A 57,671-nucleotide genomic window follows, 5' to 3' on the forward strand; every position below is an offset into this window, starting at 1 on the left:
CCGCCTACAACTTTAGTCGGACAGACTCATGCCGTGACCGATTCGGAGTATTACAAGGCCCGGATTGATGCTGTTCATTTTGCGCTTGATAATGATGATGGAGCACGTACCCGCCATTATGACAAAGCTGATTTAATTTTAATTGGCGTGTCTCGTTCCGGTAAAACACCGACTTCTATTTATCTATCTTTGCAATTTGGTATCCGTGTTGCTAACTATCCTTTAACCGAAGAAGATTTAGATGATAATCGTTTACCGGCAGTTTTAAGAGAGCACCGCAGTAAATTATTTGGTTTGATGATTGATGCAGAGCGCTTGGTTGCCATTCGAAGTGAACGTAAAGCGAATAGCCGATATGCAAGTTTTAGCCAGTGTCAGATGGAGTTGCGAGCTATTGAAGGTATTTATATTTCTGAGGGAATTAAATACTTAAATGTTACCGAAATGTCGATTGAAGAAATTTCTACTCGTATTTTACAAATGACAGGTTTAAAACGTCGTATTGGTTAATTAAGTCAATTATTTATTTTAACCATTCAATTTAAACTTTATTAATATGATTAAATTGAATGGTTTTAAATATAAAACAAATTAAAAATAAAAGTTTTAAATATAAAACCATTTATATAAAAATGTTTTTGATTGGTTAATGTTAAGTGTATTTTGTGCAAATTAAATATATTCAAAAAGAATAATTTTGAAAAGAAATGTATATAAAAGAATAATCTATATTTTTATAAATGATTGTTTTTAGATAGCTTTTAAAAAAACAAATACTTTTTTTCTCCATATTTATCATTTGTGATTAAAGTTGCTAGTTATTTGATTATTGTGATGTATGTCACATTTTTAACTATACTTTCCTATCTCGATATGGGACTATTCGATTCTCAAAATGCTAAAGAAATGTGTTTTTTCATTGGTCTATCTCTTGCCAATTCATTTATACGCTGCTCAGGTTGATGTATTGCGTGAGCAAGCTATTCAAAATTATAGAGCAGGACAAACTCAACAAGCTGTATCTCAACTAGATCAATTGCTAAATAAATACCCGCATGATCAAAAGCTGCTTGCTGATTATCTGTTTATTATGTCAAGTGAAAAAAGGGATCTTACGAATTTTTCACGGTTTTTGGTAAATATTAATTATGTAGACTTTCCAGAATATGCAAAGTTACCTTTAATTCAAAATTTTCGTGATTTTAAGCATTTTAAAACTGCAATTGACTGGTCAAATAAGTTCAATATTCAAAAGTCAGTTGATGGGCGTATTTTATTATCGGTTTTGTATGCTGAAGCTCAAGATGTAGCGAATGCTAAAGATCAGTTGTCGAAGATCGATATTAAAGGTTTAACTGCTGATCAGTTGGTACGGGTTGCATATGCTTATCGTTTAATAAATTTACCAGTAGATGCTTTAGCTACAGTTGAGCATGCTTATCAACAACAACCAAAATCCTCATCCGTTTTACAAGAATATGTTTACGATCTAATTGCTATTGGCTCATATAAAAAGGCGCAGCAATTACTGCAAGCGAGCGAAAAAACTGAACAAACAGTGCAAATGTTAAAGACTTTACAAGTTAGTGAGTTTTCTCAACATATCAACAATGCAATTGCTCGATATAAATATTTAAATCGCGAAGGTCTATCCGATGCCGAAAGCTTTGCTGAATTAGATAAAGTGCTGGAGCAAGGACAAAAAATGCATCAGCAAATGAATCCTTCCGATCCTAATTACTTACGGTTTTATTACGATTATTTATATGGATTAGATTTTAGAGGGCGTTCAAAAGCGGTTATAGAGAATTTTACCCAGTTGAATATTCCACTCGAAAAATTACCGGCATATGTACGTCATGCAATTGCGGATAGTTATTTGGCGGAGCAAAAACCGAAACAGGCCGAGTTTGCTTATAAAACGCTTTTAACCGAAAAGAATTATCCGGATATGACCGTTTATACGGGACTGTATTATTCTTATATTGAACAAGAAAAATATAAGGAAGCTGAACAACTTCTCGCTGAAGTTGATCGGCTTATTCCGACTTATAAATATAGTCAGGCTAAGGGTGTAGATAAAACCAGTCATCCTGATCGTGATGATTATATTGCTTTACAAGGAATGCATTTAGCCTACGCTAATCATCTGGATCAAGCTGAAAAGCATTTTCAAAAAAAAGTAGAGCAGGCGCCTGCGAATGAGAGCCTGATTAATAATCTTGCGCGTGTAGAACGTTGGAGAGAAAAACCGCTAGAGGCAAAAAAAACAATTTCCCGGTTAAATGGTATAGATCCGATTGCTAAAGACACCCGCATTAATGAAATGCAAAATGCTCAAGCTTTAGGTGATATTCCGACATGGCGAAAAATCACACAAAACTTAGTGCAATATTACCCTGATGATAGTGGGGTCATTAAAAGTCGTAAAGAATTAGAAGATCGTAATAGAGCCACAATTTCACACTCAACCACTTGGGGGCAAAGTAAGGCCGACGGTCGCGATACTGTAAGTGGGCAGAATGGTTTAAAAGACCGTGAAATGGAAACGCGTCTTAATAGCCCTTGGATTAAGGATAATTATCGTTTATTCGCTTGGCATCAAGATCGTTATGGTGAGTACCGTTTTGGCGATGTGCATGACCAGCGTTATGGGGTCGGAGCAGAATGGCAGGCGAACCGTAAGGCGTTGGCGGCAATTGTGTCGCAAAGTACGGATGGTGGACAAGCAGGAGTCCGTCTTGATTGGTCCCAATGGCTAAATGACCACTGGCAGTATCAATTGCAATATAACAGTCAGGCTGACATTCCTCTACAAGCCCTTGATGCAGGGGAAGATGGTCAATCTTACCGAGCTGCTGTCACATGGCAAAAAGATGAATCTCGCCAGATTGGCGCGAGTTACGGTTTAACTGATATTAGTGATGGTAACAAACAACAAGAATTTTCAACATTTTGGCGTGAAAGACTATTCGACGCACCTCATCATATTACGTATGGCACTGTTCGAGGTTTCTACGGTACTAACAGCCAAGATCAAACAGCTTATTTTAGTCCAAGTTCACATTACAGCGCTGAGTTGAACTTAAGTCATGATTGGGTGACTTGGCGTGAATATGAGCGTTCATTTAAACAGCATTTTGAAGCGGGTGTAGGCCTTTATAAACAGGCCGATTACTCTGCTAAACCCACTTACTCTTTGCAATATCAACATCAATGGCAGCTATCCCGGACATGGCAGCTCAATTATGGAATTGGTTGGCAATACCATCCTTACGATGGACATGATGAACAACATACCTACGGTATTTTTGGATTTGAAGGGCGTTTTTAATGAATAATTTATTGTCGAAAATGTTGGGCTGTGCCTTGGTCTCAACATTGTTGCCGCTGCAATTTGCATATGCCCAGATAGAAAAAGATTTACCAAAAAATCATACGGTTTCTTTAACCTTTCATGATGTGAGAGATGATGTCTTAAAAGAAGGTGATCGGGATATTTATGCAATCCAAACGAAAAATTTAGCACAGTTCTTTGACTGGTTAAGTCAATCTGACTGGAAACCAATTCGCTTAAAAGATATTGAAGAAGCACGTAAACAAGGTAAGGAATTACCTCATAATTCTATTTTGTTAACTTTCGATGATGGCGCTTTAAGTAGTTATAGCCGTGTATTTCCATTACTTAAGCAATATCAGATTCCGGCAGTATTTGCACTTCCGACCAGTTGGCTAAATGGGAATACACAAGCTGGTTATGAAGCTTATGGGCAAGGAAATCTAGTCAATTGGAAGCAAGTGCGAGAAATGCAAGCTTCGGGCTTAGCCGAGTTTGCAAGTCATAGTGATGATTTGCATCATGGAGTATTGGCTAATCCTCAAGGGAATGAACAGCCTGCTGCGACTTCTTACGCGTATTTAAAATCCCAAAAGCGTTATGAGACGGATGTGGAATATCAACAACGTATTTTGCAGGACTTAAAAAAATCATACGCCGTTTTAAAGAAAGAAGTGGGTGTTGAACCTAAGGCAATTATTTGGCCTTATGGTGCTGTGAATGAGCAATTAGAAAAATTGTCTCAAGAAGCAGGCTTTATTTTTTCTTTCAGTTTAGGGCGTGATGGAATGAATAGAGTGAGTGACTCGACTTTTAAACGTAGTTTAGTCACTAATAATCCTACAGCTGAGCAGTTAACAGAGGGTATGATCAATATTCTCAACTTTGAAGAATTAGATTTATTTAAGCAACCTCGCCACTTTGTGAGTATGGACTTAAAACAGTTAGCTGCTTCAACTAATACTCAGTCAGATGAGAAACTAGGGTTATTGTTATCCAAGCTTTATAGCTTAAAAAATAACACATTGATATTGAAACCTTTAGATGATCAAGATGGCGATGGGCAGTATGACATTGCTTATTTCCCAACAACGCAACTAAGCGTTCAGCAAGATATTTTGAACCGAACTTTATGGCAGGCACAAACTCGTGCCGGACAGTCGGTTATTTTAGAGTTGCCTGTATATCCTCAAAAAAATAAACCGTTTTTGGTGGTAGATTTAGCGAAAGATATCGCACGTTTCAATAGTAATTTAAGTGGTATTCAACTTAATGCTGGAACCACTTTAAATTGTGCTATGCAAAGCACAACAATAAAAGAAAATGCCTGTGCCGACCAATTAAAACAGCTCACATATGTGAGCCAGCTTACTCAAAAGGCTGTGAAGCCTTATTTAAACATGAGTAATCAGGCTCAGTTTAGTTTATTGCTTACACCTGATTTTGAACATATCGAAAATTTACCAATGCTTTTAAAAACGCTGTTATCCCAACATGATTTAGTAAATCTTAAGTTCAATATAGTGGGTAAGCAAAAACAGTTTAATCACGTATTAGCAATTTTAAATACGCTTGATGCGAAATATAAACAGCGCATTATGCTGACTTTATCATTACCCGAAAATAGTCAGCAAAATGCCTGGCAAGAAGTGAAACAAGGTCTTTTCAATATTCAGCGCATAGGTATTCAGAAATTTGGTATTGATGGCTATACCAATGAAAACTCAAAAAATGTTCATGAATATTTATATAACCCGATTAGCTTGAATTCGAGTTCGGTCATATATCAACCCTTTGCAGGTCTCGCGACTGAGGGGAAAAAGTAATGAAAGTATTACTCGATATCTTATTTGCTTTTGCCTTTTTATATCCGTTGTTGATGGCTTGGACATGGATGGTAGGAGGTCTCTGGTTTTTCTTTAAAAGGGAATATCATGAGCAGCAACTGCCTGAGCCATTAAGTGAAGGGTGCAGTATTATTATTCCTTGCTTTAATGAAGAAGCTCAGGTCCGACAAACGATTCGTTATGCCTTACAAACAAAATATCCGAATTTTGAAGTCATTGCTGTAAATGACGGAAGTAGTGATAGCACTGCCGAAATTCTTGATGAACTGGCAGCTCAAGATGCCCGATTACGAGTTGTGCACCTGGCAGAAAACCAAGGTAAGGCCGTAGCTTTAAGATCGGGAGTGTTAGTAAGTAAATACGAATATCTAGTTTGTATTGACGGAGATGCTTTATTACATCCTCATGCAGTACTTTGGCTTATGCAGCCTTTTTTAAATTTTCCAAGAATTGGTGCTGTAACTGGGAATCCTAGAATTTTAAATCGCTCAAGTATTTTAGGTAAATTACAAGTTGGCGAGTTCTCTTCAATTATTGGCTTGATTAAGCGCGCACAAAGAACATATGGCCGTATTTTTACAGTATCAGGTGTAATTGCAGCATTTAGAAAGACCGCTTTGGTTCGCGTGGGCTTTTGGTCTGATGACAAAATTACGGAAGATATTGATATCTCTTGGAAGCTCCAAATGGACCATTGGGACATTCAATATATTCCTCAAGCACTTTGTTATATCTATATGCCGGAAACCTTTAAAGGCCTTTGGAAACAGCGTTTACGCTGGGCACAAGGTGGGGTAGAGGTATTATTAGAATATATTCCGAAAATGTTCAAACTCCGCTTGCGCCGTATGTGGCCGGTAATGCTCGAAGCTTTAATCAGTATTATTTGGTCATATGTGATGATTATGATTTTTATTCTATTTTTTGTGGGATTGTTTGTGGATTTACCGCAACAATTTCAAATTAATTCACTCATGCCGCAGTGGTATGGCGTGATATTAGGTGGAACATGTCTTGTCCAATTTCTAGTAAGTTTATGGATAGACCATCGTTATGATCGTGGTCGGCTTTTTAGAAATTATTTTTGGGTAATTTGGTATCCATTATTTTTCTGGTTACTGACGTTATTTACCAGTGTTGTTGCAGTACCCAAAACAATATTTAACACCAAAAAACGTGCTCGTTGGGTAAGCCCTGATCGAGGCTTCCGTGGAGATCATTCATGAAAAATGATTCAAATATCGACGTAGAAGTTTTAGATATACCTGAATATATTGATCAGCCTGAATATGTGAAAAATAAAACTGCAAACTATACGTTACAAACAATAGGTTGGTTTTGTTTAATGTGGCTGCTTTTTCCACTCGTTTCATTATTTTTATGGATTTTTGAAGGGCATCTCATCTATGACTATGTGTGGGTAGATCATGTTTCAGAAGTGAAAACTTTATTGCATTTACTTCTGTTAATAGGTCTAAGCGCGCTCATTTTAATTTTATGGGCAAGTTATAACTGGCTTAGATTTCATGGGGATGATCGCCGCAGCAAAGCTCCGAATAGCTCTGTTGAGTTGCTGGCCTCACAATTTATGGTCAGTACCGAATCATTATCAGAATTACAAAAGTCTCAGCGCATCATCTTACATTATGATGAGCAGGGGTATTTAACTCAATATGATTTGAAATGAGTGAAAAAAAGCATGGTCTATCAGCCATGCTTTTTTATTTTTAAGGAGTAGTTCTGATAATGATATCAACGGGTCGTTGAGTGCCATCCATACTATAAATGGCTGTATCGGTAACTTTTACAATCGGCCAAGTTTGTAGTTTGCAATTTGGTCTTTGCAGTGCCGTATAGTAGCTATCCGATTTAAAAAATGTTTTATTGGCCCGTGCGGTATTGGGCGTCAAAAGTCGTTTAAGCCATGTTTCATTTACTTGGGTTTCAAGAAAACGTAAAGCTAAGATGCTTTTAACACGATTGTTAAATAACCTCCGGTTCTTGGCAATAAGTGGATGAGTAATTAATCGATGTATACCGATTTGACTGTGAGGTAAAATAAAGTGAGGCGTAATTTGAAATACCGTTACAAATTTTGCCTGTTGGCAGATTTTTTCTAAATGCGTTACGGTCTCCTGATCCGTTCCAATAATGGCTACATTTAAATGAGAAAAATCAAATTCTTTAAGTTTATTTGATGGCAGAATTTTACCAGTGAAGGCTTCAAAATCCTCAACTGTATTTTGAAAAATAGCTGATTTAGCGACATTATTTTTAAGATCAATACTCATTTTCCAAAAGTCCTTTTGGTTTTCATTTATGATGATTTTTATCGTTTTAATATAAATAACCAAGCAAGGAGTCTGGGTAAAGTATTTTCAGATAGGTGGTTATCTCATGCTTGATATAGATTCAAACATGAGATGTCGCGTATATATTAATTACCTGATTTTACTTGCATTAATTGGGTGAAACTATCTAAGCGTTTAACTGTGTCGTATACATCACAAGTAAAAATAAACTCATCGACTTCATAAGTGTCCAGAAGTTTTTGCAGACCCGAACGTACTGTTTCAACTGAACCGATTTGCGCCATCGTATAGAAGTTTTCAACAGAAAGTTGTTCTGCCGTGTTCCATAATCCCTGCATAGATGTAACTGGTGGCTTAAGTTTGAGGCTTTCCCCACGAATTAATCCTAATACACGTTGATAAGCACTTGTTGCCAAGAACTGTGCCTCTTCATCTGTGCTTGCAACGACAACTGGAACACCCATTGAAACGTAAGGTTTATCTAGATATTCAGAAGGCTCGAAATTCTCACGATAAAGTTCAATGGCTTGACCAAGCATACGTGGTGCAAAATGTGATGCAAATGAGTAGGGTAAACCAAGTTTTGCAGCCAACTGGGCACTAAATAAGCTTGAACCTAACAGCCAGACAGGTACATGAGTATTTTGTCCAGGTGTCGCAATAATCTTTTGGCCCACTTGAGGTGCTTTGAAATATTGCAAGATTTCTACAACATCTCTCGGGAACTGATCTTCTGTTTCCTGATGTCCGCGGCGTAAGGCACGCATGGTGACCTGATCTGTACCTGGAGCGCGACCTAAACCTAACTCAATACGGTCTGGATATAAAGTAGCTAATGTACCGAATTGTTCTGCAACCACTAAGGGAGCATGGTTTGGCAGCATGATCCCGCCTGAACCTAAACGAATGCGCTGGGTATGAGCCGCGATAAAACCAAGTAAAACAGCTGTTGCCGAACTCGCAATTCCATCCATATTATGATGTTCTGCAAGCCAAAAACGGTCATAACCTAACTTTTCTGCATGTTGGGCAAGCTCTAGTGCATGACGTAATGAAAACTCAATAGTTTTATCATCACGTATAGGGGCAAGCTCCAAAATTGAAAATTTAGTATCTTGAAGTGATCGCATGCGATATTCTCGGAAAACGTTATATCGAAATAATACGATATAAAGAAGCCAATGTATATCGTTTTTTTTCGATATGGCTTTCTTCCTAAAATAAAAAAGCACCACTAGGGTGCTTTTTTAGATTGATATATAAATTAACGATGTTTGTACCAACCACGGTGTAAACCGTTGTCATGACGGTAGTTACCACCTCTGTAATAGCGGCGATCACCATCATAATATCTACGGTCATCACGATCATAACGACGGTCATAACGGTCATCATAGTTACGATCTTGGGCAACTTTACGACCTAGAGCAGAACCACCAGCGGCACCAACTGCTGCACCGATATATCCGCCATTTGTACCGCCCATGTTTTTACCAACGGTGTAACCTGCGCCACCGCCTAAAGCACCACCAATAGCCGCTTCTGTACGGTTACGGCGGTCACTTGCTGCTGCTGCACCACCAGCACCACCTAAAGCTGCACCAATTGTTGCACCTGATGTACCGCCGATACTTTTACCGATTGCTGTTCCTACTACACTACCTAGAGCAGAAGTTGCCGCTACACGGGTACCATTATCTGCATGAGCAACTGTAACCATAGATGTTGTTGCGATTAATGCACTTGCTAACCAAACATTCATTTTCATTGTGGAACTCCATGCTCTTTTCAATAACGAGCAATCTTTATGTCTTGAGCTAAATGTAATTAAAAATTTCGAGAAAATTATGAAGAAGGCACATGCTGATACGATAGTTTTGTGTCTGCTTTGTATTGTTTCTATTAATATGTGGATAAACTATGAGCAACTATCTTGGAAACCAAAATTTTTGGTTATAAAAAAACACCCGAAGGTGTTTTTAAGCCGATTTCATCACGGTAATTAGTGACGATGATGACGATGTTTTTTCTTCCAATACTTAGAAGAACGATCTGCATCACGGTCTTTAGAAATTTTATTACCTAAAGCAGAACCACCAGCTGCACCTAAAGCAGCACCGATGTAACCACCGTTTGTACCACCCATGCTTTTACCAACAGTATAACCTGCACCGCCACCTAAACCACCACCAATTGCAGATTCTGTACGGTGACGACGGTCACTTGCAACTGCTGCACCACCAGCACCACCTAAAGCAGCACCAATTGTTGCGCCAGATGTACCACCCATGCTTTTACCAATTGCAGTGCCAGCGATACTACCTAAAGCAGAAGCTGCTGCTACATGAGTTGTGTTGTCAGCATGTGCTACAGTTACCATAGAAGTAGCTAAAACAGCACTACATAATAAAGCATTTAATTTCATCATTTACTCCGTGTCCCAAGTTACAGGACCTTAATATCTTTCGTTACGGCAAATGTAACAAAACACTTCTCTTTAAATGTGGAGAACCTTCATTCGATTATTGGAGTTTAGTGTCTTCTTTGTATGCTTTCTATTAAAATAGAATATTTACTATTCAACTAGAAAAATTAAATACCATTTACATATATTCAGTTTAGCTAGTCATCATTTGAACATAAGAAATCAATTAAAGCTCGGGTAGCAGAGGACATGTGTTTATGCTGCGCATATAACAAAGAAAAAGGACGTGTATGACCTGCATATGTAGTAAGTATAGGTTGTAGTTTTCCTTGTTGAATTTTTTCATTAACAATAAAGTCGTAACTTTGACATATACCTAGCCCACTTTCAGCAAGAGTTACCACACCCACAATATCTTCTTTTACTAAAATTCGATTTGTTGGTATCCATTGAATTTCCTCATTATCATTTTTTAAAAACCATGGGGTTATTTTGCCGTTACTGGGCAATTCAAAGGCAATACATTGATGATGTTTTAATTCTTCCAAATTTTTTGGAATACCCATGCGTTTCAAATAAGCAGGTGAGGCAACAAGTTTTAAAGGTGCTTGCTCTAAAGGCCTAGCAATAAGGGTGCTGTTAGGAAGTTTTCCTTGACGGATGGCTAAATCAAAACCCTCAGCAATTAAGTCAACGTTTCGATTAGAAATACTAATTTCAATTTGAATGTCCGGATATTTCAAAAGAAATTTTTCTAATAAGGGTGGTAGACGATAGTGTCCATAAGTCGTAGGTACACTTAATTTAATTTTTCCAGAAATTTGTAGTTGTTCACCTTGAACCACGCGTTCAGCATGGTCAATTAACTGAAAAGCATGTTGCATTTTTTCATAGTAAAGCTGGCCTGCTTCGGTCAGACTTAAATGACGAGTAGTTCTTCTAAAAAACTGGATACCTAATTTTTTCTCGAGTCTTGTAATTGTTCTACTAATGACCGAAGGCGTTGTAGATAAATCAATTGCAGCTGCACTAATAGAAAGCTTTTCAGCCACAATTAAAAACACTTCAACATCGGCAAGATGGTCAAATTGGCGAGACATTTTGTCCTCAAACGCAAAAAAGATTTGTGAAATGAGTTGTTTTTCTACCTCTGGGGTAAAAATAGAATATATCCATCCCAGTTATAAATCCAGCAAATGCTTGGAATGAAGGTCGAATAATGAAGAAGTTAAATAAAATAATGGTTGCAATGATTGCAGCTTCGGCAGCATTAAGTGCAAATGCCGCTCATGTATTGGTTGTATTGTCTGATGAAGGACAGTTAGAGCTAAAGAATAAGCAGGTTTTTAAAACGGGCTTTTATCTTAATGAGTTGATGCAGCCTACAAAAATGCTTTTAGATGCAGGGCATACCGTAACATTTGCCACTCCAAAGGGGAAAGCTCCAACGTTAGATGAGTCATCAAATAATGCAATGTATTTTAATCAAGATGAAAAAGCATTAAAGCAGTATGCAGACTTATTGCATGATCTAAAGTTAACTTCTGCTCAAGATTCTCCTGTTGTAAGTCTGGCGCGTATTGAGCAAATTGGTATAGATCAATTTGATGCTATTTATATTCCAGGCGGACATGCGCCTATGCAAGACCTATTAAAAGATAAACAGCTTGGTAAAGTTCTCACGGCTTTTCATAATGCAGGAAAGCCTACAGCTTTGGTTTGTCATGGTCCTATAGCCCTGATGTCAACTTTACCTCATGCTGCGGAAGCCGTTAAGCAATTTGAACAAGGTAAAAAAGTTAAAACTGGAGAATGGATTTATAAAAATTATCAGATGACAGTAATTAGCAATCAAGAAGAAGAGCAAGCGAAGAGCTTATTAAAAGGTGGTGAGATGAAGTTCTATCCACAAACTGCATTAGAGTCACTTGGAGCAAAATATCAAAGCAATACGAAAGCTTGGTCGCCAAATGTAGTGGTGGATCGTGAACTTATTACTGGACAAAATCCAGCTTCGGCTGTTCTTGTCGGTAAAACTTTATTAGAAAAATTAAAATAACTATAAAGGTTAAAGAGACTTTATAAATAAAGTCTCTTTTATTATATGGATTTGGAAAGTTAACGTTTTAAAGGATTACATATGTTATTTAATCGGCATAAACTGTAAACTATGCGCTATTTTTATGATTTGGCTTATCTTCTTATATTTATCTAGATAAGTTTTTTGGACTTTTGAGATATTTCCTCTTATGAAAGCGTCACTCCGTTTACGTCTTGATCAACTCTGTGATCGTCATGAAGAACTTACTGCATTGCTTGCAGATGCAGAAGTGATTTCCGATAACAAACGTTTCCGTAAACTGTCTCGTGAACATAGTGATTTAACTGAAATTACCGAAGTTTGGGGCAAATACCGTCAAGCAGAAGAAGATATTGAAACTGCTGAAATGATGAAGTCGGACCCTGACTTTAAAGATATGGCAGAAGAAGAAATTCAAGCAAATAAAGCATTGCTTGAAGAATTAGAAAGCCAGCTTAATATTTTGATGATTCCAAAAGATCCAAATGACTCTAATGCTGCATATTTAGAAATTCGTGCTGGGACGGGCGGTGATGAAGCTGCAATTTTCTCAGGCGATTTATTCCGTATGTATAGCAAATATGCCGAATCGCAAGGTTGGCGTATTGAAGTCCTTTCTGAAAATGAAGGCGAGCATGGTGGTTTTAAAGAAGTCATTTGCCGTGTAGATGGTGATGGTGTGTATGGCCGCTTAAAGTTCGAAAGTGGCGCGCATCGTGTACAACGTGTTCCAGCAACTGAATCACAAGGTCGTGTGCATACGTCAGCTTGTACAGTAGCAATCTTGCCTGAAATTGACGTTGATACTAACGTTGAAATTAACCCGGCAGATTTGCGTATTGATACTTACCGTGCGTCAGGTGCGGGTGGTCAGCACATTAACAAAACCGATTCGGCAGTACGTATTACTCACATTCCAACCGGTACAGTCGTTGAGTGCCAAGAAGAACGTTCACAGCATAAAAATAAAGCTAAGGCGATGGCATTGCTAGTATCACGTCTAGAAAATGCTAAACGTGCAGCAGCCGATGCAGCAACTTCTGAAATGCGCCGTGATTTGGTCGGTTCTGGTGACCGCTCTGAACGTATCCGTACTTATAACTACCCGCAAGGACGTATGACGGATCACCGTATTAACCTAACTTTATATAAGTTAGATGCCATTATGGAAGGTGATCTAACGGAATTGCTCGATAGTTTACATCGTGAATATCAGGCAGATCAGCTTGCGATGCTTGCACAGGAAAATGGCGGCTAATGAATATTGCTCAAGCGCTTGCAATTCGTGGTGAGCCTGACAGTTATGAACGACAGGAAAATGCTTGGTTACTTGAGCATTTTCTAAAAATCAATTCTCTCGAATTAAAGTTCAGACTTGAGCAAGAGTTAACAGCCCAACAAGAGCAAGATTACTTGGCTGGTCTTGAACGTATCCAAAATGGTGAGCCTTTAGCCTATGTGACAGGTTCGCAGCCATTTTGGACGCTCGATTTAAAAGTAACGTCGGATACTTTAGTGCCACGACCAGATACTGAGGTTTTAGTTGAAACTGTTTTAAATCTAAATTTGCCAAAGAATGCAAATATCGTGGATTTGGGAACGGGAACAGGTGCAATTGCGCTTGCATTGGCAAGTGAACGTCCAGACTGGTTCGTCACAGCAACTGATATTTACGCACCTACTTTAGAAGTCGCAAAAGAAAATGCACAAACACACGGCTTGCATCATGTGAAATTTGCTTGTGGCGTTTGGTATGAAGCACTAGAACCCCAACAATTTGATTTAATTGTTTCTAATCCGCCGTACATTGACCCTGAGGATGAACACATGCAAGCTTTGGCAACAGAGCCGCGCCGTGCATTGGTTGCAGACCATCATGGGTTAGCCGATATTGAAATTATTATTGCCCAAGGCAAAAACTGGTTAAAACCACAAGGCTGGATTGCACTGGAACATGGTTACGATCAGGGGCAAGCTGTTCGAGGCATTTTCGCAGAGCATGGTTTTAGTGAGATTAGAACTATACAAGACTATGGCCAAAATGATCGAGTCACTTTGGCATCATTATTAATAAAATAAGAATAACTCAAGCTGTAGAGTTAAGGGTTGCTTCCCGATAAGCGCCGGGGCTGACACCCGTCCATTTTTTAAAAGCACGGTGAAAAGCACTTGGATCATGGAAATTTAAGTCTTCACTAATATCTTGTATTGAATCATTGCTTTTGCTTAAACGTTCAATTGCAATATCACAGCGAATTTCATTTTTAATTTGTTGATAACTCACTCCTTCATGTTTAAGTCGGCGTTGAACGGTAGCTTCTGAAATATTGAGCTGCTGTGCGACATCTTTGAGTTCAGGCCATTCGGCTGGGTGAAGTTTTAATAAATGACGCCGAATAACAACACTCAATGCATTTTCATTTTTAAAACGAACTAAAAGATTTTGTGGAGTTTGCTCTAAAAAATCATAAAGCGCTTTTTTATCTTTTTTAATTTTAATATCTAAATAGTGGGCATCAAATTCAATCTGATTTGTCTCGGCATTAAATTGTATATCTTCACAAAAGCGTACCAAATAATCTTGAATATCGTTCGGTTTTGGACAACGTACAGCAATATGGTTTAAGCCAATTCTTTGATCGACTAACCAACACATAAGCCCATGTACCAACATTAAAAAGGTTGCGTAGGTAAACATACGTTTGGGTTGTTCTTGATCATGAATCACCAAATAAGCTTTTTCTTGTTCTCGAATGAGTTCTCCTCGTATATCGTCAAGCACAAAATTAAAAAACTTCAAAATATCGTAGAGCGCTTTTTCTAAAGTTTCAGCCGTACTGACGAGTTTTGTAAGTAATTTATAACTACCACGGCGCATAGGGTGCCTATCCATGCCAAAAAACTCGTCATCCATGGCATTGGCAAGTTCTATCCATAATTGTGCATACGTTGCTACCGGAACACGCGCTTTAGGTGTCATAAGTAATTCAGCAGGAATGCCAGCTTTATTCAAAATAATTTGAGTATTGAGCCCTTTGGCATAAGCCGCACTTAATGCTTCATGTACCAGTGCAATCGAAATTGTTCCTTTACTTAAAGAAGATTGGACAACCATGTCAAAGACTCATTTTTTTACGTATTTCAAGTGAAATATTTCATATTCAAAATTTGGATTGATCAAAAGCTGCAAGCATTTTGAGGTTTTTTGAAATTGTATCGGAAAAAAACAACTTTTACTCTCACTACTAAGCTTAAAGAACATTTCTATAGGACATTACATAATGAAAATTCAAGGGAAACATTTTGTGATTACAGGTGGTGGCTCTGGTTTAGGGGCTGCGACTGCTGAGTATTTGGTAAAGCAGGGTGCCTCAGTCACATTAGTGGACATGAATATAGAAGCAGGTGAGCAGCAGGCGAAACAACTAGGATCAAAAGCTGACTTTGTAAAACTTGATGTAACCGATGAAGCAGCTGCTGAGCAGTTCTTTAAAGATGTGTTGGCCAAACATGGTCATTTGCATGGTTTGGTTAATTGTGCCGGTATTGGCCCTTCTGCAAAAGTAGTTGGCCGTGAGGGCGTTCATGACTTGGGGTTATTTGCAAAAACTTTAAATATTAATGTCACAGGTACATTTAACATGCTGCGTTTTGCAGCAGATGCAATGAGTAAAAACACGGTGGAAGCGGGTGAAGAAGACCGTGGCATCATTGTGAACACTGCTTCTGTTGCGGCATTTGACGGTCAAATTGGACAGGCAGCTTATTCTGCATCAAAAGGCGCTATTGTGGCGATGACTTTGCCGATTGCTCGTGAGCTAGCACGACATGCCATTCGTATTATGACCATTGCACCGGGAATTATGGAAACTCCAATGCTTAAGGGTATGCCACAAAATGTACAAGATGCTTTGGGACAAATGGTGCCGTACCCATCTCGTTTAGGAAAACCAGAAGAGTTTGCTCGTTTGGTTGCCCATATTGCTGAAAACTCTTACTTAAATGGTGAAGTCATCCGTTTAGATGGTGCAATTCGCATGGCAGCAAAATAATAAAATAAGGATGTTGAAATGATTCTAAATGCTGAACAAAGTATGGTTCAGGAGATGATGCGTAACTATGCGCAAAATCAGTTAAAACCAACTGCTGCACATCGCGATAAGACCCATGAATTTCCGGCTCAGGAATTAAAAGACTTAGGTGCCCTAGGCGCTATGGGGATGACTGTGCCCGATGAATGGGGCGGTGCCGGAATGGATTATGTATCTTTGGTACTCGCAATTGAGGAAATTGCCGCAGGCGATGGTGCTATTTCGACAATCGTAAGCGTACAAAACTCTTTGATTTGCGGTATTACACTGGCATACGGTTCAGAGCAGCAAAAACAAACCTATTTGCCAAAATTTGCCTCTGGTGAATGGCTAGGATGCTTTTGTTTAACTGAGCCACATGTCGGTTCCGATGCGAGCGCGATTTTATGTAAAGCAGAGCGAGATGGCGACCATTGGGTACTCAATGGCGTAAAGCAATTTATTACCAGTGGTAAAAATGCTCAAGTGGCTTTGGTATTTGCGGTTACAGATAAACAGGCTGGCAAAAAAGGCATTTCGTGTTTTCTTGTACCCACGAATACACAAGGCTACTTGGTGACTCGTATTGAAGACAAAATGGGTCAACATGCTTCGGACACCGCAACCATTACGTTAGAGGACTGCCGGATTCCTTTAGAAAATTTGGTGGGACAAGAAGGTGAAGGTTATAAAATTGCATTATCTAATTTAGCGGCCGGTCGTATTGGTATTGCGGCTCAATCTGTTGGTATGGCAAGAGCTGCTTTTGATGCAGCCGTACAATATGCAAACGAGCGTAAGGCCTTCGGTGTAGAGCTGGTTCAGCATCAGGCGGTTGGTTTTCGCTTAGCTGATATGGCAACCCAGATTGAAGCGGCACATCAGCTAGTTTTGCATGCGGCAACTTTAAAAGATGCGGGACTACCTTGTTTAAAAGAGGCCTCAATGGCCAAACTCTTTGCATCAACTATGGCTGAGCGAGTATGTTCGGATGCAATCCAGATTCATGGCGGTTATGGATACGTCAGTGATTTCCCTGTTGAGAGAATTTATCGTGATGTCCGTGTAAGCCAGATTTATGAAGGTGCTTCTGATATTCAGCGTTTGGTGATTGCTCGTGAAGTGGCTCAAGTTTAGATCATAAGGTATTGAGTTTTTAAACTTAAAACTGCAAGAAGCCGCACACCATGTGCGGTTTCTTGCAATTGAAATGATGCATTTTTGCTATTAGTTTTGTTTGAAATAGATGGGAAAGTTGAAGAAATATTCTTCGAGCTTTAGCTAAAACAATAACAGTCAGGACAGATTTTGTGGCCTTACACAAAATCAATCATCAAACGGAATGAAGGTGAGCATCATGAAAACTTTGGCAGAAGCTTATCAGCAATTTGATCTTGAAAAACTCATTGAAGAGCAACTTGTTGGGCGCCCCCAAGCGATAAATGCTTATGTTGAGTGCTGTGAGCGTTATGTAGGAAAAAATAAAACAGCGCTCATTTGGGAAGGAAAAAACGGACAGGCAGAGCTCTATACGTTCGAACAACTTGCTGAACTTTCTGGAAAACTTGCTAACTTCTTTAAAGCACAAGGAATTCAAGCTGGAGATTGTATTGCAGGACTTCTACCAAGAACGCCTGAGTTATTAATTACAATTTTGGCAGCATGGCGTATAGGCGCTATTTATCAGCCTTTATTTACTGCCTTTGAAGCAAAATCGATTGATCACCGAATTACGACTGCTCAAACTAAATTGATTGTGACCAATGATGAACAGCGCCCTAAACTGAATACCTTGAATGTTCCGGTTATTGTAACTGTTCATCAAACAGGTCTTTTATCTGAGCATGACTTTGATTTTTGGCAATCTTTACAACGATATTCTGAGCAATGTGAGCCAGTAAATCGTAGCTTTGATGATGACTTTTTAATGATGTTTACCTCAGGCACAACTGGACTTGCGAAGTCTGTACCCGTTCCACTAAAAGCAATTTTAGCATTTAAAGGTTATATGACTCATGCTGTCGATTTGCGTGAAGAGGATATGTTCTGGAATCTGGCAGATCCGGGCTGGGCGTATGGATTGTATTATGGCATTACCGGGCCTTTAAGCTTGGGGCATAGCATTATTATGGATGAGCGTTCATTTAATGTAGATCAGGCAATAGAATTAATTAAAAAATATAAAGTAAGTAATTTAACAGGATCGCCTACAGCATTTCGCATGTTCTTTGGTTTTAAGGAAAAATTTGACCCTTCAATTAAACAACATTTACGCGTAGTGAGCAGTGCAGGTGAGCCATTAACTCCTGAGGTTGTGAACTGGTTTAAGCAGGATTTAGAGGTCAATATTTTTGATCAATATGGCCAAACTGAGCTAGGGATGGTGATTGCAAATCATCATGCTCTTGAGCATCCATTAAAAGTAGGTTCAGCTGGTTTTGCAATACCTGGACATCGTTTTGCGGTGTTAGACCAAAATTATCAAGAATTGCCAACTGGTGGTGTTGGTATTTTGGCAATGGACTCGGAGCAATCTCCATTGATGTGGTTTAAAGGTTATGGTGGCAATAATCGCAAAGCCTTTGTTGGCAAATACTATTTAACTGGTGACACGGTCACTTTAAACGAACATGGGGGCATTAATTTTGTGGGTCGTGCTGACGATGTCATTACAACTTCGGGCTATAGAGTTGGACCATTTGATGTTGAAAGTACTTTATTAGAGTGTGAGGCCGTATTAGAGTCAGCAGTAATTGGTAAGCCAGATCCGGAACGAACCGAAATAGTCAAAGCTTTTGTGGTACTTAAGCCTGCTTATCAAGCGTGTGAAACATTAAAAGATAAGTTACAGCAATATGTTCGTAACCGTTTATCTCGTCATGCTTATCCAAAGGAAATTGAGTTTGTGGACAGTCTACCGAAAACCACGAGCGGAAAAATTCAAAGAGGACTGTTGAAGCAGCAAGAAATTGCAAAAATGCAGCAAGCCTACGCAAGCTAATTTGAACAAAGGGAAATATTTAGAATTTCCCTTTATTCTTTATATTAAAGATCGGCTTTCACTTCCTCACCAATTAAATAAAATGTTCCACCAGCAATATAGTGCAGGCTACGAAGTTCTTTTGGTGCATCTTGAAAATGCCAGTGCCCATCTCTAAAAACGCGACTATCTGCCCATGCACCTACAACAGAACCAATAAATAGGTCATGAGCTGACTGATTATGTGGTTCAGGAATAAGTTTACATACCAGCCATGCGATACAACCTGATACAAGCGGACTGGTCAGATCTTTTTGGTAAAACAGCTCAACCCCGCAGTGTTCAAGTTTTTGTGGGTCATCTAATTTGCTAATGGTACCAAGTTGCTTGGTCATATTGAGCTGTGCATAGCAAGGAACTTGTAGTGTGAAATAACCACTTTGCTCAACCAGCTGTCGGGTTTTAGTGCTTTTATCTAAAACGACAGTCACTTTGGCAGGCTTAAACTCTAAGGCACATGCCCATGCGGCAGCCATCACGTTACGGTCATCACCATGCTGAGCAGAGACTAGTACAGTTGGACCATGATTTAACAAACGATAAGCTTTTTCTAACTCTACTGGTGCAATATATGATTGGGACATATTTAGCCTAAGTAATACAGAAAAGGGATAGCTCTATTGTTGCAGAAAGCATGTGAGAAGTAATGTAATAGGGGATTAACCGAATAAAAAAGTTGTTTCCATTTTATAGCTTTCCTAATGACGAACTTAGTCATAAAATCACTTGGCTTCTAAGTGAAAGGATTAACGTGTGACCGAGCTTCAAGATATCGATTTTGTAGAGTTAAGTGATGAAGAAATGCATCTCTATAGCCGTCAGATTTTACTTGATGGATGGGATATTGAAGCTCAGGAAAAACTTAAACTCGCCAATGTATTAATTGTCGGTGCTGGCGGAATAGGTTGTAGTAGCGCGGAACTACTTGCACGAGCAGGAGTTGGGAAAATTACCCTCATTGATGCAGATACCATTGAGATAAGTAATTTACAACGTCAAATCGCATTTGGTCATGAAGATATTGGACGTTATAAAGCTGAAGTTTTAGCTAAACGGTTACAGAAAATTAACCCTTATATCTGTGTTGAATACTTTAACGAACGTTTAGACGAACATAACATTGATAAACTAGTTGAACATCAAGACGTCGTTTTAGATGGCTGTGATAACTTTACAACGCGTTATTTAGTGAATGCAGCTTGTAAAAAGCATCAAGTCGCATTAATTAGCGCTTCTGCAATTGGTTTTCAGGCGCAAATGTTTATGGTTGAAGGTGATTCAGCTTGTTATGAATGTTTGTTCCCGAAAGAACAACATGCCAATGAAGGGCTGCGATGTGCGGAATCTGGTGTGCTTGCGACTACACCTGTAATGATTGCGTCATTACAAGCACATCACACTTTATTGTATTTAGGACTAAACAGAACGCCGCTAAAACAAAAACTGTTACTTTGGGATGGGTTAAATATGATGCAACGTATTGTTAATTTTGATAAAGACATAAATTGTCCACTTTGTCAGGCAAGCTAATCAGCAAATAAACCAAAATTTGCTACACTTGATTTGAATATTCTGGTTTTAAAGAAATATGAAAAAAAATATTTTATTTGATGGATTGCGCTCTGTTGCCCGCATCGGTGAAACCGCAGTAGTTGCGGCTAAAGCCGGTATTAAGTATGCAACTGATAAGCCAAGTAATGCCAAACTTATGCGTGAGACTTTTGAGTCGCTTGGCTCAACATATATTAAGCTTGGTCAGTTTATCGCGAGTACCCCATCGCTATTCCCACGTGAGTATGTAGAAGAATTCCAAGGCTGTTTAGACCAGACCCCAACTTTACCTTTTAGCTATATTCAAGGTGTACTTGCGTCTGAGTTTGAAGGGCGTGATTTAAGCCAGATTTTTAGTTATATCGATGAAACACCACTAGCTTCTGCCTCAATTGCTCAGGTTCATGCGGCTAAACTAACTACTGGTGAAGATGTCGTTATTAAAGTACAAAAACCGGGTGTTGAAACCATTTTGTACACTGACCTAAATGTGGTGCATTGGGCTGCTAAATTGCTTGAACGTGCGGTACCTAAAATTAAATTTGCCGCTCTTTCTGACATTGTTGATGAAATTAAAACCCGTATGGTGCGTGAAGTCGATTTCATTGAAGAAGCACAAAATTTAGATGACTTTGTGGAATATTTAAATATTTCCCAAAACCAAGCTGCTACTGCACCTAAAGTTTATCATCAGTTTTCTACGCGCCGTGTTTTGACCATGCAGCGTTTATATGGGGTCCCTTTGACAGACTTTAGCGTGGTTAAACAATATGCTAAAGATCCATCGCAAGCACTCATTACTGCCATGAACACATGGTTTGGTAGCTTAATGTTATGTAAGAGCTTCCATGCGGACTTACATGCTGGGAACCTAATGTTGCTTGAAGATGGACGTATTGGTTTTATCGATTTTGGTATCGTGGGGCAGTTAAAGCCGGAAGTTTGGACAGCATGTATTGCATTTATGGATGCTTTACAAAAAACTGATTATCAGGCAATGGCTGAAAACATGCTCAAAATGGGTATGACCCATAATAAAATTGACGTTCAGGTTTTAGCACAAGACCTAGAGCGTTTATTTAATGGTGTGTTAATGGCCGATCCACAGCAGATTTTGGCTTCTAATCCAGCCGATTTAAACGACATCATGATGGATATGGTAGCTGTTGGTGAGCGTCATGGTATTAAATTCCCTCGAGATTTTGCCTTATTATTTAAGCAAATGCTTTATTTCGATCGTTTTATGCGCGTACTCGCACCTTATACTGATATTTATGCAGACCAACGTTTGAAAATGGTTCAAAATATGGAACCTGCTTCGTTGTTAAAGCACTAAGGTCAGTTTAAATTTATGGATGCCATTATTATTGAAGGCTTGAAGGTTGAGACAGTGATTGGCTGTTTCAACTGGGAAAGACAAATCATTCAACCTTTAATGTTGGATTTAACCATCCATAATGATTTGAGCCGAGCTGCAGCGTCTGACAAGCTTGAGGACACACTCAACTATGCCCAGATTTGTGAATTATCGGCTCAAACCATTCAGAAAGCTAAGCCCGAATTAATCGAGCATGCAGCACATCTCGTTCTGCAATGTTTGTTTGAAACCTTTCCAACAATTGAAAAAATTACCATAACCATCCGTAAGCCAGCCATCATTGCAGAAGCAAACGCTGTAGGAATTCGTCTTGAACGCACCAGAAACAATTTTTGCGCTCGCCCTAGCGAGTAATTTAGACGCAGATCAGCACTTTACTTTTGCTTATACGCAATTAGCAACTTTGGGGAAAGTGCAGTTTTCATCTGTTTATCAAATTCCATGCCGAGATGGTATTGGAGATGATTACTGGAATTCAGCATGTCTATTAAGAAGTACTTTAGCCTGTGAACAAATTGAATCTTTTTTAAAGAAACTTGAGACAGATTCGGGACGTGTTCGTCCGTCGCATCATATTTCTTTAGATGTAGATTTGATTGCATGGGGAAGTGATCTGGACCATATGCAATTTAATTCTAAAAAACTACCTTTAGCACTCGATGTCAAAATACCTTTATATGAACTTTGGCATTGTGAAATTTTAAAGGCTGATAGCACACTTTATCCAGTCGTTAATTTTAAAGTTTAATGCCTTTCAAACTAAATTTTACGCAAACTTTACGCGGGTTTTGACTTCTTCAATAGAGAATTTACGGGCATTTTATCGATACTGAAATTCACTAAATTAGTGTTATTTCAGGACAATAAAGATGCTTATAAATTCTCAAATGCGCATCTTGCATCAGTCTGGCATTGTCTTATGCCGACTAAAAACAAATGATATCTCTTCATCTCTCCTTATTTCCAGCTTGGCAAATCAAGCCAAGGAGTATAGAGGAGAATAGTCATGTTAGAACTTATACTTGTTTTATTTATTGCTATTTTTCTAGCATGGTGCCTCGGTAAATATCTATCCAAAGTGATGGCAAATCAGCCGATGTGGGGTGATGGATTATTCCGCTGGATTGAAAATCCTGTATATCGCTTATTAGGTGTATCTCCACAACAACAAATGAACTGGAAACAATATTCTCTAGCATTTGTTGTGAGCTGTATTTTTCTTGCAGTGGCTATTCTTGCTATTTTTATGACGCAAGCATGGCTACCATTAAACCCGAACCATGCACCAAATATGAGTTGGGATTTAGCGTTACACACGGTTATTTCATTTTTAACAAACACCAACCAACAGCATTATTCTGGGCAAGCTCAATTATCTTATTTGTCGCAAATGACAGGTATTGTAGGTTTGCAAGTCATTACTCCAATGATGGGGCTGGCTTTGGTTGTTGCGACATTAAGAGCTTTCTTTTATCAGCGTCCAAGCCATATTGCGGCCGATGTTGCCGAGCAGCCAGATCAAATTTTAATTGGTAACTATTGGGCAGATGTAATTCGTCCTACAGTTCGCTTTTTGCTTCCACTCTGTTTTGTCTGGTCATTATTGCTTAACAGCCAAGGCGTGCCATCAACTTTCCAGAGTGGGCCAGAAGTACAGCTTATTGATAAAGCCAATAGCGTTGAAACTCAAAAAATTCCTTTAGGACCAGTTGCGCCAATGGTGGCGATTAAGCAATTAGGTAGTAACGGTGGTGGTTGGTACGGTCCAAATAGTTCTGTGCCTTTAGAAAATCCAACACCATTTTCTAATTTACTAGAAATGATTGCGATCTTACTTATTCCAATCACAGTCATTTTTATGGTCGGGCATTTTACTCAGCGTAAAAAATTTGCCTACTTTGTGTTTGGTAGCATGCTTTTCATGTCGATTATTTCAGGTGCAGCGGCTGTCTGGTCTGAGAGTATGTCATCGACAGCATCTCAACTTGCCATAATGGAAGGTAAAGAACAACGTTTTGGACCAGCCGCATCAGCAGTTTGGGCAGCGATCACTACACAGGTGAATAACGGTTCGGTCAATATGATGCATGATTCTTCTGCGCCGGTCACTGGGCTGGTTGAACTCATTAACATGCTGATTAATGCCATTTGGGGTGGTGTGGGCTGTGGTCTGCAACAGTTTATGATTTATCTGTTACTCGCAGTGTTTATTGCAGGTTTAATGACAGGTCGTACTCCAGAGTTGTTTGGACACAAGATTGAAGCGGCAGAAATTAAGTTGCTCGCGATTATTATCTTGATTCAACCTTTAGTCATTCTTGCATTTACCGCATTAAGCCTCAGCGTTCCAGGCATATCTGGAATTAGTAATCCGGGACCACATGGTATTAGCCAAGTGTTCTACGAATATGTTTCTGCATTTGCCAACAATGGTTCAGGTTTTGAAGGTCTTGGAGACAACACTGTATGGTGGAATGTCACTTGTAGTATCGCTCTACTGTTAGGACGTTTTCCGACCTTAATTTTGCCATTAATGATTGCGACACGTTTAGCAGCAAAAAGAAAAGCACCCGAAACAGCAGGTAGTCTTCAGGTTGAAACTCCAACCTTTGCTTTAACACTGATTACGATTGTTGTGTTGCTTACCTTATTACAATTTATGCCAGTTCTTGTCCTTGGGCCTATTGCCGATCAACTTTTGTTGGTTAAAGGCTAAGGAGGCGAGTGAAAATGAATACACAAACTCATGTAAATAGCCATAAACAAACCATGGCAGTGCCAAATTTTGAAGTTTGGAAAAATGCATTTGTGAAACTGCTACCGCAGCATGCAATTAAAAACCCTGTGATGGCAACTGTATGGCTTGGAACAGTGGTTACAGGCATTAGTACAATCTTAGGTTACACCGCGCTGTTATTTGGTTTAGTGGTTACAGCAATTCTGTTTATTACCATTTTATTTGCTAACTATGCCGAAGCAGTTGCAGAGGCTAGAGGCCGTGGGCAGGCATCTTCATTACGTGCAGCAAGAGAAAATTTAACAGCTCGAAGACTCAACTCTTTGACAGACCGTCAAGCGACTCAAGTTGCAGCGACCGAACTTCATTTAAATGATTTTATTGAAGTACATGCAGGTGAGCTTGTTCCAGCCGACGGTGAGATTGTAGAAGGCTTTGCAACTATTAATGAATCGGCTGTTACAGGTGAGTCAGCACCTGTGCTACGTGAAGCTGGAACAGACCGTTCAGGTGTTATTGGTGGAACCAAAGTACTTACAGATTGTATTGTTGTGCAAGTGACTGCTGAATCTGGTCAAAGTTTCTTAGACCGTATGATTGCTTTGGTTGAAGGCTCAAATCGCCAGAAAACTCCGAATGAGATTGCGCTTGGCTTCTTGTTAATGGTGATGACAATCACGTTTTTAATTGTCGTGATTAGCTTGCCATTTATTGCCAAGTATTTGCATATTGAACTTGATCCAGTTGTGCTCGTGGCGTTATTGGTCTGCTTGATTCCTACAACTATTGGGGGCTTGTTACCTGCGATTGGTATTGCGGGCATGAACCGCGCACTTAAAGCCAATGTTTTGGCGAAATCAGGTAAAGCTGTCGAAGTTGCGGGTGACATTGATGTGCTTTTACTCGATAAAACAGGAACCATTACTTATGGTGATCGTCAAGCGACTTCTTTTTATCCTTTAACTTCGGTAACCGAGTCTGAATTAAGAGCTGCTGCTTGGGTAAGTTCACTTGCCGACCCAACACCAGAAGGTAAATCGATTGTTAAGTTAGCAAAAGAGCAAGGCTTAAAACAGCAAGAACCTGAGCAAGCTGAATTTATCTCTTTTAGTGCTTCGACTCGAATTTCTGGTGTGAATTTACCGAATGGTGACCAAATTCGTAAAGGTGCTTTAGATGCAATCTTGAAATTTGTAGATGAAGATTATTCTCAAGATTTAGAGTTAAAAGCACGTGTTGAGCAAGTTGCCAAAAAGGGTGCGACACCATTGGTTGTCGCAAATCAACATCATGTACTGGGGGTGATTGAACTCTCAGATGTGATTAAACACGGCATTAAAGAACGTTTTGCTCGTTTAAGAGAAATGGGCATCAAAACCGTCATGGTCACAGGCGATAACCCATTAACTGCTGCTGCGATTGCTGCTGAAGCAGGGGTAGATGACTATATTGCCGAAGCAAAACCAGAAGATAAATTGGCTTGTATTCGCACCGAACAACAACAAGGTCGTTTAGTTGCGATGGTCGGTGACGGAACCAACGATGCGCCGGCATTAGCACAAGCTGATATTGGTTTAGCCATGAATTCAGGCACACAAGCTGCAAAAGAAGCTGGCAATATGGTCGATTTAGACTCAGACCCAACCAAACTACTTGCTGTGGTTGAGATTGGGAAACAGCAGCTGATTACCCGTGGCGCTTTAACAACATTTTCGTTGGCAAACGACGTCTCTAAATACTTTGCCATCTTGCCTGCATTGTTCGCTGCTGCGATTCCACAAATGCAAGTATTGAATGTAATGCACTTAGCAAGTCCAAACAGCGCGATTTTATCTGCATTAATTTTTAACGCGATTATTATCCCGCTATTAATTCCAATCGCACTCCGAGGCGTCAAATTTAAACCTTCAACGGCAACTCAGTTACTACGTCGAAATATGTTGATTTATGGAGTGGGTGGTGTGGTTCTACCATTTATTGCCATCAAAGCGATTGATGTAGTGATTGTTCAATTATTTGGTTTGTAATCTGGAGTTTGAAATGAAAACTTATGCACAAAATTCAGAAGCAAATTTGGGTCAGACCTTAAGAGCATCTTTGGGATTATTAATTTTTACTCTGGTGGGTTGCGGTGCTATTTATAGTGCGATCGCTACAGGTGCGGGACAGGTGTTATTCAAAAATCAAGCAAATGGTAGTTTGATTGAAATAGACCATAAAGTTTTAGGGTCAAAATTAGTTGCTCAGCCATTTGTTGGAGAGGCTTATTTTCATCCACGTCCTTCAGCAGTCGCTTATGACCCGATGGCGATGGCAGGTACAAACTTAGCGCGTACTAATCCTGAGCTACAGCAACAAATTGATGCTCAGATTCTTGCTGTGAAAAAACAAGATCACACGGGCAATACACCTATACCAAGTGATTTGGTGACTAAATCTGGTAGTGGTATTGATCCGCATATTAGTCCTGAATCTGCTCAGTTACAGGTTGCTCGAGTGGCTCAAGCGCGTCATTTAGACCCTAAAGTTGTAGAAGAGTTACTTCAAAAGCATATTGAACCAGCTCAGTTTGGTGTACTAGGGCAAGCTCGTGTTAATGTATTAGAGCTAAATATCGCTTTAGATCAATTACAATCTACACATTAACTTAAAAATAAAGTTGTTAGTTTACCGGATGATATCAAGTGCAAAGCAATCGCGAAAATCAGGCTGAGGCCTTATTAAATCATGTTAATAGATATCAAGCCGGTCGACTAACGGTCTTTCTTGGTGCGGCACCAGGTGTAGGAAAAACCTATGCCATGCTCGCCCGCGCTAAAGAACTATTTCAACAGGGCACAGATGTTGTTGTTGGTATTGTTGAAACCCACGGAAGAATTGAAACTCTAAAAATTTTGGAAGGGTTGCCTCAAATTGCTAGAAAGGAAATGCAATATCAGGGGCATACTTTAGAAGAAATGGACTTGGATGCTATTTTACTTAGGCATCCGCAAATCGTTTTAGTTGATGAACTGGCTCATCGCAACGTCCCAAATAGTCGCCATGAACGACGTTGGCAAGACGTCAATGAATTGCTAGACGCAGGTATTGATGTATTCACCACTATAAATATTCAACATTTAGAAAGCTTAAATGATGTGGTGTACCAGATTACGGGAATCCGAGTAAATGAAACGGTACCAGATCGGGTATTTGACCGTATTCGGGACATTCGCTTAATTGATTTACCCGTCAGTGAACTCATTGAAAGGCTCCATCAAGGAAAAGTCTATGTACCAGAGCAAGCAAATCTGGCATTACAAGGCTTTTTTAGCATTTCAAATTTAACAGCATTACGTGAACTCGCAATGCAATGCGTTGCTGAGCATGTCGATTCAGACTTAAAAGAGAGTTATGCCTCAAAGGGATTGAAATCTATCTCGTTGCAAAATGAATTGATGATTGCGATAGATGGGCAAGGCTCTTCTGAATATTTAGTACGGGCAGGCTGCCGTTTAGCAGAACGTAATGGTGCTACATGGACTGTAGTGAATGTTGCTAAAAGTTTAGACTTTGGGCAGAGTTCAGTGAGTTCTTATAAAAAAGAATACATCGAGATTGACCGTGCGTTTGAGTTGGCTCGGCAACTCGGTGGCCGAACAGAGGTTTTATATGGGCCGCGAGTTGCGTCAGTGTTAATGGATGCCGCCGTTGACCGAGGTATTTCCAATCTGGTGATTGGTAAAAGTATTTCACCGTGGTGGTTAAAGTTATTTAAGAAAAATTTAGCTCAGCAATTATTAAATCAAGAAAACTCGATTGCTTTAACCATTTTGCACCCAGAACAGGGCACTAAAAAGATTAATCAGTTCGGAAAACCTTCATTTTTATCATTAAAAGAAAGTGTTTTTGTTTTAGCTGTTACATGCGCAAGTATTTTTATAGCTCACTTCGCAGAAGTTCTATTTGGTATTGAAGACTTCTCTGTCATTTTTATTATTTCTGTTTTAATTGTTGCAACTAAGACCCGAATGCTCGCTGCAGTAGTGGCTGCTCTTATTTGTTTCTTAGCCTATAATTTTTTCTTTATTGCCCCGCGTTATACCTTTCAGATTTCAGCACACCAAGGGGTAGTCACCGTTGTTGCTTTTTTTGCAGCAGCTTTAATTGCTGGCCGTTTAGCTTCTCAGTTACGCCAGCAAGTTTTGTCTTTAAAAGCTGCGAATGCCTACACTACGGTAATGCAAGACTTGGCGCGTAAGCTTTCTAGCGCAGTAAACCTTGAAGAAGTCATGCAAACAGGACGTATGACTTTAGAAACACAACTTCAAACTAAAGTGTGGATTTCTATTCGAGATAAAGTTATTTCATCTGATATTGAGCTAAATGATAAAGAAAAAGTAGCCGCAGAATGGTGTTTGAAACACAAGCAGCCGTGCGGACGTTTTACCGATACTCTGAGTCAATCAAACTGGTGGTTTTTACCACTTTTAGAGCAGAAAAATAGCCTAGGTATTGTGGGAATTTACTTTAAGGATGACGTAGTTTCTCTAAATTTTGAGCAAAAGAAATTGACTGAAAGTGTAAGTGAATATATTGCACAGGCAGTACTGCGAACCCAATTGGTGAATGAGCTTGAACAAGCAAAAGTCACCAGTGAAACAGAGCGCTTACGTTCTGCTTTATTATCTTCGGTATCGCATGATTTACGCTCGCCACTCGCTTCTATTATTGGAGCAGCAGACACACTTGCCAATTTTAAAGCTGAAATGACAGAACAAGACCAACAAGATCTGCTTGAAACAATTCATTTAGAAGGTGAGCGCTTAGACCGTTATATTCAAAACTTGCTTGATATGACCCGTTTGGGACACGAAGGTCTAACTTTAAAAAGGGACTGGATTGGGGTGGATGAATTAATTGGTTCGGCAACCCGCCGTTTAAAGCGTTATAAACCAGATACGCAAGTGGTCGTTCAGTTACCTGAGCAACCGATTAGTTTGTATGTCCACCCAGCACTGGTAGAGCAAGCTATTTTTAATGTTTTAGAAAATGCGGCAAACTTTTCACCTCCAGATGAACCAGTCATGATTCGTACTCATCTTGTGTCAGAAGATGAAGTAAAAATAGAAATTGAAGATAAAGGTGCAGGAATCCCTGAAGACGAAAGACACCGCATTTTCGATATGTTTTATACGATGGAACGAGGAGACCGTGGAAAGTTTGGTACTGGTTTAGGGCTTACAATCGTAAAAGCGATTATTGGTGCTCATATGGGTACAATAGAAGCATTTTCAGGGCGCCAAAATAAAGGTACTTTAATTCAAATCAAATTACCCCTTCATCCAGTAAAAGAATAAGTTGTAAATTCATGATAAGTTCAGAAACATCACCTGTAGAAACACGTATTGTGATTATTGATGATGAGCCTCAAATCCGTAAATTTCTAGACATTGCTTTAAGAACTCAAAAATACAAAACTACGCTCTGCGAAACGGGTTACAAAGGCCTAGAGACTTTGGCAACCCAAGGAGCTGATTTGGTGATTCTAGACTTAGGCTTACCCGATTTAGATGGAAAAGAAGTGCTTCAAGAGTTACGTAGCTGGTCAAATGTGCCGGTTATTGTGCTATCTGTACGTGCCGATGAGTATGAAAAAGTTGCTTTGCTCGATGCTGGCGCAAATGATTACATGACCAAGCCGTTTAGTGTGCAAGAGCTTTTGGCACGTATCCGTGTCATTTTAAGAAATCAACCCATACAGCAAGAAGCGCATGTCTATGACGATGGTTATCTTAAAGTCGATGTCACGCAACGTTTGGTTTGGGTCGAGCAACAGCCAATTACTTTAACTCGAAAAGAGTTTCAACTTTTGACCCTATTAATGCGCTATCAAGGGCAACTTTTAACACAGCCACAGCTTTTAAAAGAACTATGGGGGCCAACTCATCAGGAAGATACGCACTATTTACGTATTTTAGTGGGCAAGTTACGCAGTAAACTGGGGGATAACGCAATTCAGCCACGCTATATTGCTACTGAACCTGGTGTAGGATTACGTTTTTTAGCTAAGCAGAAAAATCATTAATTAGATGTAAAAAAAAACCTTAGGGTATTTCTCCCTAAGGGTTTGCAAAGTGGTTTATAGTTTTTTGTTTATTTTATTCAAATATCCCAATGTTGTTCTGCTTCAGTCATTTGGCTGTAAATACTTTGATATTCAGCCTGTTTAACTGTGTACCAATGCTCTACAAAGTCAGCTCCTAAATATCCTTTTAAAATAAGGCTTCCTTTAAATATTTTTAAGGCTTCTGGTTGGTTGTTGGCTAATAAAATGTGCTCATCTTGAAACTTCAAAAGATGAGCAGGTTTTGGCAGCAGTAACTTATGAGATAAGCCATAAGATGCGCCCGCTAAAATAGTCGCTGTTACCAGATAGGGATTACAGTCCGCACCAGCAACACGATATTCTAAGCGTTGATTTTGTACGTCTGAGCATGGAATTCGGATTGCGACATTACGATTATTGGTATCCCAATTGGCTTCTAATGGCACATGATGCCCAATTTTAAAACGTCTATAAGAATTAATATTAGGCGCTAAAATCGCCATAGATGCAGGCATTAACTCAATTAGGCCACTAATCGCGCTCAATAATTTGGCTGAAAGCTCATCTTTTTCTTCTGAGCTAAATATATTTTGATGGTATTGATTCAGCATGCTCATATGAAAATGCATGCCACTACCAGCCTTTGCCAAGTTTGGTTTCGCCATGAAACAAGCGGTTAAGTCATGCTTTCTTGCGACTTGTTTTACAATTCTTTTTAAAGCATTAATTTGATCGCAGAGTTTTAAAATGTCATGGCTGTGTTGAAGATTTAATTCGTATTGTCCAGGGGATGATTCCGCAACAATTGCGGTAATTTCAATTGATTGTAGTAAGGCTGCTTTTTCAACTTCATCTAGGACTTGTTGATAGTTATTTGGCGCATCTATATCAAAACATTGGTTTTCTGAACATGTCTCGAATTGATGCTGAGGTGAGAAAAGGTAAAACTCTAGCTCGGCAGCCATGACAGGGAAATAATTATTAGCATGTAACTGATTTAATAATTTTTTTAATATATTACGTGGTTCATAGCGACAGTCTGAACCATCTTCTTCTTGCATGGATAGGTAAAGCTGAGCATTTAATTCTGGGGATAAGGCACTGGGTTGCAAGCTGTCTAAAATGGGCAGGCAAAGTCTATCTGGTTCACCAATATATTTTCCCAGACCTGTTTCTTCAATCACTTTTCCATCAAGGCTCATGGCATAAACAGAAAGAGGAAAATAACATCCATTCGATAGATTTTTTAGACTCTTAACGTCAATACGTTTGCCACGAATATGCCCGTTTAAGTCATGTAGACAAATATCAATGTGCTGAGTGTGAGGATATAAACTTAAATATTCATCAACTTCTTTCAAAAAAAGCTCTGAGTTGAACGTATGAATTTGCGTTTGTGGAATAAAATCATCTGATATTTTAAATGCCTTAAAGTGAGGATCTTTTAAGTTTAAATTTGGGTAAATATGAGTACTCATTATAAAAACCTTGGTGGTTATTTAGCTCAAATCCTACCGTAGCCTTTGGCGTTAATCCCGTAAAAAAATAGTAAAATAATAAATAGTTTATTTATAAGTGGATTTAGTTTTTTATATTAGTAATCAATAAGTTAATTGTTATTTTTGTGGTAAGGTTTTAAAGTAAAATTAACGTATAAGGGCCATCAAAGAGTTGTCTGATCGTTCATGATTTCGCTTTTAAAATTAAACATAATTAGGAATTGTGATCCTTAAATTTGGTGAGATGGTCAAACTGCTTTAAACTTAAAATCTTATCCAGTTAAACATTTATGTATAAATCTTGAATTGAGCAAGACTTATATAGTGTATGTACTGGAATTTTATTTTTTGCGTTTTTTTAATTTTTATTTTTGAGTTCTCTTAATATGAAAAATATCGGTTTAGCCATTTTAGCAATCAGCCTTTCAGGTTGTGCTGCAATGAGCGTAGAAGAATGTAAGACTGCGAATTGGTCATTAGTGGGTGAGAAAGATGGTTCGAAAGGTTCTTCGCCACGTTTAGATCAATATTACAAAGCATGTGGAAAAGCCAATATTGTTCCAGATCAAAAGTCATATGAACGTGGGTATAAAGAAGGCCTAGGTTATTATTGCCAGCCAGCAAATATTTTTTATAACGCTTTAGAAGGTAACGGTAATATTAATGTATGCCCAGTTGAGCAGCGTAATCGTTTAAGACCTTATTATCGAGCTGCCTCAGATTACTACAATGCAAAAGCTGAATATGATCGTTATGACGAGAAGTTTAAGCAATATTCTGATAGCGCTTATAACGAAAAATTAAAGCCAGAAGAGCGCGAACGCTATCGTAAACTTTTAAGAGAATTACAAATTGATCGTGACCGTATTAACAGAAACTATTGGAACTCAATTCGAGATATCGAACGTTTTAAATATGATCATGGATTAAAATAATATTTTAAAAAAGGATTGATCTGTTTGAGATCAATCCTTTGTTTTTTTAAAGATAATAACTCGTTTTTGTCATTAACTTTGAAATAGCAGTCATCGTGATTTTTACTGCATATGGTAATTCAACACCACCTGCTTCAAGTGCAGTATGACGGTGATGCAATTCATCTTCATTCATTTGCTCTAGAATTTTGCGCGAGCGTTCATCTTGAGCTGGTAACTGGTTTAAGTGATCTTGCAAATGTAGACTAACTTGACGTTCAGTTTCAGCAACAAAACCTAAGCTATATTTATCACCTGCAATACCGGCAAGAGCACCCATACCATATGAAAGGCCATACCAAATCGGGTTCAATAAGCTTGTATGACTATTTAGCTCTTTTAAACGGTCTTCACACCAAGCTAAATGGTCTTGTTCTTCAATCGCTGCCTGTTGCATTTCGCGGCGTACATTTGGCAATTTCGCTGTCAATGCTTGCCCATGATAAAGTGCTTGAGCACACACTTCACCACTGTGGTTAACACGCATTAAACCTGCAACATGGCGAGCATCTTCTACACCAAGTTTTGCTTCTACTGTTTCAGCTGGATTTTGGCGCTGCGCTGCTGTTGCACCCGGAACAAGACTACGTAATGCTTGATCAAAAGAGTTAATAAGTTGATCAATTCCAGTATAGTGGCGCATAAATTAGTCCTCCAAAGAAAGATGTGCTGTGGCAAGCATTGGTTTTAGTCGGGCAAGAAGCCATATACTAAAGATTGCACTAAGTACAGCTGTAATAATAAATAGTATTTTAATATCAATTTTTAAAACACTTAAGATTAAGATTGAGAAAATTGCAGAAGAAACCATAAAAACGGCATTTAAGATGTTATTTGCTGCAACCACTCGGGCACGATGTGAGCGTGGTGAGTAAGCCTGCATCATGGAATATAGAGGAACAATATAAAAACCGCCACTAATACCCAATAAAGTCACAGCAATCATGACATGGTAGTAAGCCCAGCCTTGGGTAAAAACATCTTTTAAAGTCAGTAATGCTCCAGTTCTTTCAGGTACAAAAGCCAGACTGGCTGCAAGGTAGAGCGCAAAAACAGTAAGGCCAACTGCACCGATTGGCACCATTTTAATATTAATTTCTGAACCACCAATTTTGCGGCAAAGAAGAGAACCCACACCAATACCGACTGAAAAGAAAGTGAGTAATAGGCTAACCACATTTTCCGATGCATGAAGGTTTTGTTGAGTCAACTGCGGAATTTGGGTTAAATAAGTCGCTCCATAAAACCAGTACCATGAGTTACCTAACAAAATTGTAAACACTAACGGTAAGCTTTTGGTATATTTGATAGTTTGAAAGCTTGTACGAACAAAGTTCCAGTCAATATCTAAATCAGGTGCGGCAACTTTTTGTGGCAAGATGAAACGGCTGAATAAATAGCCTATGCAAGCAATCGCTACTACAGTAATACTAATCCATAATAAGTTTCCATCTGATGATGCAATTACGGCACCCCCCAAGATCATTCCGAATAAGATGGCCATGGATGTACCAGACTGAAACAGGGCATTGCCAGACATGAGTTCATGTGGTTTTAAGATTTCTGGCAAAATGGCATATTTAATGGGACCAAAGAAAGTTGAATGTGTGCCCATCAAAAATAGGGCTAAAAGAAGCAACCATAAATGCCCCAATAAAAAACCGGCAGAACCGATGAGCATAATAATGATTTCTAAAATTTTTATGCCACGGACAAGTTGTGAGCGTTCATACTTATCAGCAATTTGTCCGGCAGTTGCTGAAAAAAAGAAATATGGCAAAATAAACAACAATGCTGCTAAATTATTGAGTGTGCTTACTGGTGCAGATTGTTGCTGAATCCAACCATAAGTAATGACTAACAATAAAGCTTGCTTGTAAACATTGTCATTTAATGCGCCAAAAAACTGGGTAAAAAACATCGGTACAAACCGACGTGATGTCATCAGGGATTCATCTTGTTTCATCATGTGCAAGCTTCATTGAGTTTTATAAAAAAATGTGACGGAGTGTTAATTTGCATCTAAAACCATGTATGATATTTTTAACGCTTGATTAAATGAAAAATCAATGGTTTTGAGTGAGTTTTGTCCTCATATTGGTGCGTTTATTAAAAAATAAGTTTAGAGTTTTTCATGCCTTCTAAAATTAAGTTTAAACAGTCAACTCTTTCTCACTCTATGCATTTAATCTTAAAAATGCAGAGTATACCTAAACTTATTTGTAGCAGCTTATTATTAAGTTTATGTGTTACTCCTTGTTATGCTCAAAGTTCGGCTGAGACCGTTACACCAGAAGCAAACCAGACGGTAACAGATTCATTGGTACAACAAACTAATACAAATAACCCAAGTGATGTTCCAATTACCGATGTCGCTACTCTTGTAACTCAAGCACAGCAACAACAAGATAGCTTGGCTATATTGCAACAACAAGAACAATTTCCGAATCAGATTGAAGAATTTAAGCCAATTACGCTTGATAATCTTGAAGACTTACCGGTTATGCCTGTTGACCAGAATATGGCAAATGAAATTTATCGGGTAGCAGAAGAGGCAAAAAACGAGGCTCAAAACTTCCAGAATGGTACGCAAAAACAACCAGAAATGGTGGTGAATGACGCATCACAAGCAGAATTACATGAAATTAATCAGGCCCCTGTAAATATTGACCAGCTCATGCATGAGATTCAATCTGATAGTAAGATTGTGGTTGAAGCCAATGAAACAGGAAAAACTTTACCTGAGCTTACTGCTGCCGTTGATGAGCCACCCGAAGAAAAAGGTTTCTTTAGACGTATATTCAATAAAATCCGTCCACCTCGGGTAATTCCAATGGAGCAGATACCCCGTATTACTGCTGAGGTTACGGGTGCGCCAGATGATTTAGCTAAAAATATCAAAGGTAAATTATCTACATTTACCCAAGAATCATTTGAAGATTTTAATGCAGCGCTACCGCAACTTAGGAGCTTAAGTAATCAGGCTGCTCAAGCTGTAGGTTATTACAATGCTGAGTTTCGTTTTGAAAAGTTAAGTGCCAGTCGCGTACGCGTTAATGTAACGCCAAATGAACCAGTACGGATTAATGAACAAAACATTGAATTTACTGGTGCTGGTGCAAAACAGCCACAATTTCAGGTCATTCGTTTAGTTCCTGACCAAGATGTAGGTGATATTTTTAATCATGGCCTTTACGAAACCACAAAAAGCCGAATTGTCGATGCTGCATCGGATAATGGTTATTTTGATGCGTATTGGCGTTTACATGACGTAAAAGTGAGCCAACCTGAAAATAAAGCGGATATTAACCTCAAGTATGAGACTGGTGAGCGTTATAAGCTTGGTAAGGTTGAGTTTCGCATGAGCGATCCATCAAAACCATTACCTTTAAATATGAATATTCTTGAAAGCATGGCACCGTGGAAAGAGGGTGATGACTATGCTTTTTGGCGTGTAAATGTTTTAGCAAATAACCTGACTAACTCACGCTATTTTAACTATACCTTGGTCGATTCAATTAAACCCGACCCAATTGAAAAACCACTTGAGTTACCACCCGATTTACAAGCGTTGGTCGATCAGCAGAATGTTGATATTGACGAATCGAAGCTGCTTCCTTTAGAGCAACAACAACTTGCCAAAGCACGCCAGTTGGCGTCCTCAAGTAAAGAAGTGACACAAAATGTGGTAGATGAAAAACAATTTGCCGGAACTGAAAGTGTACAAGCCGCACCCGCATCTTTAAAAGCTGCAACTGTACAGCATGAAGAACAAGAGTCTGAACAAGACCGTTTACAGGCTCAAGCTCGGGAAGAAAAACGTATACCAGTGATTGTGACGTTAAATGCCGATAAACTAAATAGTCTGGAAACAGGTATTGGTTACGGTACCGACACTGGCGCCCGTTTACGTAGTCAATATAGACGTTCGATTGTAAATAAATACGGTCATTCATTTGATGCAAACTTGGAGCTTTCCCAAATTCGTCAATCTATAGATGGGCGCTATAGTATTCCTTATAAACATCCGTTAAATGATTACTTTAATATTGTGGGTGGTTACGAGCGTGAGACGAGGGATGATATTGGTCCGGATGTAAGCTTACTTACAGAATCGGCAGTTTTAGGGGGTGAACGAGTTATTAAAAAACCACTCGGAAACTGGCAACATACTATTGGGGTACGTTATCGTCTCGACCGCCTAACTCAAAAGGGGAATGTAGATATCTCTGAGCTACCAGATGCATTTAAAACTGCTGCATCAGAGCAAGAAGCATTATTATTTAGTTATGAGACCTCTAAAACCTCAAGTAATACACGCTTAAACCCAACCAAAGCTTTTAAGCAAACTTATAAATTAGAATTAGGTAGCGAAAGTTTACTTTCAGATGCCAATATGGCGATTGCAACAGCCGGTTGGAGATTTATTTATTCTTTAGGTGAAAATGATGACCATCAGTTTGTTGGGCGGTCCGATTTTAGTTATATTTTTACCGATGAGTTTGATAAAGTTCCATACAATTTAAGATTCTTTACTGGTGGTGACCAGACAATTCGTGGTTTTGATTATAAAAGTCTTTCACCAGAAGATAATGGATATAAGATTGGTGGACAGGCTCTAGCAGTAGGCTCTTTAGAATATAACTATCAATTCAAAGAGGGTTGGCGAGCAGCTGTTTTTTCTGATTTTGGTAATGCTTACGATAAGAGTTTTAGTAATCCGACGGCCTATAGTGTTGGTGTCGGTATTCGTTGGAAGTCCCCAATTGGACCAATTCGTTTAGACGTGGCTTCTGGTATTTCTGATGATAACCATCCGATTCGTTTGCATTTCTTTATTGGTCCACAACTTTAAAAATAAAATTTTATTAGGTTTATTTTATGGCGGAAGTAGAACAGCAGCCCACTTCGGCACCTAGCTCTCCTAAGAAGCGACGTATTTTGCGTAGCTTCTTGCTGACAATCTTGATCATACTTTTATTACTTGTTGCTTCCATCATTATTATGATGTCGACTGACCGTGGAAGCCGTTTTTTATTAGATCGTGTTTTACAAGCTCAGCAAGTCATTAAATATGAGTATGAGGGGGGTAATTTACTCAGGGGAATTATTCTTAAAAATATTATTGTTCAGTTAAAAGAAGTTGACGTTACTTTAGATAGAGCTGATGTCCGTTTAGGGTGGCGTTCTTTAATATTAGAAAAAGAAGTGCATTTGAGCAATGCAGATGTCCGTAACCTAGTTATTATTAACAAAGCGCCGCCATCAGATAAGCCATTTGAGTTTAAACCCATTAAATTACCATTCGTGCTTCGTGTAGATGTTGGAGATGTTGATCATTTAGAAATTAAAAATTCAGGTTCTGTCGTAAATTTCCATGATGTTCATCTAAATGATGCTTTGTGGTCAGAGACAAAACTGAAATTTGAAAATTCAAGTATGGATATGGGGTATCTTTCTGTTCATAACGCAACAGGAAATATGGACTTTAGCGGCAAATACCCACTGAATGCGACTGCAGATTTAAGAATTCCTTCTTTAAAAAGTTTAAACATCCAAAATATCAAGGTGGCAGCGCGAGGTAGTTTAGATACCTTGCAAGCCGGTGTAGCAACGACAACACCAGATTTATTAACAGGTTGGGTTGTTTTACATCCTGTTCGTCATGAAGTGCCTATGCAAGGTGCATTATTACTCAAAAATTATCACTTGCCTTTACTGGTTGAGCAAAAATTATTTGCTAAAAACGGTGTAATTAAATTTCAGGGTGATGTTAAGCAACTCAACTTAGCGCTTGAGACAGATTTAAAAGGGGAGAATTTACCTGAAGGCCAGTACAACGCCTTAATGAATACTGATCTGGTTCATCAGTTGAATATTACTGATTTTAACGGGCAGGTCATGAAGGGTGCAGTTAATCTTAAAGGATTAGTGAACTGGAAAGATCATGTCACTTGGGACATCAAAGGTCGCCTAGATCATGTTAATCCTAAAGACAAAGCTATTCCACAGGTCGTTCAGGATTTCTTGCCGCCAAGTCTAGATGCAGCCGTTTCTTCAACTGGCTCTTTGGAAAAAGGTACGGAAGTATTTGCCAATGTAGACTTTGACCGCTATGAATCTTGGAAACTTAAACTAAACCAAGCACCTGAAAAGAATAAGAAGCCACAACCAATGTTTATGAATGTGGCTTGGGCAAATATAGATCGTGCTATGCCATATATAGGTTGGTTAAGTAGTGATAGTGGTCAAGTTGATTTGACTTTGCGAGATGGTCAGCAAGATATTAAAGTTTCGACAAAAGTATATCAGCATGAACAGACCTTATTACCGGCTGGACAATATTTAGCAACTTTGAATGTTAAAGATAATATTCTTAATGTTCCTAGTTTTAGTTTTGCGGCTCAAAAGGGTAGCCTCACAGGTCAGGCCAAAGTCTTATTACCAAGTGAAAAACGTCAGCTGGCATGGAATGCATTATTAAATGCAAAAGACTTTAATCCACAAAGTATACATACAGCGGCACCAGTTAACTTGCTCAACGGATCAATTAAAGCCAGCGGTTTTGCAAAGCCAAATCAACAAATTATTCAGCTTGAAAAAATTGATTTAAAAGGTCGCTTGGCTCAAGCAGGTCAAGAAATGGTTGCGCTAGCTGGAAAAAGTACAGCAGCTTTATTATTTAATGATGTTAAAGCAGGTGGCGGTTTTAAAGGCTTTGCTGTCAATTATGACGGATCTTTAAAAGCGCTTAATCAAGCCAATGGACTATTAAAGTTTTCTATTGCAGGTACCCCAGAATTTATCCGAATTAGTCAGTTACAACATGATGGTGTTGCTGGGAAAATCTATGCGACTGGGGCATTAAATTTAAAAGACCGTATTGCTTGGGATATTAATAGCTCGTTAGTACGCTTTAAACCTCAATATTTTGCCTCTAGTGTAAAAGGCGAAATTTCAGGAAATGTAAAAACACAAGGCATCTGGTCTGACAAGTTAAAGCGTATTGATATTCAACAATTGAACCTTGCGGGTTATTTGAATAATAAGCCAGTCAGAGGTAAAGGTAACTTATCCATACTTATGGATTCGAACCAAAAAGGCTTTTTACCTCAGCAATTTGAAGCAAATAATCTATTTTTAGTTTATGCGCAAAACCAGTTGCAGGCGACTGGTAATGCACAGAATTTAAAAATTAAGCTGAATGCCCCTGCGCTTTATGAGTTGTATCCGGGTTTAAGTGGGCGTGCATATGGAGACTTGAGTGTCCAATCTCAACCGCGTTTGAAAGCTACGGCGAATATTGCGGTTGATAATTTTGCATTTAATACATTAGTCAGTATTAAAAAACTTCGTATCCAGGGTGAATTGCCTACTTCCGAAACAACACCAACTCAGTTAACAGCAAAATTAGACAATTTACGTAGTGGTAGCCGTCAAATTCAGTCTGCTGAGGTGAATTTAACAGGAACAAGAAAAGCACATTTATTAAAAGTGCAAGGAAATAATAATGTTTCTAAATTCTATGTTCAGTTAGCAGGTGGATTTAATGCGAAGAATGATTGGTTAGGGCAAATTCAAAAAGGAAGTTTTGATTCACGCCGGATTCGTCTAGCACAAAATCAAAATGCACCAGTTGTTTTCTCATCGGCACGTTCTGAATTATATGTTGGACAACATTGCTGGCAAAGTACAAATAGCCAGTTGTGTCTTGACCAGCCTGTGCGTGTGAGTAAAGCGCAAGGCAATATTTCATTTGTTACTCAGAATCTAGATTTAGGCGATTTTGCTGCGTTCATGCCGGAAGGTTTGGCTATGACTGGCCAACTTAATGGTTATGCTAAAGCTTCTTGGGTAAATGGTGGGCATCCTAAGCTTGATGCACGCTTAGTGACAAGAAAAGGTGAACTGGGCCTAGCAGCGGAAGACCCGCAAGATCCACCGACTACTTTGGCTTATGATGAACTGAGTGTAATTGCAAAAAGTATTTCAGAAGGCTTATTGTTCCGTGTCGATGTAAAAACACCTGATATTGGTACAGGATATGCGAATGTTATTATTAATCCATACCAATCATCTATGCCGATGCATGGAGAGGTAGCTTTTAACGATGTACAGTTAAAAGTGTTAAAACCATTCATTCAAGATGTACGTTCAATGAGTGGTACCTTAGCCTTAGCTGGCAAAGTGAATGGTACTTTGACCCAGCCACAGTTTACGGGCGAAATGCGTTTGAAAAACGGGGCGATCAGTATGATTTCCCTGCCGGTTAATTTAACCAATGTACAGGTGTATTCATCTATTCGTCAGGACATGGCAACAATTGATGGTGCATTCAATAGTGGACAAGGTGTAGGGTTACTTAAAGGTAGTTTTGACTGGAAAAATGCGCCGCGTCTACAGTTAAACTTAAAAGGTGATAACTTACTTGTACGTCAAGCTCCATTAATTACAGCTATTGCAAATCCGAATTTGACACTTGATATGTATCCTTTTGATAAGCGTTTAAGCTTGAAAGGATCAGTAGATGTTCCTCGTGCACGTATTTCAATGCCTGAAACAACTGCACCAGTGGTTAACACATCTTCAGATGTTCGTATTGTTCGCCAAGGTCAGGACCCACTTGCAATTTTACGTGCGGCAAAACCGTGGGATATCCGTGCAGATATCTCAGTAAATATTGGCAATCAAGTCATCTTCCAAGGCTTTAATAGTAATATTCCTTTAGTGGGTCGTTTGAATTTAACCCAACGCGGTTATGAAACGGCAATGCGAGCAATGGGTGCTATTGGTGTAAGTCAAAAAGTGAAAATTGAGGCCTATGGTCAAAGCCTGGATTTAAATCGTGCAATTGCCCGTTTTAATGGTCCATTAGCAAACCCGACGTTAGATATTGATGCGAATAAAAATGTTCAGGGTAGTATGGTTGGGGTTCGTGTCACTGGTACTGCTTCATCACCAAACATTCAAGTTTATAATGATGCAGGCCTTTCTGAGCAAGAGGCATTAAATGCACTCGTGACAGGGCGTATTAATGAAGGTGCAAGTGGTTTAAGTAATGCAGAAGGCTTTAAATCTGATGTGAACAATACAATTGCTGCTGCTGGTATTAGTATGGGCTTGGGTGGTACTCGTGCTTTAACGAATCAAATTGGACGTACTTTTGGTCTGAGTGGTCTTGCATTAGATGCTCAAGGTACAGGGGATGATACTCAAGTAAGCTTAACTGGTTACATTACACCTGATTTATTTATTCGATATGGTGTGGGTGTGTTTACTCCAGTCAATAAACTGACGTTGCGTTATCAAATGAACCGCCGTTTGTATTTGGAAGCAAGTCAATCTTTAGAACGAGCAATAGATTTATTCTACAATTGGCGATTCTAAATGCTTTAAGAACACTAAAAACCGAGATGAAAACATCTCGGTTTTTTATTGAAGGATGGGCAAAAATAAAGACATATTAAGTAGAATTTTTGCAAAGTCTGTCAGATTCAGTATGATGTGGGCAGCATAGTCTGTGTAGAGTAATGATGAAAAAAGTTTTATTTGTTTTAATGGGCATGTTATTAGTCGGCTGTACAGAAAAAAAGCCTTTAACACCTGAAGAGCAATGGCATGGCTATTGTACAAGTGTGGGAAATGCAGCAAGAAGTATTCTGTTTGACCGTCAGCAAGCAATTGAGAAGTCTCAAGCCATTGAGCATGCTAATAAAATTGAAGACGAAATTACGAAAAAATTCATCTTTAATATTATTGAAAAAGTTTACGCCATTCCACAAGACGAATTAAAAACGAATCCAGAAGCCTTACAAGAAAAGATTAGAAAACAAATGACAGATGAGTGTTTGGTTACCCCACATGACAAAATGCCAAACTACAAAAAATTCTAAGTGTATAAGACATCGTCAAACACTCCACTAAGGTGGAGTGTTCTTTTAACTTAAAATACCGCATGATAAGTCAGTCATTAAGATCATTATTTATACACGGGTATTTAGTTACAAAATAATGGGCATCACGGAGAAACACCCCGCGCTCATTAACTTTTGGCTTGAACTCTAGTAAAATTTTGTAGTCCATATTACTTGTGAAGCTTTGTGAAAGCTGGAATTTACAAGTAATTTTTTAAAAAAAGAGGAATGAACACCGTGCTAGAAGCTTACCGCCAACACGTTGCTGAACGTGCCGCACTCGGAGTCCCACCGAAGCCACTTGATGATGCTCAAACTGCTCAACTTGTTGAGTTATTAAAAAACCCACCGGCAGGTGAAGAAGCATTCTTGGTTGATTTGCTTGAAAACCGTGTTCCTGCAGGTGTTGACCAAGCAGCTTACGTAAAAGCAGCTTTCTTGGCAGCGATTGCAAAAGGCGAAGCGACATCTCCGCTAGTTTCTAAAGAACGTGCAGTTTATTTACTAGGTACGATGCTTGGTGGCTATAACGTAGCGCCTTTAGTTGAGCTTCTGGATGATGCTGAATTAGGTAGCTTAGCTGCTGAAGCTTTGAAAAAAACATTACTTGTATTTGATGCGTTCCATGACGTAGCTGATAAAGCTAAAGCTGGCAATGCAAATGCAAAAGCTGTTTTACAATCTTGGGCTGATGCTGAATGGTTCACTAGTCGTAAAGATGTACCAGAAGAAATCAAAATCACTGTGTTCAAAGTAACAGGTGAAACAAACACTGATGACTTGTCTCCTGCTCAAGACGCATGGAGCCGTCCAGACATCCCATTGCATGCAAATGCAATGTTGAAAAATGAGCGTGATGGTATCAACCCTGAAAAACCAGGTGAAGTTGGTCCATTAAGCCAAATTAAAGAACTCATTGCTAAAGGCAATCAAGTTGCTTATGTTGGTGACGTTGTTGGTACAGGTTCATCTCGTAAATCTGCAACAAACTCTGTTCTTTGGTTCTTTGGTGATGAAATCGCTCACATTCCAAACAAAAAAGACGGTGGTGTGTGCTTAGGCGGTAAAATTGCTCCGATCTTCTTTAACACAATGGAAGATGCTGGTGCGTTACCAGTAGAAATCGATGTTTCTAACATGAACATGGGTGACGAAGTTACTCTTAAAATCGATCATGCTGCTGCAAAAGTAACTGCGTTCAAAAATGGCGAACAAATCGCTGAGTCTGAACTTAAAACTCCAGTACTTTTAGATGAAGTACGTGCTGGTGGTCGTATTAACTTGATCATTGGTCGTGGCTTAACTGCTAAAGCACGTGAAGCTTTAGGTTTAGCTCCATCTACATTATTCCGTACTCCAGTACAACCGGCTGACACTGGTAAAGGTTTCACTTTAGCTCAGAAGATGGTTGGTCGTGCATGTGGTCTACCAGAAGGTCAAGGTATCCGTCCAGGTACTTACTGTGAACCTAAGATGACTACAGTTGGTTCTCAAGATACAACTGGTCCTATGACTCGTGATGAGTTAAAAGACCTAGCTTGCTTGGGCTTCTCTGCTGACTTAGTAATGCAGTCTTTCTGTCATACTGCTGCTTATCCAAAGCCAGTTGACGTACAAATGCAACATACACTTCCAGACTTCATCATGAACCGTGGTGGTGTATCTTTACGTCCAGGTGACGGTATTATCCACTCTTGGTTAAACCGTATGCTTCTTCCAGATACAGTAGGTACTGGTGGTGACTCGCATACTCGTTTCCCAATTGGTATTTCATTCCCAGCAGGTTCTGGCCTTGTAGCTTTCGCTGCTGCAACTGGTGTAATGCCACTTGATATGCCTGAATCAGTTCTTGTTAAGTTCAAAGGTAAAATGCAGCCTGGTATCACTTTACGTGACCTTGTACATGCGATTCCTTACTATGCAATCAAAGAAGGCGATCTTACTGTTGAGAAAAAAGGTAAGAAAAACATCTTCTCTGGTCGTATCTTAGAAATCGACTTAACAGAAATGGAAACTGACTTAACAGTTGAGCAAGCATTCGAACTTTCTGATGCTTCTGCTGAACGTTCAGCTGCTGGTTGTGCAATCACACTTTCAGAAGAGAAAGTTGCTGAGTACTTACGTTCTAACATCACAATGCTTAAGTGGATGATTTCACAAGGCTATGGTGATGCACGTACGATGGCTCGCCGTGTTGAAAACATGGAAAAATGGTTAGCAAACCCAAGCTTACTTAAAGCTGATGCTGATGCTGAATACACTAAAGTGTATGAAATTGACTTGTCAGAAATCAAAGAACCTATCCTTTGCTGCCCGAACGATCCAGATGATGCGAAACTTCTTTCTGACGTTCAAGGCGACAAAATTGATGAAGTATTCATCGGTTCTTGTATGACTAACATTGGTCACTTCCGTGCTGCTGGTCAGTTACTTGAGAAAGTACCAAGCGGTTCATTAACAACTCGTTTATGGTTGGCTCCACCAACACGTATGGACGAACATCAGTTAATGGAAGAAGGCTTCTATAACACTTATGGCCGTGCTGGTGCGCGTACAGAAATGCCTGGTTGTTCATTATGTATGGGTAACCAAGCACGTGTTGCGCCGAACACAACTGTTGTTTCGACTTCTACACGTAACTTCCCTAACCGTTTAGGCCAAGGTTCTAACGTTTACTTAGCGTCTGCTGAGCTTGCATCTGTTGCTGCTGTACTTGGTAAATTACCAACTCCGGAAGAATACCAACAATATGCAGCTCAAATTGACAGTATGTCTGCTGACATCTACAAATATTTGAATTTCGACCAAATGGGCGAATATACAAATGCTGCTGATAAAGTAGATACTAAGAAAATTGCTGCTGCTCAGTTGACTTAATAGGTCGATTTAGTACAAAAAAGGAGCTGATTATTCAGCTCCTTTTTATTTTAATGAGAATTGGTACATATTTTAATTATTAAAATAATAAATTAATCATGTTTTATTCTAATAAAATGTAAAAATAAATATAACGCTAGATATTAAAGAAGATTTTGTTTTAAAATATTTGTATGAACTTAAAAATAATTAAAAAGAACATGGGTATTTTATATATGGAATTTAAAAATGCTAAAGACAATTGTTGAATTTAAATTTGATGATTATCAGCTATATGATCAAAATTTATCAGCAGAAGACGGGAATACTTTAGTACAGAAAACTGAAGATATTGCACAATATATTTATAGTATATTAAAAAATAGATATCACTTAAATATTGAGTTAAATGCTGAGCGTTGGGGCTGGGAAATAGAAGTGCCATTACCTGAGATTACGATGTATATCGGTATTAGCGTTTATGAAGAATACAGTAATGGTTTTGCAATATTCATTTCACCAAATACACCAATTTTAAGAAGATTTCTTTTTAGAAAGTTAGATATTACTCACCATATTATGTTGCTACAAAATTATATTAATGTCATTTTGAAGTCCCATGCCGGTATATATGATGTGCAATGGTGGGAGGAAAATGAGTTTAGATATGTTGCAGCGCATTAAAATATAATTAGTAAATATGAAATATTATTTATGATTGTTTAGCTAATACAATTAATAAAATATTTTATTGGCTGCTATAGTGGTGAATTTACGTATGTGAGCTTAATATATGTTCAATATAACGTGGTTCAGATCCGTATGCGAATTTTAGCATGGAAGACAGTACGTCGGTTCTTCTATAACAACCTTCATAATCATGATTACGAAACGACAGTAAGTAGATGTATTAACTACTTTTTAGTTTTCTTAATTATTGGGAATGTAGTTGCTGTATTACTAGAAACAGTAAATGATCTGTATTACAGCTACCGTATATGGTTTGACTACTTTGAAAATGTCTCAATTGCAATTTTCAGTATTGAATATCTCTTACGGCTCTGGAGTATAGTCGAGCGTGATCCGACACAAGCTGCATGGAAGCAACGTTTAGCATGGATGAAAAGTGGTGAAGCACTGATTGACCTCATGGCAATTTTGCCTGCGTATCTAAATTTCTTTGTACGAATAGATCTTCGTATGTTAAGAATTTTACGGTTACTTCGATTATTAAAATTAACTCGTTATTTCATCTCACTACAAATATTGCTATGTGTGATTAAGCGAGAAAAAGGTTCCTTTCAGGCAGTGATTTTTATTTTAATCATTATGATTATTATGACTGCCTCTGGTATTTATGTTGTTGAGAATAAAGCGCAACCGGAAGCTTTTAGCTCTATTCCTAAAGCAATGTGGTGGGCGGTTGTGACTTTAACTACAGTCGGATACGGCGATGTCACACCAGTAACTAGTCTAGGAAAATTATTGGGAGCCTTAATTACAATTCTAGGGGTAGGGATTGCTGCTTTACCGGCTGGTATTTTAGCTTCTGGTTTGGCCAATGAACTTAACCAGCGTAATCAGCGCCTTGAACAAGAGTTCCGAGAGTTACTTCAAGTGCGTGGTATTGATATCATGCATGATGAAGTTGAAATAGAACGTATTCGACAAAAAGTAGGGTTACCAAAAGAACAAGCGCATAACCTGATTATCCAAATTATGCGCGAAAAAGTATTAGAAGAGAAAGAAGCTGTTAGAGAGAAGAAATGTTATTGCCCGCACTGTGGTGAAAAGTTAACAGATTAGAGACTCAACGAAAGCCTGATCATACTCAGGCTTTTTGAGTTGCTTTTTCTACAGCAAATGCAATGAGTAAGATAATAAGGCCACCAAGGCTCAGTACAAAACCTACCCAGATTGGTGCAATCCAACCCATCTGATGGCTAAGTACCCAACCACCTAAAAAAGCGCCTAATGCATTAGCAAGATTAAAGGCGGAGTGGTTAAGTGAAGCTGCTAGCGTTTGTGCATCACCTGCAACATCCATGAGGCGTGTCTGTAAAGCCCCACCTAAACCCATAACGGTTAGGCCAATTAAGAATAAAGAGCCAATTGCGCTATAGATATTACTCATTAGAAAGCTTGCGACTACAAATGCGATCGCTGAGCTGATGAGTACGCCCACAATAGTTTTATTGAGGTTTTTATCTGCAAGCCAACCCGCAGCTAAACCACCAATCACCATCCCGATGCCCCACAGCGCTAATGCAATAGGAACAATCTGGATATTAACTTTGGTGTATTCAGTGAGAATTGGTGAGACATAGCTATATACCGAGAACATGCCCCCAAAACCAATTGCGCCGACTGCAAGGGTTAACCACATATTTATATTTTTAAGCCCCGCTAATTCTGTTTTTATGCTGGCAGTAGCTTGAACTGGAATATTCGGTACAAAGCAAGCTACAGCAATTAAAGTAAAGAATGCGATCGTTGCTGAAAATTCAAAACCTGCTCTCCAGCCAAAATGTTGACCTAACCATGTTGCTAAGGGTACGCCAATAACGGTAGCAACGGTTAGTCCCATCATCATTTGCGCAACTGCTGAAGCTCTTCGTGAAGGGCCTGCGAGTTCAGCCGCGACTAAAGCGCCGACACCAAAATATGCGCCATGAGGTAAACCTGCAATAAAACGAGAGACTAAAACGGTTTCTGGGGTATGTGCTAAAGCTGTACATGCATTGGCAATACCATAAAACAGCATGAGGCAAAGCAATAGGGTCTTTCTAGGCACTTTGGCACCCAAAATGGCAATAATAGGGGCACCAATAACAACACCTAATGCATAAGCACTAATAAAATGCCCAGCTTCAGGTACTGTAATCTTTAAATTGTGTGCAATTTCCTGAATAAGACCCATTGCGACAAATTCTGTAGTGCCAATACAGAAACCGCCTACTGCGAGAGAAAAAATTGCCAAGAAGAGTGAGTAATGTCGAGGGGAAGAAGAAGGGGATTGGGGTGACGCCATAATAAATTAATAAAAGGAAACTCAAAAAAGAAAGTATAAGGGAAAAGAGACCAAAATAATAAAAAACTAGAATCTCGAGAGGAAGTTTGCATATTTAAAACCGGAATATTTTATCTATACATTCCAGCAAGGTTATTCAAAGTGGGTGAAAGTAGGTCGTGCATTTGGGCATGGGGTTGCAGATGTTGCCTCAATAGGTTTATGGGAAGTATTTGGAACTCCAGCTGAAGCATACTTTAATGGTAAAGAAACAACTTATGAAGTGACTTATGGTGAAGATGATTTAGTAAAAAGTTATAAGCTCATTGACTTTAATCAAGCTTTTCCAAAAGTAAAAGAACAATGAGGTAATGAAAGAGGCCACTTGGCCTTTTTCTTTTTATATAAAAATCTTTAACTTAAATTTTTTAATGATAATAAGAATTATTTTTATTTGTGTATAATACATTTGCTTATGATTTGTCTGTAAAAATTTAAATTTTCCTAATAAGGATCGAGAAATAATGAATAGATTATTAGTAACATCACTTATTTTTGTATGTAGTTACACCTTTGCTCATGAACCTTATGTTGCGCCATTAGCGTATAAAACTGAGCAGACACAAGTACCGGTAGTAGCTGGTTATGCTGAAGAAGCACTAAATAGTGAATACGCTTTAAAAGATGCCAAGCTTACCGTCATTACCCCTAAACAAGATCCTAAAGTTATTAATGCTGAAGCTCTACATAAATCTGTAACTGTTTTCGATGTTGCTTTACCGGAAGACGGTACATATATTCTTCAAACTCAGGCGAGTTACCCTTTAAAATATGTATATGATCAAAAGGAGTGGCATTTATTTTTTGATTTACCAGCAGATAAAGCTCCGCCAAAAAAAGAGCGTGACTATCTAATTCCTGCTGATCTTAAAACTAAAAAGATTAAAACAGAGGAAGTAACAAGAGAATGGGTATTACAAAGTTATCTTTCAAAAGGTAAAGTTTCAGATATTCGACTTCCAAATACACCAGTTAAAGTTAATTTTTCTGTTCATCCTAACCAGCTTAAAGTTACCCAAGCAGTTCAGCTAACCATAAGTGAAAAAGGCCAGAACCTATCTTATGCTGAAATTAATTTAAGAGAAAAAGGTGCAACTGATAAACAAGTACTACATTTTAAAGCTGATGATAAAGGACAAGTTGAACTTAAATTTCCAAAAGCTGGAGAATATGTAATGGAAGTCACAGCTCCAGTGGATTTAAAGTTAAAGCCTAAAAATCAAAATTATACGATTGTTAGCTTACAAGTGAACGAGTAAGAATATTTCATTTTATAAAAATAGATCTGAATGGGTCTATTTTTTATTTGTTAGTAAAGTCCATATGTAATTAACAAAAACTTATGTTGAGACAAATTAATTAATTTTGTGATAAGATGAATGGTATTCATTGGTGATGATTTATCTCCGTTAACTCTGTTTAGTAATAAACAAGAGATAACTTGAAAATTTATAGATAAATTTATGTATTCAGGCTTGTGCCCATGTTAGAAATTCGACACCTTAAAACTTTAGTTGCTTTACGTGAACATGGTTCACTGGTCGCTGCAGCTAATGACCTATGCTTAACGCCCTCGGCTATTTCTCACCAATTAAAAGAATTAGATCATTGGTATGGGGTAGAGGTGGTTAATCGCCGCAGTCGACCTGTTAGTTTTTCTAATGTAGGACAACGCCTACTTAAGTTAGCTGATGATGTATTGCCGCAAATTCAGATTACTCAGAGTGACATTACACGTATTGTGCACGGACAAACGGGCAGAATTATTTTTTCATCTGAATGTCATAGCTGTTTTGACTGGCTAATGCCTTTACTCAATCAGTACCGTCAGCAATATCCAGACGTCGATTTAGACTTTGCTTCGGGGTTTGAAGCGAATCCACATGAACTTTTACAAAATGCTGAGTTTGATTTACTTATTACAGCCGATCCGATTGCGCTAAAAGGAATCGAATACTTCCCGATTTTTGAATATGAGTCGCGTTTGGTTTTATCAAATACTCATCGATTGGTTCGTGTTGAAAATATTACTGTTCAGGATCTCGCAGAAGAGGTTCTTATTACTTACCCCGTTGATAAGCACCGTTTAGATATCATGTCGAAACTGTTTATACCTGCAAATATTCAACCAAAACAAATCCGAACAACAGACTTAACGCAAATGCTTATTCAACTTGTTGCGAGTGGCCGAGGTATTGCTGCTTTGCCAGATTGGGTAGTCAATGAATACGAACAAAAGGGTTGGGTGACTAGCCGTCGTCTAGATTGTGTTTCTCCAGCAGGTTTAAGACGTACATTGTATGCAGGTTATCGAACTGAAGAAAAAGAGAAGAGCTACTTTGAAGGTTTCTTAAAGCAGCTAGAAAAGTTTTCTTTAAAACGCACTTCTTACTATTCAGGCTAAAAGTACTTATTTAGCCTAAGCATTTATTAAAAGGTACCTTCGGGTGCCTTTTATTTACCTATAAACAAAGATAATAGACCTGCTGCAATCAGCGGGCCAACAGGTACACCACGGAGTAACGCTACACCTGCAACCGTACCAATAAGTAAGCCTGCCACAACATCAGGTTGGCTCGACATAAGTTTTACACCACGACCACCTAGCCACGCGACGAGCAGACCAATTGCAATAGCGACCAAAGATTTAAAACTAATAAAGGATTTTAAAATACTCTCTCCACTAAGCTTGCCACTTGCAATAGGGGTGAGTACGCCAATTGTTAGAATAAGTATGCCTAAGTTTAGGCCATGGGCCTGAATATAAGGAAAAAATTGATTTAATGGCGTGATTTTTATGACGATTAAAATACCTGCTGCGATAGTTACAGCTGCATTTTGACTTAGTAAACCGCAGATAAGTAAAACTAATAAAACAACTAAATTAACATCAAATTGGGCAAGCATGGGAAGCGGCAAGAAAAGCAAATAATTTGAATTGTATAATAATTGAGAGCCAAAATGTCAGAGCTTTTAAGGTTAAAAAAGATCAAACAAAGTCTTTTTAGTGGAAATTTTCTTGTATATGACTCAATGATAAAGAGTTTTATCTGTGGTTACGCTTGGAAACAATGTTATATAAATTAACAACTTAAAAATTATTCTTTTGAGAGAGTGTGATATAAAAATAATCACTACTCATGAGTACAGGATTAATCTTATGGATATTATAGATATCAAGATCAAAGATCAATTTGATCAAATTCATGACGCGAAAGCTCAATTAAAGAAGAATTTAGTTGAACATGAAAATGAGCCTTTAAAGCTAAGTCAGCGTATCGAACATATTATTGTAGATAATGAGGTGATCTTACCCACTACAGAATTGCTATTTGAAAGTGAACAAAACGAAAAAATTTATCGTGTCATTGAAGAATAATTCGAAGTTAATGAAGTTAAATGCGAAGATGATAAAGCAGAAGGTAATAAAACACTAAAATTACGTTAAAATAATGGTTTCGTTTTAAAGAGAAAGCTTTATGCTGCTGGAAAAAATTTTACAATCACAAGGGTTTGGTTCACGTAAATATTGTCAGCAGTTAATAAAAAATGGTTCAGTAAGTATTGATGGGGAGGTTGTGAGTGATCTCAAAAAGCAGTTCTCCCCAGAAAATTTTGAGTTTTCCGTTTTTGGTCAAAATTATCAATATAGAGAAAAAATTTATATTGCTCTAAGAAAACCTCAAGGTTTTGAGTGTTCTCATCATCCTCAGCATCATCAAAGTGTTTTTAGCCTACTGCCTGAGACCATGATTCATCGTGGTGTGCAGGCGGTTGGACGCTTGGATCAAGACACAACGGGTCTGCTTTTACTTACTGATGATGGTAAATATCTACAAGCTTTAACTCATCCTCGTAAACATGTACCAAAGGTTTATCACGTTACAACTTACGACCCCGTAACCCCTGAGCAAATTGAAATGCTTACTCAAGGTGTTAATTTACACCAAGAAAAGGGGGTATTTGCTGCCACAGATGTAGCACTACTAGGAACTCATCAATTAACGATGACTATTCATCAAGGTGTTTATCATCAAGTTAAAAGAATGATTGCAGCCGTAGGCAATAAAGTCGAGAAGTTACATCGACATCAAATTGGTCAATTGGTTTTACCTGAAATTGAGGAAGGGGGCTGGGTATATTTGTCGGAGCAGGAAAAACAACTCGCTCAAAATATTATTTAAGAAAACAATGAAATGTCTGAAACTCACTGTCTCTAATAAACCCCATTTTTTCATAGAGGCGGTGAGATTCGTGATTATTCGATTGAGTTTCTAGACTAATACGTAAGGCGTTTTCTTGTTTTGCAAATAAAATCGCTGTATCAATGAGCTGTTTTGCCGAGCCTTGACGACGGAAAGGGGGAGTGACATATACATCATCTAAGATGTAGTAAGTTGAACAAGCAACTGAAGAAAAACCTAAATAAAGCAATACGAACCCAGTAATTTTTTCGTCCTTAATATGGATAAAAAAGACGCTCTCTTTATTCTCAAAACGTTGTTTTAAAAAATGATGAGATTCTTCTAGATTAGAAGATGCACCATAAAATTGACGGTATTCATCAAATAGGACAGCGAGTTGGCTTAGGTCTTCATAGGTCGCTCGTCTTACAATCATTAGGCGCTCCTTGTATTTATGTTTATATTTTTACAAAGAGAGCATAACTAAAAAAGAAGCGAATTGACGTTAAAAGTTGTTTAAAAATGCAACACCGTTAAGTTTTGTCACTTTCACCTAATAGTGCATTTAACTCTTCAAATAAATCTTCGTGGTCATCATCTTCATTTAAAGTTGAAGCGTTTTGATTTAATGAAGATGCTTTTGCTTTTCTCAGTTTTAATAATTGTTCCATATTAATATTCTGGTTTTCGATCGCAAAAGGAATAGATTTGGTTAAGACGACTTGTTTAAAGAACAGTCGTACTGCTTGGGCAGGGGTAATCCCCAATTGTTTAAAAACAGCAAAAGCCTGTTTTTTCTCTTGGGAGTCAAGTCGAACCTGATAAACTTCTGTTTTTCGCATGAATAACAAAACCAAATGATTTTTAATTTTTAGGGATTTATTTTAAACCATCGGAATGTAATTTCAATGTCTTTCAGCATAAAAAATAATCTTTTTGTCATTACGATGAGATTACAGTGTCAATTCAAGCTGAGAATTGAAAACCATTTCCTGTTTTGTTAGCGGGTCTATAAAAGAAATTTGCTTAGCTAGAAGCTGTAAGGGCTGAGAAAAATCATCATCGGCTTTATGTTGAACTATTGGATAAAACGGATCATTTTTAATCGGAATTCCCAAATGATTTAAATGGACGCGGAGTTGATGCTGTTTTCCGGTGGTTGGCGTTAAACAATATTTAGCCCATGAGTAATTATGTTCAATCAACTCAATTTTAGTTTCGGTATTGGTTTTTGTATGTGCAATCACCTGCATTGTATAAAAGGGAGTACCTTTATCTAAATACAATTTTAAATTCTGAGGAAATTTTAATTCAGCTTTATATGCAGCGATTGCATGGTAAATCTTATTGACTTGACGATCTGCAAATAACTGTTGGTAAATTCCACGTGACTGTGGTCGTTTGCAAAATAAAACGACACCGGCAGTTTCACGGTCTAATCGGTGGATCGGGGTTAAAAACTCATTACCAGTTTGCTTTTTTAATCGGACTAATAATGTTTCTTGTACATATTGCCCTGTTGGGCTAATCGTTAAAAAATGGGGTTTATCTACAACAAGCAAGTCATCATTTTCAAATAAAATCTGATGCTCAAAGGGAACATGTACTTCGTTAGCAAGGAATCGGTAATAAAAAATATGTGTGTTTGCTATATAAGGGCTGTTTAATGTTAATTTTTCACCATTTGCCGCGTAAATAAGCCCATCTTGAAAACGCTGCTGCCACTCTGTTGATTTTATATGAGGAAAATTTTCGCAAAGAAATTGATAGATGGTTTGTGCTGTCGTTTGTGGAGGAAGATAGACTTGGCTTGCGCTTACGCCATCAATCATAGGTGGGAAAAATTCAATCGGACTAGACATAAAAGTGTGTCAATATTTAATAAATGTGATGTAAAAAAAGCCAACTTTAAGCACTTAAGTAGGCTTTAAAGCAGGGCAATGGTATCATATCGATTATTTTGAATCATGTTATGTGTGTTATGTCGTATTCATTGAAAATGGTCTTAAATCATGAAGAAGATACCCAGCATTTAGCTCAGGCATTGGCGCAGCATGTTCAAGCTGGTGTGATTTATCTGATTGGAGATTTGGGCGCCGGTAAAACGACATTGACCCGTTATTTTTTGCAAGCTCTAGGGCATAAAGGCTCGGTTAAAAGTCCGACGTATACGTTGGTTGAACCATATAAAATCAATAATAAAGAAATTTTTCATTTTGACTTATATCGTCTCAATGATCCGTACGAACTTGAATTAATGGGAATCCGTGATTATCTAGATATTCAGGATGCACTATTTTTATTTGAGTGGCCATCGAAAGGTGGAGACGAAATCCCTGAAGCAGATATCGTCATTGATATTCAAAAATCAGATGATGAACTCAATCGTTTCGTGACCTTAACTTTACCAACAGAGCATTTGTACCAGACTTTGCAGGAACAGCTTCATGACTGATGAAAAGCTAACACAACGTCGTATTCATACATTAGACGCCGCGTTAGCCAACCAGATTGCTGCCGGTGAGGTGATTGAACGTCCTTCATCGGTCGTAAAAGAATTATTAGAAAACTCAATTGATGCAGGTGCAACCGAGTTAATTGTGCGGATTGCACAAGGCGGCTCAACATTAATCGAGATTATTGACAATGGACATGGGATTCATCCTGATGATTTACCATTGGCAGTGATGCGCCATGCAACCAGTAAAATTAAAACAGCAGAAGATTTACATGCCATTGTTAGCTTAGGTTTCCGTGGTGAAGCGCTTGCTTCTATTGCAGCAGTTTCACGATTGACTTTAACCAGTAGCCAAGATGAAAGCGGAATTGGTCATCAGGTTGAGGTGAATGGTACCGCCTTTGATCATCAACAAGTCCAAGCTGTTGCTGCACAAAAAGGCACCCATATTCGAGTTCAGGACTTGTTTTTTAATGTACCTGCTCGCCGTAAATTTTTAAAAAAGCCAACCACTGAATTTGGGCATATTGAAGAAATTGTACGCCGTTTGGCTTTAACGCATTTTGATATACGTTTTGTACTTGAGCATAACGATAATATTCGAATTAATTTACCAATAGCAGATAGTGGTGAATTAAGATTTCAGCGTGTACAGCAATTATTGGGTCAACAGTTTGTTCAAAATGCTTACTGGATCGATGCCGAAAGTATTAATATGCGTTTGTCAGGTTGGCTAGGGCATCCTTCAGATGCACGTGCCCAAGCAGACTTACAATATGTGTATGTAAATGGCCGGATTGTGAAAGATAAAACCATTTCACATGCTTTAAGAATGGCATATGACGGTATTTTACATGGCCATCAGCATTCATCTTATTTACTTTTCTTAGAAGTCGATCCTGAAAATATTGATGTTAACGTTCACCCGACGAAACATGAGATTCGTTTTCTAAATCAACGTGAAGTACATGAGTTTGTAAGACATTATGCTAAAGAAACGCTAGCACAATTTCAGACAGCTAGTGCTGATTTAGCACAAGCCATGAAAGTGGACGATACTCAAAATCTTTCGGTACAACCTCAGCCTAAATACCAAGAACAATTTACATTGCACCGTACAGCGCAAGCCGCTGATACAGCAGTAGACAAACCAAATGGTTATCAGCCTTCTACTGAGCTTTTAACTGATTTTGATAATAGTGGTCCCCAAGCTGTTCATTATGCGGAACAAACTCCAAAATATAATGGTTCTGCGCAGTTAAATAATGCATTAAAGACTTACTTGGCTCCATTACGTGATCAACCTGCTAATTTTTCAGTTGATGAAAATATTGAGCCTGTCGCTAAGGTAGATGAATTTCCATTAGGTATCGCAATTGCCCAGCTTCATGGAATTTATATTTTGGCGCAAAATACTGAAGGCTTGATTATTGTTGATATGCATGCAGCACATGAGCGTATTTTGTTGCAACAAATGAAAAATGCTTGGGATAAACCTGAGTTTTGGACATCTCAACAGTTGCTTATCCCTAAAGTGATCTCAATTAGTCGTATGCAAGCTGTTCGTGTTGAGGACTTAAAACCTCAGCTTGAACGCTTAGGGTTAGAGATTGATTTATATGGCGATGAGCAAGTCATTGTGCGTGGTGTGCCGGCTATTTTGCAAAAAGCGGATTTTGAAAATCTTATTCCCGAACTTCTCAATGACTTAGATCCAAACGATGAAGCACAAGGTTTATTGCAAAAGCGTGATGAACTGTTAGCAGGTATGGCGTGTCATGGTGCAGTACGTGCTCATCGACAACTTAGTCTCTCAGAAATGAATGCTTTACTTCGCCAAATGGAACAAAC

General features: G+C 38.6%; 48 protein-coding genes and 1 pseudogene (2 of these 49 cut by a window edge). 34 read left to right on the plus strand and 15 right to left on the minus strand.

Annotated elements, in window-relative coordinates; translation table 11 throughout:
- The 5 genes from NQ782_RS01190 to pgaD form a co-directional block, all read left to right on the plus strand.
- A protein-coding gene (locus tag NQ782_RS01190; protein WP_000004354.1) for a pyruvate, water dikinase regulatory protein crosses the window boundary here: on the plus strand, positions 1–510 show its 3' portion. It extends 327 nt beyond the left edge of the window; only the last 510 of its 837 coding nucleotides appear in the window; its start codon lies off the left edge, out of view; it ends in the stop codon at positions 508–510.
- Positions 511–895: 385 nt separating this feature from the next.
- Positions 896–3,334 (plus strand): poly-beta-1,6 N-acetyl-D-glucosamine exporter porin PgaA, encoded by a 2,439-nt coding sequence (gene pgaA / locus NQ782_RS01195; protein WP_005109883.1) that lies wholly within the window; start codon positions 896–898, stop codon positions 3,332–3,334.
- On the plus strand, positions 3,334–5,163 hold the full coding sequence (gene pgaB, locus NQ782_RS01200) for a poly-beta-1,6-N-acetyl-D-glucosamine N-deacetylase PgaB (protein WP_005109884.1): 1,830 nt from the start codon (positions 3,334–3,336) through the stop codon (positions 5,161–5,163). Before pgaA ends, pgaB begins: the two co-directional genes overlap by 1 nt.
- Positions 5,163–6,410 carry a poly-beta-1,6-N-acetyl-D-glucosamine synthase gene (gene pgaC / locus NQ782_RS01205; protein WP_057092848.1) on the plus strand — a complete coding sequence of 416 codons (1,248 nt, stop codon included), beginning with the start codon at positions 5,163–5,165 and terminating at the stop codon, positions 6,408–6,410. Before pgaB ends, pgaC begins: the two co-directional genes overlap by 1 nt.
- The gene (pgaD, locus tag NQ782_RS01210; protein ID WP_057092846.1) at positions 6,407–6,871 is read left to right on the plus strand and encodes a poly-beta-1,6-N-acetyl-D-glucosamine biosynthesis protein PgaD; all 465 of its coding nucleotides are present in this window, start codon (positions 6,407–6,409) and stop codon (positions 6,869–6,871) included. Before pgaC ends, pgaD begins: the two co-directional genes overlap by 4 nt.
- Before the next feature lie 40 nt (positions 6,872–6,911).
- Here the strand turns inward: pgaD and NQ782_RS01215 are convergent, their stop codons facing one another.
- From NQ782_RS01215 to NQ782_RS01235, 5 genes are all read right to left on the minus strand, one after another.
- Positions 6,912–7,475: a hypothetical protein gene (locus NQ782_RS01215; RefSeq protein WP_000020760.1), complete on the minus strand. Its 564-nt coding sequence runs from the start codon at positions 7,473–7,475 to the stop codon at positions 6,912–6,914.
- Positions 7,476–7,621: 146 nt separating this feature from the next.
- Positions 7,622–8,626 (minus strand): LLM class flavin-dependent oxidoreductase, encoded by a 1,005-nt coding sequence (locus NQ782_RS01220; protein ID WP_023896495.1) that lies wholly within the window; start codon positions 8,624–8,626, stop codon positions 7,622–7,624.
- A gap of 134 nt (positions 8,627–8,760) precedes the next feature.
- Positions 8,761–9,264, minus strand: a complete 504-nt coding sequence (locus NQ782_RS01225) for a hypothetical protein (RefSeq protein ID WP_000783724.1) — start codon at positions 9,262–9,264, stop codon at positions 8,761–8,763.
- Positions 9,265–9,498: 234 nt separating this feature from the next.
- Entirely contained in the window at positions 9,499–9,921 is a 423-nt protein-coding gene (locus NQ782_RS01230; protein WP_000772605.1) for a glycine zipper domain-containing protein, read from the minus strand.
- Positions 9,922–10,118: 197 nt separating this feature from the next.
- On the minus strand, positions 10,119–11,021 hold the full coding sequence (locus NQ782_RS01235; RefSeq protein ID WP_057092844.1) for a LysR family transcriptional regulator: 903 nt from the start codon (positions 11,019–11,021) through the stop codon (positions 10,119–10,121).
- A 119-nt stretch (positions 11,022–11,140) separates the two neighbouring features.
- Here NQ782_RS01235 and NQ782_RS01240 point away from each other — a divergent pair, with 119 nt between their 5' ends.
- From NQ782_RS01240 to prmC, 3 genes are all read left to right on the plus strand, one after another.
- Complete coding sequence (locus NQ782_RS01240) at positions 11,141–11,980, plus strand: type 1 glutamine amidotransferase domain-containing protein (RefSeq protein ID WP_057092841.1); 840 nt, start codon at positions 11,141–11,143, stop codon at positions 11,978–11,980.
- Positions 11,981–12,170: 190 nt separating this feature from the next.
- Positions 12,171–13,259 (plus strand): peptide chain release factor 1, encoded by a 1,089-nt coding sequence (gene prfA, locus NQ782_RS01245; protein ID WP_000648005.1) that lies wholly within the window; start codon positions 12,171–12,173, stop codon positions 13,257–13,259.
- Positions 13,259–14,080: a peptide chain release factor N(5)-glutamine methyltransferase gene (gene prmC / locus NQ782_RS01250; protein ID WP_020753303.1), complete on the plus strand. Its 822-nt coding sequence runs from the start codon at positions 13,259–13,261 to the stop codon at positions 14,078–14,080. The genes prfA and prmC overlap by 1 nt, the downstream gene beginning before the upstream one ends.
- A gap of 7 nt (positions 14,081–14,087) precedes the next feature.
- Here the strand turns inward: prmC and NQ782_RS01255 are convergent, their stop codons facing one another.
- Positions 14,088–15,116: an AraC family transcriptional regulator gene (locus NQ782_RS01255; RefSeq protein WP_057092838.1), complete on the minus strand. Its 1,029-nt coding sequence runs from the start codon at positions 15,114–15,116 to the stop codon at positions 14,088–14,090.
- Between the two features lie 166 nt (positions 15,117–15,282).
- On the opposite strand from NQ782_RS01255, the gene NQ782_RS01260 reads away from it, so the two are divergent.
- The 3 genes from NQ782_RS01260 (at position 15,283) to NQ782_RS01270 (ending at position 19,072) form a co-directional block, all read left to right on the plus strand.
- On the plus strand, positions 15,283–16,053 hold the full coding sequence (locus NQ782_RS01260; protein WP_000701529.1) for a 3-hydroxyacyl-CoA dehydrogenase: 771 nt from the start codon (positions 15,283–15,285) through the stop codon (positions 16,051–16,053).
- A gap of 18 nt (positions 16,054–16,071) precedes the next feature.
- Positions 16,072–17,208 (plus strand): acyl-CoA dehydrogenase family protein, encoded by a 1,137-nt coding sequence (locus NQ782_RS01265; RefSeq protein WP_000602467.1) that lies wholly within the window; start codon positions 16,072–16,074, stop codon positions 17,206–17,208.
- Between the two features lie 220 nt (positions 17,209–17,428).
- Positions 17,429–19,072, plus strand: coding sequence for an AMP-binding protein (locus tag NQ782_RS01270; protein ID WP_057092836.1), 1,644 nt, complete (start codon positions 17,429–17,431; stop codon positions 19,070–19,072).
- 44 nt (positions 19,073–19,116) lie between these two features.
- On the opposite strand, the gene NQ782_RS01275 is transcribed toward NQ782_RS01270, so the two are convergent.
- Positions 19,117–19,695: a flavin reductase family protein gene (locus NQ782_RS01275; RefSeq protein ID WP_000083683.1), complete on the minus strand. Its 579-nt coding sequence runs from the start codon at positions 19,693–19,695 to the stop codon at positions 19,117–19,119.
- 169 nt (positions 19,696–19,864) lie between these two features.
- Between NQ782_RS01275 and NQ782_RS01280 the strand changes: the two genes are divergently transcribed.
- The 9 genes from NQ782_RS01280 (at position 19,865) to NQ782_RS01320 (ending at position 30,844) form a co-directional block, all read left to right on the plus strand.
- The gene (locus NQ782_RS01280) at positions 19,865–20,641 is read left to right on the plus strand and encodes a HesA/MoeB/ThiF family protein (RefSeq protein ID WP_000137898.1); all 777 of its coding nucleotides are present in this window, start codon (positions 19,865–19,867) and stop codon (positions 20,639–20,641) included.
- 58 nt (positions 20,642–20,699) lie between these two features.
- Positions 20,700–21,998, plus strand: a complete 1,299-nt coding sequence (locus tag NQ782_RS01285; RefSeq protein ID WP_057092834.1) for an AarF/ABC1/UbiB kinase family protein — start codon at positions 20,700–20,702, stop codon at positions 21,996–21,998.
- Positions 21,999–22,013: 15 nt separating this feature from the next.
- Positions 22,014–22,394, plus strand: a complete 381-nt coding sequence (gene folB, locus NQ782_RS01290; RefSeq protein ID WP_000338779.1) for a dihydroneopterin aldolase — start codon at positions 22,014–22,016, stop codon at positions 22,392–22,394.
- Entirely contained in the window at positions 22,351–22,788 is a 438-nt protein-coding gene (locus NQ782_RS01295) for a 2-amino-4-hydroxy-6-hydroxymethyldihydropteridine diphosphokinase (protein WP_057092832.1), read from the plus strand. The genes folB and NQ782_RS01295 overlap by 44 nt, the downstream gene beginning before the upstream one ends.
- 258 nt (positions 22,789–23,046) lie before the next feature.
- A complete protein-coding gene (gene kdpA / locus NQ782_RS01300) occupies positions 23,047–24,756 on the plus strand; it encodes a potassium-transporting ATPase subunit KdpA (protein WP_267581170.1) in 1,710 nt (569 codons plus the stop codon).
- Positions 24,757–24,764: 8 nt separating this feature from the next.
- Positions 24,765–26,804, plus strand: coding sequence for a potassium-transporting ATPase subunit KdpB (gene kdpB / locus NQ782_RS01305; RefSeq protein ID WP_086231037.1), 2,040 nt, complete (start codon positions 24,765–24,767; stop codon positions 26,802–26,804).
- Positions 26,805–26,817: 13 nt separating this feature from the next.
- Positions 26,818–27,423: a potassium-transporting ATPase subunit KdpC gene (gene kdpC, locus NQ782_RS01310; RefSeq protein ID WP_000860564.1), complete on the plus strand. Its 606-nt coding sequence runs from the start codon at positions 26,818–26,820 to the stop codon at positions 27,421–27,423.
- Between the two features lie 38 nt (positions 27,424–27,461).
- The gene (locus NQ782_RS01315) at positions 27,462–30,116 is read left to right on the plus strand and encodes a sensor histidine kinase KdpD (RefSeq protein WP_057092826.1); all 2,655 of its coding nucleotides are present in this window, start codon (positions 27,462–27,464) and stop codon (positions 30,114–30,116) included.
- An 11-nt stretch (positions 30,117–30,127) separates the two neighbouring features.
- A complete protein-coding gene (locus NQ782_RS01320) occupies positions 30,128–30,844 on the plus strand; it encodes a response regulator (protein WP_000625753.1) in 717 nt (238 codons plus the stop codon).
- 77 nt (positions 30,845–30,921) lie between these two features.
- Here the strand turns inward: NQ782_RS01320 and NQ782_RS01325 are convergent, their stop codons facing one another.
- Positions 30,922–32,343 (minus strand): glutamine synthetase family protein, encoded by a 1,422-nt coding sequence (locus NQ782_RS01325; RefSeq protein WP_057092824.1) that lies wholly within the window; start codon positions 32,341–32,343, stop codon positions 30,922–30,924.
- Positions 32,344–32,750: 407 nt separating this feature from the next.
- Between NQ782_RS01325 and NQ782_RS01330 the strand changes: the two genes are divergently transcribed.
- Positions 32,751–33,299 carry a DUF2799 domain-containing protein gene (locus NQ782_RS01330; protein WP_000789247.1) on the plus strand — a complete coding sequence of 183 codons (549 nt, stop codon included), beginning with the start codon at positions 32,751–32,753 and terminating at the stop codon, positions 33,297–33,299.
- A gap of 46 nt (positions 33,300–33,345) precedes the next feature.
- Here NQ782_RS01330 and coq7 read toward each other — a convergent pair whose 3' ends face one another.
- Both coq7 and NQ782_RS01340 read right to left on the minus strand, forming a co-directional pair.
- On the minus strand, positions 33,346–33,981 hold the full coding sequence (gene coq7 / locus NQ782_RS01335) for a 2-polyprenyl-3-methyl-6-methoxy-1,4-benzoquinone monooxygenase (RefSeq protein WP_001216787.1): 636 nt from the start codon (positions 33,979–33,981) through the stop codon (positions 33,346–33,348).
- A 3-nt stretch (positions 33,982–33,984) separates the two neighbouring features.
- Entirely contained in the window at positions 33,985–35,307 is a 1,323-nt protein-coding gene (locus tag NQ782_RS01340; protein WP_086231038.1) for an MFS transporter, read from the minus strand.
- Between the two features lie 165 nt (positions 35,308–35,472).
- On the opposite strand from NQ782_RS01340, the gene NQ782_RS01345 reads away from it, so the two are divergent.
- The 6 genes from NQ782_RS01345 (at position 35,473) to NQ782_RS01370 (ending at position 47,914) form a co-directional block, all read left to right on the plus strand.
- Positions 35,473–38,193, plus strand: coding sequence for an autotransporter assembly complex family protein (locus NQ782_RS01345; protein ID WP_031993104.1), 2,721 nt, complete (start codon positions 35,473–35,475; stop codon positions 38,191–38,193).
- A gap of 26 nt (positions 38,194–38,219) precedes the next feature.
- A complete protein-coding gene (locus tag NQ782_RS01350; protein WP_031976452.1) occupies positions 38,220–42,725 on the plus strand; it encodes a translocation/assembly module TamB domain-containing protein in 4,506 nt (1,501 codons plus the stop codon).
- 143 nt (positions 42,726–42,868) lie between these two features.
- Positions 42,869–43,231 (plus strand): hypothetical protein, encoded by a 363-nt coding sequence (locus NQ782_RS01355; RefSeq protein ID WP_000976735.1) that lies wholly within the window; start codon positions 42,869–42,871, stop codon positions 43,229–43,231.
- 258 nt (positions 43,232–43,489) lie between these two features.
- Positions 43,490–46,129: a bifunctional aconitate hydratase 2/2-methylisocitrate dehydratase gene (locus NQ782_RS01360; RefSeq protein ID WP_000888596.1), complete on the plus strand. Its 2,640-nt coding sequence runs from the start codon at positions 43,490–43,492 to the stop codon at positions 46,127–46,129.
- Positions 46,130–46,357: 228 nt separating this feature from the next.
- Complete coding sequence (locus NQ782_RS01365; RefSeq protein WP_000920881.1) at positions 46,358–46,792, plus strand: hypothetical protein; 435 nt, start codon at positions 46,358–46,360, stop codon at positions 46,790–46,792.
- Positions 46,793–46,930: 138 nt separating this feature from the next.
- The gene (locus NQ782_RS01370) at positions 46,931–47,914 is read left to right on the plus strand and encodes an ion transporter (protein ID WP_001221035.1); all 984 of its coding nucleotides are present in this window, start codon (positions 46,931–46,933) and stop codon (positions 47,912–47,914) included.
- A gap of 25 nt (positions 47,915–47,939) precedes the next feature.
- On the opposite strand, the gene NQ782_RS01375 is transcribed toward NQ782_RS01370, so the two are convergent.
- Positions 47,940–49,139: an MFS transporter gene (locus tag NQ782_RS01375; RefSeq protein WP_002014361.1), complete on the minus strand. Its 1,200-nt coding sequence runs from the start codon at positions 49,137–49,139 to the stop codon at positions 47,940–47,942.
- 112 nt (positions 49,140–49,251) lie between these two features.
- On the opposite strand from NQ782_RS01375, the pseudogene NQ782_RS01380 reads away from it, so the two are divergent.
- The 3 genes and pseudogenes from NQ782_RS01380 to NQ782_RS01390 form a co-directional block, all read left to right on the plus strand.
- Positions 49,252–49,485: pseudogene (locus NQ782_RS01380) on the plus strand (hypothetical protein); the annotation flags it as partial.
- A 157-nt stretch (positions 49,486–49,642) separates the two neighbouring features.
- On the plus strand, positions 49,643–50,437 hold the full coding sequence (locus NQ782_RS01385) for a DUF4198 domain-containing protein (protein ID WP_057094064.1): 795 nt from the start codon (positions 49,643–49,645) through the stop codon (positions 50,435–50,437).
- 224 nt (positions 50,438–50,661) lie between these two features.
- The gene (locus NQ782_RS01390) at positions 50,662–51,582 is read left to right on the plus strand and encodes a LysR family transcriptional regulator (protein WP_057094062.1); all 921 of its coding nucleotides are present in this window, start codon (positions 50,662–50,664) and stop codon (positions 51,580–51,582) included.
- 50 nt (positions 51,583–51,632) lie between these two features.
- Here the strand turns inward: NQ782_RS01390 and NQ782_RS01395 are convergent, their stop codons facing one another.
- On the minus strand, positions 51,633–52,085 hold the full coding sequence (locus NQ782_RS01395; RefSeq protein ID WP_000880860.1) for a DUF441 domain-containing protein: 453 nt from the start codon (positions 52,083–52,085) through the stop codon (positions 51,633–51,635).
- A 253-nt stretch (positions 52,086–52,338) separates the two neighbouring features.
- Between NQ782_RS01395 and NQ782_RS01400 the strand changes: the two genes are divergently transcribed.
- Together NQ782_RS01400 and NQ782_RS01405 are read left to right on the plus strand one after the other, a co-directional pair.
- Entirely contained in the window at positions 52,339–52,557 is a 219-nt protein-coding gene (locus tag NQ782_RS01400) for a hypothetical protein (RefSeq protein ID WP_000351255.1), read from the plus strand.
- A gap of 100 nt (positions 52,558–52,657) precedes the next feature.
- Positions 52,658–53,362 (plus strand): pseudouridine synthase, encoded by a 705-nt coding sequence (locus NQ782_RS01405; RefSeq protein WP_000923643.1) that lies wholly within the window; start codon positions 52,658–52,660, stop codon positions 53,360–53,362.
- Here the strand turns inward: NQ782_RS01405 and NQ782_RS01410 are convergent.
- The 3 genes from NQ782_RS01410 to NQ782_RS01420 all read right to left on the minus strand — a co-directional run bounded on the left by NQ782_RS01410 (position 53,355) and on the right by NQ782_RS01420 (position 55,224).
- A complete protein-coding gene (locus NQ782_RS01410) occupies positions 53,355–53,798 on the minus strand; it encodes a GNAT family N-acetyltransferase (RefSeq protein WP_000637090.1) in 444 nt (147 codons plus the stop codon). The two genes, NQ782_RS01405 and NQ782_RS01410, sit on opposite strands and share 8 nt — an antisense overlap.
- Before the next feature lie 97 nt (positions 53,799–53,895).
- A complete protein-coding gene (locus NQ782_RS01415) occupies positions 53,896–54,204 on the minus strand; it encodes a type II toxin-antitoxin system RelB/DinJ family antitoxin (RefSeq protein WP_001232531.1) in 309 nt (102 codons plus the stop codon).
- Positions 54,205–54,315: 111 nt separating this feature from the next.
- Positions 54,316–55,224 carry a pseudouridine synthase gene (locus tag NQ782_RS01420; protein ID WP_057094060.1) on the minus strand — a complete coding sequence of 303 codons (909 nt, stop codon included), beginning with the start codon at positions 55,222–55,224 and terminating at the stop codon, positions 54,316–54,318.
- 119 nt (positions 55,225–55,343) lie between these two features.
- Here NQ782_RS01420 and tsaE point away from each other — a divergent pair, with 119 nt between their 5' ends.
- Complete coding sequence (tsaE, locus tag NQ782_RS01425; protein WP_057094066.1) at positions 55,344–55,817, plus strand: tRNA (adenosine(37)-N6)-threonylcarbamoyltransferase complex ATPase subunit type 1 TsaE; 474 nt, start codon at positions 55,344–55,346, stop codon at positions 55,815–55,817.
- On the plus strand, positions 55,810–57,671 hold the 5' portion of the coding sequence (gene mutL / locus NQ782_RS01430; RefSeq protein WP_057094059.1) for a DNA mismatch repair endonuclease MutL. The gene runs 91 nt beyond the window's last position; 1,862 of the gene's 1,953 nt are visible here — the first part of the coding sequence; its start codon is at positions 55,810–55,812; its stop codon lies off the right edge, out of view. The genes tsaE and mutL overlap by 8 nt, the downstream gene beginning before the upstream one ends.

The organism is Acinetobacter sp. BD54 (genome assembly GCF_044778325.1).
GTDB lineage: Bacteria > Pseudomonadota > Gammaproteobacteria > Pseudomonadales > Moraxellaceae > Acinetobacter > Acinetobacter baumannii.

Excerpts from the sequence above, each read along its gene's own strand:
- pgaA (WP_005109883.1), top strand. The coding sequence starts at position 896 with ATGCTAAAGAAATGTGTTTTTTCATTGGTCTATCTCTTGCCAATTCAT.
- pgaB (WP_005109884.1), top strand. The coding sequence starts at position 3,334 with ATGAATAATTTATTGTCGAAAATGTTGGGCTGTGCCTTGGTCTCAACA.
- pgaC (WP_057092848.1), top strand. The coding sequence starts at position 5,163 with ATGAAAGTATTACTCGATATCTTATTTGCTTTTGCCTTTTTATATCCG.
- pgaD (WP_057092846.1), top strand. The coding sequence starts at position 6,407 with ATGAAAAATGATTCAAATATCGACGTAGAAGTTTTAGATATACCTGAA.
- NQ782_RS01215 (WP_000020760.1), bottom strand. The coding sequence starts at position 7,475 with ATGAGTATTGATCTTAAAAATAATGTCGCTAAATCAGCTATTTTTCAA.
- NQ782_RS01220 (WP_023896495.1), bottom strand. The coding sequence starts at position 8,626 with ATGCGATCACTTCAAGATACTAAATTTTCAATTTTGGAGCTTGCCCCT.
- NQ782_RS01225 (WP_000783724.1), bottom strand. The coding sequence starts at position 9,264 with ATGAAAATGAATGTTTGGTTAGCAAGTGCATTAATCGCAACAACATCT.
- NQ782_RS01230 (WP_000772605.1), bottom strand. The coding sequence starts at position 9,921 with ATGAAATTAAATGCTTTATTATGTAGTGCTGTTTTAGCTACTTCTATG.
- NQ782_RS01235 (WP_057092844.1), bottom strand. The coding sequence starts at position 11,021 with ATGTCTCGCCAATTTGACCATCTTGCCGATGTTGAAGTGTTTTTAATT.
- NQ782_RS01240 (WP_057092841.1), top strand. The coding sequence starts at position 11,141 with ATGAAGAAGTTAAATAAAATAATGGTTGCAATGATTGCAGCTTCGGCA.
- prfA (WP_000648005.1), top strand. The coding sequence starts at position 12,171 with ATGAAAGCGTCACTCCGTTTACGTCTTGATCAACTCTGTGATCGTCAT.
- prmC (WP_020753303.1), top strand. The coding sequence starts at position 13,259 with ATGAATATTGCTCAAGCGCTTGCAATTCGTGGTGAGCCTGACAGTTAT.
- NQ782_RS01255 (WP_057092838.1), bottom strand. The coding sequence starts at position 15,116 with ATGGTTGTCCAATCTTCTTTAAGTAAAGGAACAATTTCGATTGCACTG.
- NQ782_RS01260 (WP_000701529.1), top strand. The coding sequence starts at position 15,283 with ATGAAAATTCAAGGGAAACATTTTGTGATTACAGGTGGTGGCTCTGGT.
- NQ782_RS01265 (WP_000602467.1), top strand. The coding sequence starts at position 16,072 with ATGATTCTAAATGCTGAACAAAGTATGGTTCAGGAGATGATGCGTAAC.
- NQ782_RS01270 (WP_057092836.1), top strand. The coding sequence starts at position 17,429 with ATGAAAACTTTGGCAGAAGCTTATCAGCAATTTGATCTTGAAAAACTC.
- NQ782_RS01275 (WP_000083683.1), bottom strand. The coding sequence starts at position 19,695 with ATGTCCCAATCATATATTGCACCAGTAGAGTTAGAAAAAGCTTATCGT.
- NQ782_RS01285 (WP_057092834.1), top strand. The coding sequence starts at position 20,700 with ATGAAAAAAAATATTTTATTTGATGGATTGCGCTCTGTTGCCCGCATC.
- folB (WP_000338779.1), top strand. The coding sequence starts at position 22,014 with ATGGATGCCATTATTATTGAAGGCTTGAAGGTTGAGACAGTGATTGGC.
- kdpA (WP_267581170.1), top strand. The coding sequence starts at position 23,047 with ATGTTAGAACTTATACTTGTTTTATTTATTGCTATTTTTCTAGCATGG.
- kdpC (WP_000860564.1), top strand. The coding sequence starts at position 26,818 with ATGAAAACTTATGCACAAAATTCAGAAGCAAATTTGGGTCAGACCTTA.
- NQ782_RS01320 (WP_000625753.1), top strand. The coding sequence starts at position 30,128 with ATGATAAGTTCAGAAACATCACCTGTAGAAACACGTATTGTGATTATT.
- NQ782_RS01325 (WP_057092824.1), bottom strand. The coding sequence starts at position 32,343 with ATGAGTACTCATATTTACCCAAATTTAAACTTAAAAGATCCTCACTTT.
- NQ782_RS01330 (WP_000789247.1), top strand. The coding sequence starts at position 32,751 with ATGAAAAATATCGGTTTAGCCATTTTAGCAATCAGCCTTTCAGGTTGT.
- coq7 (WP_001216787.1), bottom strand. The coding sequence starts at position 33,981 with ATGCGCCACTATACTGGAATTGATCAACTTATTAACTCTTTTGATCAA.
- NQ782_RS01340 (WP_086231038.1), bottom strand. The coding sequence starts at position 35,307 with ATGATGAAACAAGATGAATCCCTGATGACATCACGTCGGTTTGTACCG.
- NQ782_RS01345 (WP_031993104.1), top strand. The coding sequence starts at position 35,473 with ATGCCTTCTAAAATTAAGTTTAAACAGTCAACTCTTTCTCACTCTATG.
- NQ782_RS01350 (WP_031976452.1), top strand. The coding sequence starts at position 38,220 with ATGGCGGAAGTAGAACAGCAGCCCACTTCGGCACCTAGCTCTCCTAAG.
- NQ782_RS01355 (WP_000976735.1), top strand. The coding sequence starts at position 42,869 with ATGATGAAAAAAGTTTTATTTGTTTTAATGGGCATGTTATTAGTCGGC.
- NQ782_RS01365 (WP_000920881.1), top strand. The coding sequence starts at position 46,358 with ATGCTAAAGACAATTGTTGAATTTAAATTTGATGATTATCAGCTATAT.
- NQ782_RS01370 (WP_001221035.1), top strand. The coding sequence starts at position 46,931 with ATGCGAATTTTAGCATGGAAGACAGTACGTCGGTTCTTCTATAACAAC.
- NQ782_RS01375 (WP_002014361.1), bottom strand. The coding sequence starts at position 49,139 with ATGGCGTCACCCCAATCCCCTTCTTCTTCCCCTCGACATTACTCACTC.
- NQ782_RS01385 (WP_057094064.1), top strand. The coding sequence starts at position 49,643 with ATGAATAGATTATTAGTAACATCACTTATTTTTGTATGTAGTTACACC.
- NQ782_RS01390 (WP_057094062.1), top strand. The coding sequence starts at position 50,662 with ATGTTAGAAATTCGACACCTTAAAACTTTAGTTGCTTTACGTGAACAT.
- NQ782_RS01395 (WP_000880860.1), bottom strand. The coding sequence starts at position 52,085 with ATGCTTGCCCAATTTGATGTTAATTTAGTTGTTTTATTAGTTTTACTT.
- NQ782_RS01400 (WP_000351255.1), top strand. The coding sequence starts at position 52,339 with ATGGATATTATAGATATCAAGATCAAAGATCAATTTGATCAAATTCAT.
- NQ782_RS01405 (WP_000923643.1), top strand. The coding sequence starts at position 52,658 with ATGCTGCTGGAAAAAATTTTACAATCACAAGGGTTTGGTTCACGTAAA.
- NQ782_RS01410 (WP_000637090.1), bottom strand. The coding sequence starts at position 53,798 with ATGATTGTAAGACGAGCGACCTATGAAGACCTAAGCCAACTCGCTGTC.
- NQ782_RS01415 (WP_001232531.1), bottom strand. The coding sequence starts at position 54,204 with ATGCGAAAAACAGAAGTTTATCAGGTTCGACTTGACTCCCAAGAGAAA.
- NQ782_RS01420 (WP_057094060.1), bottom strand. The coding sequence starts at position 55,224 with ATGTCTAGTCCGATTGAATTTTTCCCACCTATGATTGATGGCGTAAGC.
- tsaE (WP_057094066.1), top strand. The coding sequence starts at position 55,344 with ATGTCGTATTCATTGAAAATGGTCTTAAATCATGAAGAAGATACCCAG.